This window comes from Roseateles koreensis, from assembly GCF_028595305.1.
In the GTDB taxonomy this organism is placed as follows: domain Bacteria; phylum Pseudomonadota; class Gammaproteobacteria; order Burkholderiales; family Burkholderiaceae_C; genus Paucibacter_A; species Paucibacter_A koreensis.
This window is the reverse complement of the sequence record NZ_JAQQXS010000011.1, coordinates 57,304-114,638: the sequence shown is the minus strand read 5'-3', so window position 1 is coordinate 114,638 and position 57,335 is coordinate 57,304. Positions and strand designations below refer to the sequence as shown.

Sequence of the window (57,335 nt, the reverse complement as noted above, 5' to 3'; positions counted from 1 at the left end):
ACATATATCAAAAAATGAAGCTAATGCTGCGGTTATTGAGCTGAAAAATGTTTTGCAGAAAGAGCCAAGCAATGTCGAGGCCCGCTATTTGCTTGGAAAATTGCTGCTAGATACAGGCGACGGTGCAGGCGCTGAAGTCGAGTTGACCAAGGCGCAAGACTTGGGGCGCTCGAAAGATGATGTCGTGCCATTGCTGGCCAAGAGCTTGCTTGTGCAAGGCAAACTCGAGCCTCTGGTGTCCCGTTATGCCGATACGCAGATACCTACAGCTGCAGCCAACGCTGAGTTGCGGGCAACTGTGGCCTTCGCCTACGCCCAATTGCGCAAAGCGCCCGAGGCGAAAAAGGCCTTGGATCAAGCGTTCGCTTCAGACCCCAACAATATTTCAGCGCAACTGCTTCAAGCCAAAATGCAGATGTACCAACGGGATTTTGATGCCGTTGATAAAACCTTGGCGAAAGTCATCGCTCAAGCGCCTGAAAATGCAGAAGCCATGCAACTGAAGGGCGACGCCTTGCTGGAAAGCCGGCATGCAGCAGATGAAGCGTTGGCGGCCTATCGGCAAGCTATTAAGTTGGATAAGAAAAATCTTTTGTCTTATTCTGCAATCATCTGGACGGAGTTGAGTCAGAAGAATACAGCTGCTGCAAAAAAAGACCTGGATGAAATGTCTAAGGTATTCCCGGATCATCCGCAAACCCGCCTATTTAAAGGCATGATCGCTTTGGAGGCGGGGGATCTGAAAACAGCGCAGGAGCAATCGCAATATTTGCTGAAGGTTTCTCCCGATAATCTGCGAACTTTGCAGTTGGCGGGCGCCGTTGAATTCAATAGTAACTCTTTGGTTCAAGCCGAGACCCATTTGACGAAGTTCGTCAAAGGTGCGCCGCCGGCCATGCAAACTTCCAGCCGCATGATGCTCGCGCAAATTTACTTGCGAGGCGGGGAACCTAACAAGGCTGTGGCAGTTTTACAACCTTTGTTGGCTGATAAAACCGCTGTACCTGCTGCATATTCTCTGGTGGCAGAGGCATATATGCAGTTGGGTGAGGGTGCTTTGGCTGAAGCTAACTTCGAAAAGGCCGTTAAGGGAAATCCCGGCGATGTAAAAAGCCGTATCGCATTGGCCATTGCGCAAGTTTCAAAAGGCAATGAAAAGGGCTTTGATGAATTACAGGCAATTTCCGCGGCTGACAAGGAGGTAACGGCAGACCTTGCCTTGGTCAGTCTCCTTATTAGTCGCCAGCAATGGGATTCAGCGTTAAAAGCCATTGACAGTATTGCCAAGAAGCAGCCAGATCGCCCGCTTGCCGAGAATTTGCGTGCACGCTTGGAATTGGCTCGCGGAAACAAGGTGGCAGCACGAACTGCCTTTGAGGGTGCGCTGAAACTTGACCCCAAGTTCTATCCCGCCGTCACTGGCTTGGCTGCACTTGATCAACAGGACCAGCATCTGGACGCAGCGGCAAAGCGCTTCCAGGCCTATCTTGTCCAAGAGCCCAAGAGTGTGCCCGCCCAGCTAAGCTTGATTGAATTGCAGTCTCGTTTGGGAGCCAATGCGGCCGATACTGAATCCGCCTTGAAAAAAATGTCGCAAGACAGCCCGCAAGAACCCGGGCCCCGCTTGCTGTTGATTCGAAAATTATTGGATCGTAAGGAATTGAAGCAAGCTTTGACCGTTGCGCAAGATGGGGTAGCAGCCATGCCAGACCAGCCCAATATGCTGGCAGGGCTTGCCCAAGTTCAGCAATTGAATGGCCAATCTGCACAAGCAGCGGATTCTTTGAATAAATGGGCCGTTCTTCAGCCTTCATCAGTGAATCCTTATATGGCCTTGGCAGAGTTATACGTCGCAACCAAAGATCGGCCGGCGGCACGCCAAAGCCTGACACGTGCATTGGAGTTGAACGACCATTATTTACCCGCTCAACGCATTTTGATTGGTTTGGCCCTGGACGACGGAAAGCCAGACCTCGCGCGCAAATGGGTCAAGACGGTTCAGACCCAACATGCCGGCGATATCACCGGGCAAGTTCTTGAAGCCGAAGTTGAAGAAGCACTCAAAAATTGGTCGGCTGCGGCCCTTGCGTATCAGGCTGCGCTGAACAAAAGCCCCTCGACCGATTTGGCCATCAAACTTCACCATACGTATGTGATGGGAAATAAAGGGACGGAAGCCGACACCTTTGTCAGTCGCTGGACCCAAAAATATCCTTCTGACGTTGCATTTGTTTACTACCTGGGTGATTCAGCGCTGGCTAGCAAAAAATATGCTCAAGCCGAAACCTATTATCGGAATGTATTGAAAATACAACCAAATAATGCGGCCGCTATGAACAACGTGGCCTGGTTGCTTAATCGCGAAAAAAACCCGGCTGCCTTGCAGTTTGCGGAAAATGCCGTCAAGCTCCAGCCCAAGCAAGCACCTTTGCTGGATACCTTGGCTGACATTTATGCAAGTCAAGGCAATATAGAACGTGCTATTGAGGTACAAAAACAAGCGGTTGAGATTGAGCCTCAGGCATATTTGCACCGACTGCATTTGGCCAAATTTTATCTGACAGCGGGTAAGAAGGCCGACGCCAAAGTCGAACTCAAGAAGCTCGCGGATCTGGGTGAAAAATTTGCGGCTCAGGATGAAGTAAAGCGGCTTTCGGTTGGACTTTGATCGGCAAGATTTTTTGCCCCGTTACCGAGAGCAGTGCAAACGACTCAATACGGGGCGGCGTCATCGGGGCAAAAGACCTTGTGGCCTAACGGCACACAATGCTTTACTTCACTTGAACGAACAAGCCGCGACAAACAATTTGGGAGACATTGCGTATGGCCAAAATTCGTGGATCAAGTCTGCGAAAGCGATTCCACCAAGGGTTGCGCAGAGCTTTCGCGATTCTGCCGACGGAAGTTCGCTTCAGAATTTATCGCCGCATGGTGGATTGCGATCCTGCGCCAGACCAGCGTCTGGTCCTTAAGATTGCAGACACCGAAGAGGAGTTGGCTGACTGCTTCAAGCTATTGCATGATGCTTATGTGAGCAGTGGTTTCATGGTGCCCGACCCCTCTGGGATGCGCGTCACGATTTATCACGCCTTGCCAACGACCACGACTTTGTGTGCCAAATATGATGGCAAAGTTGTCGGGACAATTTCGATGATTCGAGAGGGGGTATTCGGCTTCCCGTTGCAATCGGTTTTTGATCTGGAAAATGTACGTGCCAACGGTGGAAATATTGCTGAAATTTCGGCATTGGCGGTGCATCCGGATTTCAGAAAAACAGGGGGCGCGATCTTATTCCCTTTGATGAAATTCATGCATGAATACTGCACGGAGTTTTTTGACACTCGGCACCTCGTCATCGCAGTCAATCCTGAAAAAATTGAATTGTATGAAGCACTGCTGTTTTTCAAACGGCTGCAGGCCAACGTAGTTGATAAATACGATTTCGCCAATGGTGCCCCCGCTGTGGGTGCAACGCTCGATCTATATCACGCTTCAGACATTTTTCGCGCAGCTTACAAAGGGCGCCCAACGCGAAAAAATCTTCACCGCTATTTTTTCGGTCTGAAGCTCGAAAACATAAAATTCCCTAAGCGGCGATATTTCACAACCAATGATCCGGTCATGACGCCCGCATTGCTCAATCATTTCTTCAATGAAAAGAGCAAAGTGTTTGAGCAAATGGATGACCGTAAGAAGTCGTTGTTGTGGTCGATTTATGATTTGGTGGAGTACCGGTCGGTCTTGCCGATGATGTCCGGGACCGCGTTGCAATCGCACCCATTGCGGCGTCATCAGCGGTATTCGATCCGCTGCCCCGCAAAAATTCAAATGCTGGTTGATGGTGAATCCAAAGAATTTGCATTGAATATCATCGAAATTTCCTTGTCCGGCTTCCAAGCTGAAGGCAGGGGCGATGTGCCATTGGAAGCCTCTGGCTCCGCACATATCGTTCTAGGGAAGGCGGATAATTCAATAGTCAAGGCGACCGCCCTGCGGTGCAAAGTGGCAGAAGGGAAGTCTTTCTATGGCTTCCGCATTGAAGAACCGGATGCCGTTTGGCGTGCCTGTGTTACCGCACTGGAAATGGGGCAAACCGCCTCAGATTTGTCTGAAATTCACTGAAATGAAGAGGTCAGGCATGAATTTGACTCGACGAATGCTGGTGTTGGCCGCTGCAGTTACCGCTGTCGGTTCATCGTATGGCGCGGACCGCGCTGCGGGGGAGGGCGGGAGCCTACCGGCTTTGATTCGAAATGCACGCCCCTCGGTATTGCTGATCGGCACCTACGGTGAGACCGACAGTCCGCGTTTTTTGTTTCGCGGTACGGGATTTGTGGTGGCACCCAACAATCTGGCGATCACCAACGCACACGTACTGCCTGATGTTTTGGAGGACGACCCGTCTCCACGACGCCTGATTGTCCAAACGGCCTCGCCCGGCGCAACGAGCAATAAGTGGACCCAACGCGAAGTGCAGGTTCTCAAAATTGATCGTGAGCACGACTTGGCCTTGCTCAAGGTTGACGGGCCAGCAATACCTGTTTTACCTTTGGCTAACGACCAATTGGCGCAAGAAGGGGCGTCGGTTGCATTTATGGGTTTTCCCATTGGCGGCGCTTTGGGCTTTTCTTTGGTCACCCATCGGGGAACGATTTCGTCCATCGCACCCATTGCCTTACCCCAAGCCGGGGCGCAAGCCTTGAATGAAAAATTTATTCGGCAACTGAGGCAAGGAACTTTCAATATTCTGCAACTTGACGCCACCGCGTATCCCGGTAATAGCGGCGGCCCAGTTTTTGACTTGAATACCGGTGCAGTCGTTGGCGTGATCAATATGGTGTTGATCAAGGGGGCACGTGAAACCGCCTTGTCGCACCCCAGTGGCATCAGCTATGCCATTCCGGTGGAGTCAGTAAAACGATTACTGGTCAGGCCGGAGTGAGTTTGGTCGCTGTGGCGCTAAACCTTCAACGTCATTCTCTGGCGGTTTAGAAAAATCAGGCAGAAAATTGACCAAAAAAACAAAAAGCCTCGCATTGCGAGGCTTTTTCATTGAAGGGTTCTGAACAAGTCAGAACCCTTCTCCATCAAAAGTTCGTTAAATTAACGAACTTTCTTTTGGCGGCGGGCAAAGCCCAGGGCGGTCAAGCCCAAACCGACCAGAGCCAAGCTAGCTGGCTCAGGGATGGCGCTGACGTTGGCCGAGCTGTTTTGGGTGACAGTCATTTGATATTTGTGACCGGCAACGAGCACAACGTCGGCTGAATTGATGAAACCTGCGGACCCAATGGTATTTTCAGGACCATCAATGGCCGTGTCAGTTGTTGCGCTTTGGTTCAACTCGTCCGGGTTCCAATTCAATACTGTCGAGCCAGCTGTGGTATCGCGAACAGACAGAGTGAACTGAACACCAGCACTGGCAATTGCTCCACCGGTGGTCCCATAGTGAACGGCGTCAATGAAGGTGCGGACGTAGGTGTTGTAGTCCAGGAAAAAGTGGGCAGTCTTTGTGGTGTTTGCCGTGAAGATAGCCGTTGACGCGATCGAATTCTGCAAATTACCGTTGGAGTTGGCTGAATTGGTGGCGCCTGCAATTTGAGCATCTGCACGAGTCAAGCCTGCTGCACCACCTGCCAGCGCGTTGCCGCCAATGATGCTGTCGCCCAAGGCATAGCTCAGCGCGGGGAGAACAGGCGATCCGATATGCGTTGTCGTGTTGTTTTCCAAGGTGCCGCCGTAAGCAGCAAGCAGTGCTGCATTGCCGCAAGCGCCGACGCAGGCATTCAATGCATCGGCAGTCCCCGTGGCACTAGCAGTACCGTTGTGGCTAACGGTCACACCGTTCAATGCGGCGGTGTCGGTGCTGGTGCGGCTACCGCTGACAACGCTGATGTCGGCGCCAGTCAAAGGCTTGTTTGCGCTGTCCACGATCAACATTGTGTTGATCGTCAGGTCGGCCATAGCGATCACGCTGGCTTGTGCGCCGAACGAGGCAGTCAGTGCCAACACTGCTGCAACGGTAGAAAGTTTGAATTTCATTTTGCTTACCCCGGTTAGAAAAAGAAGCACTGGATCTAAAGCAGGAACGATGCCAGGCATAAAAATGTCTTTAAAATCAACGATGTGACAGATTGTTTTGTCAATGCGTTAAAGAACTTGTAAAGATTTCCGACACACTGGGTGGCGTTCTTCAGTGTTGTAATCTGGGTCAGGCCCGCAGCGTAGTGCGCGCTTGAAAAATAGCGAGCCCAATGACGGGCCAGATCATGGGGCTGGCAACAGTTCCCAAGGGGTGCGGGAAATGAATCGACAACAAGAAGTGCAGTCGGATGTCGGGTCCTGGGAGGCTACTTGGGGGCCTTGGGATGGTGTGGTGCATCGCCCGCGCAGTGTGGCAGAGGTTCGGGCGCTGATTTTGCAGGCGCGCGCTCGAAAGGTAGCCTTGCATCCTGTTTCTACGGGTTTGAATTGGGGCTACGGCCAGGGGGCGTCGGGCGGCGTTGAACTCATGGATCTGGGGGGGATGAACCAGATTCTCAATGAAGACCAAATCTCATTGGATCATCCCGTCGCGGTCATTCAACCTGGGGTCACCCAGGGGCAATTGTCGGATTTTCTGCTTCGGCGGCAGCCCGGCCTGATGTTCAATGTCACGGGTTCGGCACGCAAAACCAGCGTCATTGGCAACGCGCTGGACCGCGGTGTCGGGTATTTGGGCCCCCGCCGCGACGATTTGTTCGGGCTTGAGGTTGTCACAGGGGCGGGCGAATTGCTGCGCACCGGATTTCGGCGCCTGGGGGACGATTCGCCGCTGGCGCATTGTCATCCCTTCGGCTTGGGGCCTATGTTGGATGGCTTGTTCTTTCAGGGGAATTTCGGCGTCGTGACCAGTGCCTGTTTTCGCTTGCTGCCGCGCCCGCCTAAACAAGTTGCGGTGTCTCTGGCGCTGCGCCATGAGCGTGACTTGCCACTGTTTCTGAATTTGCTGGCCCAGTTGAAGCGTGAGCGGATCATGTCCAGCGTTACCCATGTGGGCAATCGTGCTCGCACCCGTGCGAGTTTGATGCACGGTATTGTTGGCTATCTCGAGGCGCATGCAGGGTTGAGTGGTGAGGCGCTGGGCGAGCAGGCTCAGCGGGCCCTGGAGATTGTGGCGCCCGATCAGTGGACGAGTTTGGGCGGCATTTCAGGCACATCGCGGCAAGTGGCTGCGGCGATGGCTGAAATCAAGTCGCGCATGCGAGGTATTTCGCGGGTCACGTTCATCGATGACGATAAATTGGATTTGGGCTACGCCGTACTGCATTCTTTGCGCATGATTCCCTGGGCCAGGGCGAATGCGGCAGCCATTGCAGCTATCCGCCCGCTGCACGGTTTGGCGTCAGGCATTCCAACGGACGCGGCGATTGACAATTTGTTGTGGCGCTTCGGTCGCACGGATTTGCCCGCCGAGCGTTTGGCGGAGTCAAATTGCGGCGTCTTGTTTGTCAGCCCAGCTTTACCCATGAATGGGGTGTTTTCGACTTCGGTGGTTCAGGGTATGGTTGCGCTCGCGACCACGTTTTCTCATGAACTCTATGTCACGATCAATATCGAGACAGAGAATTCGATGGTTGCCGTTACCAATCTGTTGTTCGATCGATCGGATGCTGAAGCATGTATGCGGGCCAAGGCCTGCGCAGATGCCTTGCACGCCTACGTCAAGTCGAGGGGGCTGGAGGTCTACAGGGCGCGCGTGGACATGATGTCCGAGGTTGTTGGCGTCAGTGCTGAATATTGGTCGACGGTTCGAAAACTGAAGAACGTCTTCGATCCTGATAATGTTATTTCTCCGGGGCGATATAACGTCGCGGACTGAATGCTGCGTCATTCGGCGTTTCGAGCACTTTACCTTGAGTGGTTGAAAGCCCATGACAGAAGGTGTGTTTGTGCAAAGAGTGAAAGATTAAAGTAATTTTTCACCTCATAGGTGCGACTTGTATTGGTTTTTTTGTGGCTGGTCATGACTGTTTCGGGCAATGAGTCACGGAAGAGTTGTGTACCCACCGCATCTTTTCGTTTTGCCGTTAAGTACGTGTGGTTCAATCACGCCATTCACGGTCTGGGTGGCCGGTGCGGTAGTGGAATTTTGAAGAGGGGATTGCCTTGATTACTCGATCTGTCAACTGGTTGCGCGGCCTTCGTTCCGTGTTTGTGATTGGCTCGGCCGCTGCAGCGGCGTTGCTGTCGGGTTGTGCTTCGACGGCAGGGCGCTATCCGGCAGCGCCGGCCGCGGCCTCCACTGATGGCTATAGCTACATCGTTGGCCCGGGCGACTCGCTCAATATCATCGCCTGGCGCAATCCTGAGTTGTCGATGACCGTGCCTGTTCGGCCGGATGGCAAAATTTCCACGCCCCTGATCGACGAATTGGTCGCTCAAGGCAAAAATTCGACCGAGATCGCGCGTGACATTGAAAAGCAGTTGAGCAAGTATGTTCGTGACCCGGTGATCACCGTGATCGTGACCAGTTTTGTGGGACCGTACAGCGAGCAGATTCGGGTGGTGGGCGAGGCCTCCAAGCCGCAGGCGCTGCCTTACAAGCAAAAAATGACGGTCTTGGACGTGATGATCGCTGTGGGTGGCTTGACCGATTTTGCGGCAGGCAACGACGCCAGTATCGTCCGCTCCGCCGAGGGCAACAAACAATACTCAGTGCGGTTGAAAGACTTGGTCAAGCGCGGCGATGTGTCGGCCAATGTGGAAATGCGCCCTGGCGACATCCTGATCATTCCGCAAAGCTTGTTCTGAGTGATCGCACGGGTTGACGGTGATCTTGCCTTTTCAGGCTTTGCCTGAAGGTCAATTTGATCGCCTATGGATTGTCTATAGATTGCCCATCTAGGCGCTTATTTTTCATTTTCAGACGCTGCAATTCTTTTGCGGTGAACCTACAAAGTCGTCTCAATGAATGTGTTGATTGCCCAGTTGCTCGCCATCGCCCGGTCGATGTGGAAATACCGTTGGACTGGCGTGGCGGTTGCGTGGATCACGGGGGTCCTTGGCGCCGTGGTGGTGCTGGTCTTGCCGGATCGGTATGAAGCCAGCGCGCGGATCTACGTTGACACCCAGTCGATTCTCAAGCCCTTGATGTCGGGCTTGGCCGTGCAGCCCAATGTTGAGCAGCAAGTGATGATGCTGAGTCGCACGCTGATCAGCCGCCCGAATGTCGAAAAGTTGGTCCGGATGGCCGATTTGGATTTGAAAAATCAGTCCAAGGCCGAACAGGAGGCGACCATCGACACGGTCACTAAGAATTTGTCCATTCAAAGTACGGCGCGCGACAATTTGTATACCTTGTCCTACCGGGACAGTGATCAAGAGAGTGCAAAGCGGGTCGTGCAATCCTTTGTTTCCATCTTTCTTGAATCGAGCCTGGGTTCGAGCCGCAAAGACACCGCGACCGCGACAACCTTCATTAACGAACAAATCAAGAGCTACGAGGCAAAACTGGAAGAGGCGGAGAGTCGCCTGAAGGAATTCCGGCTGCGCAATATTCAAACGATGGCTGGCGAGGGCAAGGATTCAGCCGCTCGGCTCGGCGAAATCAGCGCGCAATTGGAACGCGCCCGGCTGGACTACCGTGAAGCCGTGAACGCCCGCGATGCCGCGAGACATCAACTTGAAGCCGAGCGCAAGGGCACCGGCGCCACCGGCACAGTTCAAAGTCTTTTGCAAGAATCCGCCACTGCGGTTGCAACCCCCGAAATCGATGCCCGCATCGATGCGCAGAACCGCAATCTGGATGCACTGCTGCAGCGTTATACCGATCAGCATCCGGACGTGATCAACGCACGCAAGACCATCAAAGACCTTGAAGCGCAAAAACGCAAGGAAGTAATTGAGCTCCGTAAGGCGGCCATGGCTGCACCTTTGCTGGGTGGGCCGAGTGGCGGCAGCACCAATCTGGCCTACCAGGAAATGGGCCGCCTGCTGGCCAATTACGAAGTGCAGGTGGCGGCCATGCGGGCACGCGTAGACGAGTATTCAAGCCGTTATGCGCAGGCCATGGCAGCAGTCAAAACTGCACCGCAAATGGAAGCTGAAGGCGCCCAACTGAACCGGGATTACGCCATCCACAAGAAGAACTACGAAGACCTTGTGTCGCGGCGCGAGTCTGCCGCCATGTCAGGCGAGTTGGATGTGGCGTCGGGTGTGGCTGACTTCCGTTTGATTGACCCACCCCGAGTGAATCCCAAGCCGGTCGCACCCAATCGACTATTGCTGATGGCAGTGGCGATGCTGCTGTCCATCGCGTTGGGGCTGTTTGCGGCATTTGCTGGTAGCCAGATTCGCCCGGTGTTCTATGACGTGAATGATTTGCGTGCTCGTGTTGACCTGCCAATTCTTGGCGTGGTCACCCGATTGATCACCGATGAGGACAGGCGGCGGCACCGTACTGATCTGATCAGGTTCACCATAGCGTCTGGCAGTTTGGTCGCACTTTTTGTAATTGGATTGGCTGTGATGGCTTTCCTGATGAATCGGCAGGGGGGTTGATATGAGCAGCCTGATTGAACAAGCAACGCAACGTCTGGAGCAACTGCGGCAAGCCGGGGTTGCAATGCCAGACGATTTGCAGGGGCAGACGCACGCGTCGGCGGATGTAGGCGTTGACACCATTGCGGGTGCGGGTGCGGTCGATACGGGTTCGACCGAAGAAGCGGCGCACCCAGCTAGTAAGCGCGTTGAGTTGGATCTTGCCGCCTTGGCCGCGCAGGGTTTTTTGACACCTGATGCGGGGCGCTCGCATATTGCCGATCAATTCCGGGTGATTAAACGTCCCTTGATCAAAAATGCGATGGGCAAAGGCCCTGTGACGCTCAATCACGCCAATCTGATCATGGTGACCAGTGCGTTGCCGGGTGAGGGCAAGAGTTTCACTTCGCTGAACTTGGCGCTCAGCATTGCGGCGGAATTGGATAACACGGTAATGTTGGTTGATGCCGATGTTGCCCGTCCTTCTGTGCTCCGCATGCTGGGTTTGCCGCAAGGCCCTGGCTTGTTGGATGTGCTGGAAGATTCGGTCGACATGGCCAGTGTCTTGTTGCGAACCAATGTCAACAAGCTAACGCTATTGCCAAGCGGAACGCCGCACCCACGCGCCACAGAATTGCTCGCGAGTGATGCAATGAGCAACTTGTTGGATGACATGGCTCGGCGCTATCCGGACCGGATCATTATTTTTGATTCGCCGCCCTTGTTGCTAACGACGGAGTCCCGTGTGCTGGCCTCGCACATGGGCCAGATTGTGGTGGTCGTTCAAGCTGAAAAGACACCGCAAAGCGCCGTGCTGCAAGCGCTCTCAGCCATTGAATCCTGCCCCCTCAAGATGATGTTGCTGAACCAGTCAAGCGCCAATGCAATGGGAGGTTATGGGTATGGATATGGCTACGGTTATGGGTATGCCAGTGAATCGACCCCGCGCTGATCGCCTGCGCTTGAACCTGCCGCAGATCCCGGTACCCTGCCCACACCGAGCTTGGGCGTCGTCCGCTGTGTTGTCGGCGGCGCTGTATGCGCTCTTGACTTCCCATGCCTCGGCTCAGGTGCAGGCCGCCGCTGCGGGAGATACACCGGCGGCGGCGCGAACAGGCTCACACATCACGCCCCGTATCGCCGTCACTGAAACGGTCACGGACAACAATACGCTCTCGTCGACTGCCAAGGATGCCGCGCTGATCACCATGGTGTCGCCCGGCATCTCTATGAGCAGCACGGCAGGGCGCCTGCGGGGAACGCTCGACTATTCGCTCAGTGAAATTCTCTACACCAAGAGCAACCAGAAAAATCGCAACCAGCAAGCCCTGACCGCGCGTGGCACGGCGGAGTTGATTGAGAATTTTTTCCTGGTGGACGCCAATGCGTCAATTGGGCAGCAGCTCACGTCGGCCTTTGGTACTCAAAGCATCGATCACTCGCTGGCCAATTCGAATAGCACAGAAGTCGCCAGTTTCAGTCTGTCACCCGTGGTTCACGGGCGTTTGGCTAGCGTGGCGCGTTATGAGGTGCGTGGAACCTATTCGCAGACCAATGCCAAAGATTCCATCGTCGGCGACAACGACGTCACGAGTGGAAACTTTCGACTCGATAGCGTCAGCGGCGGGCTCTTGGGATGGTGGGTCAACGGCACCTCGACACGCTCGCACTTCAGGACCGGCGTCATCAATAACTCAGCACTGGTGCTGGTGGGCTTGAAGTATCAGCCAGATGTTGAATTCCAGCTTGGCATCAATGGTGGACGTGAGCGCAGCGACTATTTGACGGGTACGGCCAGCAAGGGTCAAAGCTACGGCGCCAACGCCAGCTGGATTCCTTCTCCGCGCACGACCCTGTCGTTTGATTGGCAGAGCCACGACTACGGCAATTCGCATACCGTCAATTTTGAGCACCGTATGGCGCGCTCTTCGTGGCGGATGACTGACTCGCAAAACGTGTCAACCGCCTTGGCGTCTGGTGCGGTGGGGCAGAACACCAACTACGAGCTGCTCTTCGCGCAGTATGCATCGATTGAACCCGATCCAGTCAAACGAGATGTCCTGGTTCGCAATGCCCTCACAACTTTGGGTTTGTCGCCAGACTCCTTGGCCAGCGCCGGTTTCTTGACCGGTGGCCCGACCTTGTCGCACAACCAGGTGGTGTCCTTCTCCGTGGAGATGCTGCGCACCACGGTGACGGCCACCGCCCTTCAAACCGCGACCAGGCAACTGGGCAATGGTGTGGTGCCGGTCGCCAGCAGCAGTGTGAGCGGCAATGTGGTGCAACGCAGCGGCACACTCAATGTCGCGCATGTATTGACCCCCACGGCCAGCGCCAATGTGGCTTATACACAGACACAGAGCCACGGCGACGGCAGCAATTTTTCAACGACCCTGCGCTCGATCATTGCCAACTGGACGGGTCGTTTGAATTTGCGAACCAACTACTCCTTGGGCCTGCGCCACGCCCAGTTCGACGGGGTCAACAGCGCGGCCTCTTATCGCGAAAATGCGGTGTTTGGCACTTTCTCTCACGAGTTCAACTAGCCCATGTACGAATCGTTCTACGGGCTGAGCAGCAAGCCGTTTCAGCTGAGCCCTGATCCCAGCTTCTACTTCGGCAGCAAACAGCATCGGCGCGCCAAGGCCTACCTTGACTATGGCGTGTTACGCAATGACGGTTTTATCGTCATCACAGGCGAAATCGGCGCCGGCAAGACCACCTTGCTGCGCGGCCTGCTCGATAGCCTGAACCGCAGCAACGTCGTGATCGGCAATCTGGTCACCACGCAACTCGACGCGGAAGACACTCTGCGTCTGGTCGGTGCGGCGTTTGGCATCCGTGTGAAAGACCTGGCCAAGTCAGAGTTGTTGATGGGCCTGGAAGCCTTTTTTGTCAGTCAAGCCAGCCAGGGCAAGCGTTGCCTGCTGATTGTTGATGAGGCGCAAAACTTGAGCGCGCGCGCGGTTGAAGAGCTGCGCATGTTGTCCAACTTCCAGTTCGGCAATCAGTCCTTGCTGCAGACATTTTTGGTGGGACAACCAGAATTTCGCGGCATTCTGCAGCGCCCTGAGATGGAACAGTTTCGCCAGCGCATTGCTGCCACCTGCCACATTGGGCCGCTGGACGAAGACGAAACGCAGCGCTACATCGAGCACCGCCTGAAATGCGCGGGCAGCACAGGCAAACCCAGTTTTGACGCAGACGCCTTTCCTGCCATCTTCAAGGCCACCGCCGGCATTCCACGGCGCATCAATTCGCTTTGCGATCGACTGCTGCTGCTCGGTTTCATGGCCAGCAAGACGCATCTGACCTTGTCTGATGTGGACGAAGCCTTGCAAGACATCGCCCAGGAGCGGGTCGTGCCGGGTGAACCCAGCCAGGCGGCCGGCGGGCGCGACGAGTTGGCTGGTGCGCTGGGGTTTGGCGGAGATGTGCAGATTGACGCGTCCCGGCTGCGCTTGAGTGCCAGCGCGGCGGCAGGCTTGTCCAGTGAGTTCGCCAACATGGGGCAAGAGGCGCTGGCGGATCGATTGCAGCGAATCGAAACCAGTTTGGCCCGTTTGGAACGAGCCCAGATGCAGACGTTGGCGGTTCTTCAGAAATTGGTGGAGGCGGTCAAATCGCATTGATCATTGATGCGTGTTGAACCGCTTGTCGTCCCGCAAAGAATGTCGGCGGCTTGGCTCAGTCCTTCGGGTTGGCGCCAATTCGTCCAGATCAAGGTTTATATGTTGATGTCCACAAGGACAAGACCGATTCGCAATGCAATGACCGTCGACGTGGAGGATTACTTCCAGGTGTCGGCGTTCGCGCCTTACATTGCGCGCAGCGAATGGGCTGCGATGGCGTGCCGAGTCGAGGCCAATATCGACCGCATCCTGGCGCTGTTCGAAACCCATCAAACCAAAGCCACGTTTTTCACGCTGGGTTGGATTGCAGAGCGATATCCGCAACTCGTGCGCGCCATCGTGGCTGGCGGCCACGAGCTGGCCAGCCATGGCTACGGCCACGAGCGGGTGAGTGACCTGACCCCAGAGGCATTTGCGACGGATATCGGCCGAGCCAAAAAGTTGCTGGAAGACCTGAGCGGGCAGGCGGTTGTTGGATACCGGGCCCCCAGTTTTTCGATCGGTGCGGGCAATCTCTGGGCCTTTGATGTGTTGCTGGAGCAGGGTTACCGCTACAGCTCCAGCGTCTACCCCATTCAGCATGACCATTACGGCATGCCGAACTCTCCGCGGTTTGCCTATCCCGTGCGCCCGGGCCTGCTGGAAGTGCCTGTCACCACCTTGCGAAAATTCAATCGAAACCTGCCTTCCAGCGGCGGCGGCTATTTCCGTTTGCTGCCCTATGCGGTTTCGCGGTGGTTGATTCAGCAGGTTAACGCGCAAGACCAGCAGGCCGCTGTGTTCTATTTCCATCCCTGGGAGATTGACACCGAACAGCCACGCATTGCGGGGATTGATGCCAAAACGCGGTTCAGGCATTACGTCAACATTCCACGCACTCTTGACCGCATCGCCCATTTGTTGCGTGATTTTTCGTGGGGTCGTATGGACGAGATTTTTCTTGACGCCAATTCCTCCGCACCTCACGGCCCGAAAGCGGGATCCTTTGAATGACTAGCGCGATCGAGATCAAGCGGCTTGTATCGGGCGACGTGGCCACTGCGCAGCGGTGGGACGCCTTTGTACTCGCTTCGCCTCAAGCCACCTTTTTCCACCGTGCCGGATGGTTGCGCATGGTGGAGGAGGTCTTCCGCCATCAGGCCTACTTTTTGTATGCTGAACGTGATGGGCAGATCGTTGGCGTGCTGCCGCTGGGGCAAGTGAAGAGCCGCTTGTTCGGGCACTCTTTGGTGGCTTTGCCCTTTACCGTTTACGGCGGTGTGGCTGCGGAGCTTGCGCAAGCAGCGGCGGCGCTTGAGCAACAAGCACAGCGCATTGCGCAAGACTTGGGTGTCGACCACCTGGAGTTTCGCAACGTCACGCCGCGCCACCCAGAGTGGCCTAAGCAAGACCTCTATGTGACCTTTCGTAAAGAGATCTTGCCGGAGGAAGAGGCCAATATGCTGGCCATTCCGCGCAAGCAGCGTGCCATGGTTCGTAAGGGCATCAAAAATGGGCTGCTCAGCCATATCGACGCTGATGCCACTCGGTTTTTCGCCCTGTATGCCGACAACGTCCATCGGCATGGCACGCCCGCCATGCCCAAGCGCTACTTTCAAGCCTTGCTGGACGAGTTTGGTGCCGACGCGGAGGTACTCACCGTCACCGACATCTCCGGCCGGGCCTTGAGTTCGGTGCTGAGCTTTTACTTCCGCGACGAAGTGCTGCCGTACTACGCCGGGGACGACGAATCGGCCCGGGATCTGGCTGCCAATGACTTCAAATATTGGGAGTTGATGCGCCGCGCTTGTGCTCGGGGTCTCAAGGTCTTTGACTATGGCCGGAGCAAGCAGGGCACGGGCTCCTATTCGTTCAAGAAGAACTGGGGCTTTGAGCCCACGCCACTGCATTACGAATACTGCCTGTACAAGCGTGACGCGGTGCCGCAGAACAATCCGTCCAACGCCAAGTATCAACTGCTCATCAAGGCCTGGCGTAAGTTGCCCATTGGTGTGGCGAACTGGCTGGGTCCCTTCATCGTGCGCAACCTCGCCTGATCGATGGCGAAGATTCTTTATTTGGTGCATCGCCTGCCGTATCCCCCCAACAAGGGGGACAAGGTGCGGTCGTTCCATTTGCTCAAACATCTCGCGGCGCGGCACGAGGTATTTTTGGGCACTTTTGTTGATGATCCTGACGATTTGCAATATGTGGAGACGGTACGCGCGTTCTGCGCTGACCTGTGTGCGCAGACACTTCAACCCCGCATGGTCAAATTGAAATCTGCACGCGGTCTGGTGACTGGTGAGGCCTTGAGCCTGCCTTTCTATCGCAACCCGGCGCTGACCCATTGGATTGCGCAGCTTGCACAAGCACAGGCATTTGACGCCATTGTCGTTTTCTCGTCGCCCATGGCTCAATATGCCCAGGCGGTGCAGGACGTTCAGCCCCAGGTGCCGATGCTGGTGGATTTTGTCGATGTGGACTCGGCCAAATGGACCGACTACGCACAGGCTCATGCTTGGCCGATGTCCTGGGTTTACCGCCGTGAAGGCCGCAAGCTGCTTGAATTTGAGCGCGCCACGGCAGAGCGCGCTGCCTGTTCGTTCTTCGTCACCGAGAAAGAAACTGCCCTGTTCCAGAGCCTGACACCAGAAAGCCCCGCTCGGCTTGAGACCCTGGGCAATGGCGTGGATGCCGACTACTTTGCCCCCGTGCCGCAACGGGCCTCGCCATTCCCGGCGGGGCAGACGCCCTTGGTCTTTACCGGGGCGATGGACTATTGGCCCAATGCGGAAGCGGTCATCTGGTTTGCCAAAGAGGTTTTACCCGCCTTGCTCCGGCAGCGGCCCGATTTGCACTTTGTTGTCGTGGGGCGTAGCCCGTCGCCAGCCGTACAAGCCTTGGCGGGGCCCCATATCAGCGTGACCGGCACGGTGCCCGATGTCCGCCCGTATTTGCAACACGCCGCCGTGATCGTGGCACCCCTGCGCTTGGCCCGTGGCATCCAAAACAAGATTCTTGAAGCCATGGCCATGTCGCGGCCTGTGGTGGCTGCCAGCACCTGTGTGCAAGCCATTGATGGCGTAGAAGGGCGCGACTTGCTCGCCGCCACCGAGCCGGCAGAGTTTGTGAGCCAGATCGAGTGGCTCCTGCAAAATCCCGCGGCGGCTGGCGCCATGGGCGCAGTTGGCCGGTCGTGTGTTTTGGCGCATTACAGCTGGGAGGCTCGCTTGTCCGGAATCGATTTTCATTTGAATCGCGCCTTGCAGGAGGTTCACCGGGCATGACGCGTTCAGAGTTGCAACCTTCACCGGACTGGCGGCGTGCGCTGCCCGGTTTCTTGCTGGCCTTGGCGGCGGTGCTGTTCTTGTTTCAAGACACCGGCTTGGCCATGGTGGAAATCTGGAACCGGTCCGAGACTTTCGCCCATGCCTTTGTGGTACCGCCCATTGCACTGTGGTTGATCTGGCGCCAACGCGCCGTGCTTGCTGCCCTGTCGCCGTGGCCTGATTGGCGATTTTTGGGGCCGATGGCGGTGGCGGCGCTGGTCTGGTTGCTGGGGGAGTTGGTGGCGGTCAACGCGGCGACACAGTTTGCCTTCACCGCCTTGCTGATCTTGGTGGTGCCCCTGACCCTGGGCTGGCCGGTAGCACGCAGCATTGCGTTCCCGCTAGGCTTTTTGTTCTTCTGCGTGCCATTTGGCGAATTCGTCATGCCGCAGTTGATGGAGTGGACAGCGAACTTCACGGTCGCTGCCTTGCGTGCATCGGGGATTCCGGTCTTTCGTGAGGGGTTGCAATTCATCATTCCGTCGGGCAATTGGTCGGTGGTTGAGGCGTGCAGCGGCATTCGCTACTTGATGGCCTCCGTCATGGTGGGCACCTTGTTTGCTTACCTCAACTACCGCTCGTTGAAGCGGCGTTGGATCTTTGTAGGGGTGGCTGCTGCCTTGCCTTTGGCGGCCAATTGGGTGCGCGCTTATCTGATCGTGATGCTGGGCCATTTGTCGGGCAACAAGCTGGCCACTGGGGCGGACCACCTGATTTACGGCTGGGTGTTCTTTGGCATCGTGATGTTCGCCATGTTCATGATCGGTGCCCGGTGGGCTGAGCCAGATCCGGATCCGCGGCCTGCGCCTGCCGAGTCACAGCCGCAGGCCGCGCCGCAGGACTGTGGCGCTTCAAAACCCGCCAATGCTGCCTTGCTGTGGATCACCCCCGTGGCCTTGGTAGCGCTGCTGGCCGTGCCGCTTGGCTTGCTGCACAGATTGGTGGGCGAGGGTAGCGGCGCACCGGTGACGCTCAGCGCCGCTGACTTGAACGGCAACGGTTGGACACAGCGCGCGGAACCGCAGATCGATTTCAAGCCGGCATTTGAGAAGCCTCGTGCTGAAATGCAGGCCAGCTACGTGACGCCAGAGGGGGAGGAAGTCCGGGTGTATCTCGGCTACTACCGCCATCAGCATTACGACAGCAAACTGATCAGCTCCAACAACGTTCTGGTGCAGTCCAAGGATAAAAAGTGGGCTCAGGTCAGCGCTGCGCTGCGCGAGCGCACGACGGGGAGTGGGCCATCAATCGTTCGGGCGGCCGAGTTGCGGGGATTTTCACTGGCATCCTCGGGCGTTGAAGCTGCGCAGGACAAGCGCTTGCGTGTCTGGCAGTTTTACTGGATCAACGGGCGGCCCCTGACCCGTGATTGGCAAGCCAAGCTGTGGGGCGCTGGCTACCGCTTGTTGGGGCGAGGTGATGATGCAGCTGTGGTGGTGCTGGCCGTCGACAAGGCTACAGCCGGCTCCGATGACGCACTGCTGGAGCGTTATTTGAGCGACAACTGGGGCCGGATCGACAGCTTGTTGCGCAACAGCCGCGATGCTGCTGCGCATACCGATGCCGCGCAGCCTGTGGCTCCGCCGAAAGGCGCATCGTCATGAACGGGGCAAAAGCCGGCCATTCAGCCGCTGAATGCACCCCCTCAACTGGCGTGGGCGACACGCGTCCGCTCGTGTTGCATGTGATGTATCGCTTCGATACGGGCGGTCTAGAGAACGGCGTGGTCAACCTCATCAACCACATGCCTGCCGATGCGTATCGGCACGCCGTGTTGGCCTTGACGGAGGTGACGGATTTCCGCCATCGCATCCAACGCCAGGATGTTGAATTCTTTGCCCTGCATAAAAAGCCCGGTCACGGCATTTGGCTCTTTCCTGAGTTGTACCGCCTGTTCAAGAAGTTGAAGCCAGCCGTGGTGCACAGCCGCAACCTTGCTGCACTGGAGGTGCAATTGCCCGCCTGGGCTGCGGGGGTGCCGGTGCGCATTCATGGTGAACATGGGCGCGACGTGACGGACCTGGACGGCAGCAACCGGCGCCATCAATGGGCGCGGCGGCTCTACAAGCCTTTCGTCAAACGTTACATCGCGCTGTCGCGAGACCTCGCGGCCTATCTTCAGGACGCTGTGCACGTGCCGACCGCACGCATCACGCAGGCCTATAACGGGGTCGACACCTTGCGCTTTGCGCCTGGGCCGGCAGGTACCGCTGCAATTCTGGGTTGCCCGTTCTCGCCCGAGGGGCACTGGATCGTTGGCACTGTGGGCCGCATGGCGCCCGTCAAAGACCAGTTAATGTTGGCCCAAGCCTTTGTGCTCGCGCTGCAGCAAGCGCCCGAATTGCGGCGCCGCTTGCGTCTGGTGATGGTGGGCGAGGGGCCTTTGCGGGCCCAGGCGCAAGCCTTGCTGGACGAGGCCGGTTTAACTGACTTGGCTTGGCTGCCTGGCGAGCGCAGCGATGTGCCGGATGTCATGCGCGGGCTGCAATGCTTTGCTCTGCCCTCATTGGCAGAAGGTATTTCGAATACGATTCTGGAAGCCATGGCATGCGGCTTGCCTGTGCTTGCTACGGACGTGGGGGGCAGCGCCGATTTGGTGCAGGTGGGTGAAACGGGTGTTCTGGTTCCCGCCAGCCAAGCGCAGGCAATGGCTTCGGCCTTGCTCGCCTTGGCACGCGACCCCGCGCGGGCGGCTGCCATGGGGCAAGCGGGCAGGGCGCGGGTCGAGGCCTTGTTCAGCATGTCGGCCATGGTGAAGACCTATCAATCGGTTTACGACGATGAGTTGCGAGCAACGCGCCGGCGTCAAACAAACTAACGAGTTACTCAAGCTATGTGCGGCATCACCGGAATTTTCGACACCCGAGGCAAACGTGAGTTGCAACGCAATGTGCTGCAGCGCATGAACGACTCGCAGCATCACCGTGGCCCCGATGAAGGCAGCCTGCATCTGGAGCCAGGCCTCGGCTTGGGTCACCGACGCTTGTCCATCATCGACATTGCCACGGGCCAGCAGCCTTTGTTCAATGAAGACGGCTCCGTGGTGGTGGTCTTCAACGGCGAGATTTACAACTACCAGTCGCTCATCCCTGAGTTGCAGGCGCTGGGGCACGTCTTCAAGACCAAAAGCGATACCGAGGTGATTGTTCATGCCTGGGAGTCCTGGGGCGCCGATTGCGTCAAGCGCTTTCGTGGCATGTTCGCCTTCGCCCTGTGGGATCGCAATCAGCAAACCTTTTTCATCGCACGCGACCGTCTGGGAGTAAAACCCTTTTACTACGCCGTGCTGGACGACGGCATGCTGGTCTTCGGGTCTGAGTTGAAGAGCCTGATGGCCCACGGCGGCTTGAAACGTGAAGTCGATCCTCAAGCCGTTGAAGAATATTTCGCCTTGGGCTACGTCGCCGAGCCGCGCACCATTTTCAAGCAAGCCAAGAAGCTGCCGCCAGCCAGCACCCTGGTAATCCGCCGCGGTGAGCGGGTGGGCGAGCCCCGCCGTTATTGGGACGTTCGTTTCACGCTGGACGCCAAGCTCAGCGATCAAGAAGCCTGCGAAACCCTCACCGCCAAGTTGCATGAGTCCATTCGCTTGCGCATGATCGCCGAGGTGCCCCTGGGCGCCTTTTTGTCGGGGGGTGTTGACTCCAGTGCCGTGGTGGCCATGATGGCGCAAGAGTCGGCCACGCCCGTCAATACCTGCTCTATCGCGTTTGAAGACCCGGCCTATAACGAAGCCGCGTTTGCGCAGACCGTGGCCGATCGATATCACACCAACCACCGTGTCGAGACCGTCCAAAGCGACGACTTCGATCTGATCGACACCTTGGCGCAGCTGTACGACGAGCCCTACGCCGACAGTTCGGCGATTCCCACCTACCGGGTTTGCCAACTGGCCCGCAAGCATGTGACCGTTGCCTTGAGTGGCGACGGCGGCGATGAAACCTTTGGCGGCTACCGGCGCTACAAATTGCACCTGATGGAAGAGCGCATGCGTGGCGCCTTGCCTTTGGGGTTGCGCAAGCCCTTGTTCGGCACCCTGGGCCAACTCTATCCCAAGGCGGATTGGGCGCCCCGCGTGTTTCGTGCAAAGACCACCTTCGAGTCACTTGCACGCAATTCTGTTCAGGCCTACTTCCACAGCATGAGTCTGCTGCGCGACGCGGATCGCCAAGCCCTGTACAGCAAATCCTTCAAGTCCGAACTGCAAGGCTACACGGCACGCGAAGTGTTCGAACGCCATGCCGCCAACGCCGGCACCGACGACCCTTTGGCGCTGATTCAATACATCGACACCCATACCTATCTCGTGGGCGACATCAATACCAAGGTCGATCGCGCCAGCATGGCGCATTCGCTGGAAGTGCGCGAGCCGCTGATGGATCACGAAATCGTTGAATGGCTCGCCACCTTACCGTCGTCACTGAAGATCCGCAGCGGCGAGAGCAAATTCCTTCTCAAGAAGGCTATGGAACCCCATTTGCCCAACGACATCATGTACCGCCCCAAGATGGGCTTCGCCGTGCCGCTGGTTCGGTGGTTCCGCGGTCCCTTGAAGCAACGTGTCAGGGATGCCTTGCTCAGCGGCCCCTTGCTTGAGTCCGGCATGTTCGACCCGGACTTCATTCACCGGATGGTGACCCAGCATGAAAGCGGCGCGCGCGACCACAGCACACCACTGTGGAGCTTGTTGATGTACGACGCGTTCTTGCGCAATGTGATGGGGGGTAACGGCGCTGCGCCTGGAGGGACTGCGGGCCAGGAGCGGCACACGCCAGCTGCTGCGGGCGCGTGGGCCGGGGCTTGAATCGACGATGAAAATTCTCTATCACCACCGCACGGCCTCCAAAGACGGTCAGTCCACCCACATTACCGAAATGATCTTGGGCCTGCGTGGCCTGGGCACCGAGGTCATCGAATGCGCCCCCCAGGTTGGGGCTGACGATGCCGGCGGGGGCAGTCCCGGCTGGGTCGGGCGGCTCAAGGCGCTGCTGCCTCGGCAGCTCTATGAATTGGCGGAGCTGGCCTACTCCTGGGTGGCCTACCGGCGCTTGAGTGCGGCCATCAAGGCCAATCGCCCAGACGGCATTTACGAGCGTTACAACCTGTATCTGCTCGCTGGCATTTGGGCCAAAAAGCGTTTCAAGCTGCCGCTCATTCTGGAGGTTAACGCCCCTATGGCGGTAGAGCGGCGCGAGTACGGCGGCCTGTCTTGGCCTCGGTTGGCCGACTGGGCAGAGCTTTACGTCTGGAAGCGTGCCGATCTCTTGTTGCCCGTCACGCAGGTGTTGGCGGACTACATGGTTGAAAAGGGCATTGACCCGTCGCGCATCCAGGTCATCCCTAACGCCATTAACTTGGCGCACTACCAACATTTGCCCAGCACGCTGGAGGCAAAGACCCGCTTGGGCCTGCAAGACAAGCTGGTGGTTGGTTTCACCGGCTTCGTGCGGGAGTGGGACCGCCTGGACCGCATCATGGTGTGGGTGGCCAAGCAGGCGCCGCGTTACCCCGTCCATTTAATGGTGATTGGCGACGGCCCTGCGCGGGCTGAAATTGAAGCCTGTGCCCGCCACCTGGGCGTGCCAGATCGCCTGAGCTTCACGGGGGCCGTGCCTCGCGTGGAGGTGCCCGCCCTATCCATGGCCTTCGACATCGCCTTGCAGACGGCCTTGGTGCCGTATGCCTCGCCCCTGTGCTTGTTTGAGTACCTGGCCTTGGGCAAAGCCATCGTGGCGCCTGACCAGCCCAATCACCATGAAATTTTGACAGCAGGTGTGGACGCAGTCCTGTACGACCCGCTGGATGGCAACGGCATTGAAAAAGCACTCGATCAATTGTGTGAAGACCCCGCACTGCGCGAGCGCGTGGCCGCCGCGGCCATCCAGGTGATCGCCCACAAGCAACTGACATGGTCGCAGCACGCCGCACGGGTGCTGAACCTGTTCAAAAGTTTGAAGTGAGAGCGTGTCAGTGAGCCAGCCCCGAAAACTGCGAGTCTTGACCTTCTCCACGCTCTATCCCAGTAGCGTGAGGCCAGGGCATGGCATCTTTGTTGAAACCCGCCTGCGTGAATTGATCAGCAGCGGCCAGGTCGAGTCGCGTGTTGTTGCGCCTGTGCCTTGGTTTGCGTCTACTGATGAGCGATTTGGTGAATACGCCCTGATGGCACGCACGCCTGCCAGCGAACACCGCAACGGTATTGACGTAGTGCATCCGCGTTATGTGCTTTTACCCAAGGTGGGCATGAGCCTGGCGCCGCTGGGCATGTATCTGGGCGCTCGCGCGGCGGTGCAGAAATTGCTGGATGACGGGTTCGACTTCGATGTCATCGATGCCCACTACTACTACCCTGACGGGGTAGCTGCGGCGCTGCTGGCTAGGCATTTCAAAAAGCCGTTGACCATCACCGCACGAGGCACCGATCTGAATTTGATCCCGGCCTACACCTTGCCCCGCAAGATGATTCAATGGGCGGCCCGCAAAGCTCAGGCTTCCATCGGCGTGTGCTCCGCCTTGATGGATGTGTTGCGGCAATGGCAAGTTCCGGAGGATCGTTTGCATGTGATGCGCAACGGTGTCGATCTGCAACGCTTTCACCCCGTGCCTCAGGCGCAGGCGCGTGAGTCGCTGGGCTTGCAAGGTGCACCGTTGCTGATGTCAGTGGGGTATCTGATTGAACGCAAGGGTCATCATCTGGCCATCGAGGCGTTGGCGCATCTGTTACCGCGTTTTCCGCAGGCACGGCTGGTGATTGTGGGGGAGGGGCCGGAGCGTCAAAACCTGCAGGCCTTGGCCGAAAAATTGGGCGTGGCCGCTCACCTGAGCATGCCCGGTGCCCAACCCAATACCGAGCTCTACCGTTGGTACAGCGCGGCAGATATCTTCATTCTCGCCTCCAGCCGTGAAGGCTGGGCCAATGTGCTGTTGGAGTCCATGGCCTGCGGTACACCGGTGGTGGCCACCGACATCTGGGGCACGCCCGAGGTGGTGTCCGACCCGGTGGCGGGGCGGCTTGTCAAGGAACGCAGTGGTCTGGCTTTTGCACGTGAATTGACCCATCTGCTGGCCGCCATGCCCGATCGAGCGCTGGTGCGGCGCTTTGCCGAAGGCTTCAGCTGGGAGGCCACAACGCAAGCCCAACTTCAGCTGTTTGGCCGTTTGAGTGCCTCCACGCAAGCAAATGCTCAGGCGCAGCACCCGGGAGCCGTTGATGCGTGACGTGATACTTGCCGCTGTGCTGCTGTGGCTGATGATCAAGGCCATGCGTCAGCCCTGGATCGGCATCATGGGCTGGACCTGGGTCAGCGTCATGAACCCCCACTCCTTCAGTTGGGCTCTGCATACGCTGCCTGTGGCGGCGGCCATGGCCGGGTCGACTTTTATTGGCATCCTTGCCAGCAAAGAAAAGCTCAACTACTTTGCCACCAGCGAAACCACAGTGCTGATGCTATTCATGCTGTGGATGTGCATCACGCTGCCGTTCTCTTTCTTTTTCGACAAAAGTTTTGACCTATGGGTACGGGTGATGAAGATTGACTTCATGATCCTCGTGGCCTTGGCCGTACTCTACAGTCGGCGGCACATCATGGCCCTGACCTGGGTTTTGGCAGGGTCGCTAGGCTTCTATGGCGTCAAGGGAGGGATATTCACCCTGGCAACAGGGGGAAGCTATCGCGTCTGGGGGCCATCCGGCAGCTATATCGATGGCAACAATGAGGTTGCGCTGGCTCTGGTGATGACTATTCCCTTGATTCGATTCCTGCAATTGAATACGCCCGGCAAATGGATGCATCGGGGCTTGTCGGCTGCGATGTTGCTGTGTGCTGCATCCGCCCTGGGCAGCCAATCTCGCGGCGCTTTGGTCGCCATTGCCGCCATGGCGTTGTTGATGTGGTGGCGTGGAAATAAGAAATTTCAAATGGGTCTGATTTTTGTCGTGCTGGGCGTAGCGTTGATCACCTTCATGCCTGACACATGGACCGAGCGCATGTCTACCATCAAAACCTACGACCAAGACAGTTCAGCCGGTGGCCGAATCAACGCTTGGTGGATGGCATTCAATCTGGCCACGCACAATTTCTTTGGTGGCGGTTTCATGGTCAGCACAAGCTCATTGTTTGCCCTCTATGCGCCTGATCCTTTGGATGTGCATGCCGCCCATAGCATCTACTTCATGGTGCTGGGTGAACATGGCTTTGTTGGACTATTCTTGTTTTTGCTGCTGTGGTTTTTCGTTTGGCGCTCAGCCGGGCGCCTGTATCGCGACGGGCGCAAAAAACCTGAGACGCAATGGATGTCTGACTTGGGCGCCATGTGCCAGGTGAGTCTTGTTGGCTACTTGGTCGGCGGCGCCTTCTTGAGCCTGTCTTATTACGACTTGCCGTACAACATCTTGATTTTGGTCGTGCTGACTTGTCGCTTGATGGATGGCAAGGTCAAAGACACTGCACCTGCGACGCCAGCGCTCACCGCCTCTTTGGCCTGAATCCGCGCTCGCGTATTTCAAACCACACCTTTCTTTTCAGCCCATGGATTTAATGCGCTTGGGGTTTTCTGTGCTGTCGGCCACCCAGGCCAGAGGGCATCTGACGATTCTGATTTTTCACAGAGTCTTGCCGCGACCGGATGAAATTTTTCCCGATGAAGTTCATGCTCAGCGTTTCGAGCAGATCTGCGCTTGGTTGAAATGCTGGTTTCAAGTGCTGCCCCTGGACGAGGCCGGCCGCTTGCTGGCAGAGGGCCGCCTGCCTTCGCGCGCTTGTTGCATCACCTTTGATGACGGCTACGCTGACAACCACGAGGTTGCGCTGCCTATTTTGCAAAAGCAGGGCCTGTGCGCCACATTCTTCATTGCCACCGGCTTTTTGAATGGTGGCCGCATGTGGAATGACACGGTGATTGAATCCATCCGTCACTGCCGCCAGCAGCATTTGGATTTTGGCAACTTCGGCAGCTATGGGCTCAGCGGCCCCGCTGAGCGCCGTGGGGCCATTGAAGCCATTATTGGCAAGATCAAATACCTTCCCGTTGAGCAGCGTTTGGCGATCACAGAAGAACTGTTGGCACGCTGTGGTGTTCAACTCGATGCGCGCCTGATGATGGCGCCGGACGGTGTACGGCTCTTGCGCGACGCAGGCATGCAAATCGGCGCCCACACGGTGTCACACCCCATTCTCGCAAGCACCCCGCCCGATGCCGCACGAGAAGAAATCCTCAGCAGCAAACGCTTTCTGGAAGACTTGCTGAGCCAGGACTGCACCTTGTTTGCCTATCCCAATGGCAAACCCGGCCGAGACTACCTGCCCGAACACGTCACCATGGTGCGTGAGTTGGGTTTCAAAACTGCAGTTTCAACGGCCTGGGGCGCATCTGGCGTTGGCGCCGATCCCTTGCAATTACAACGTTTCACGCCCTGGGATCGGACTAAAACCGCGTTCGGCTTGCGTCTGATGCGCAACTTGTTGGCTTGACGCGGGCGGCAAACCGCCACTGCATCTGCCTCAAATTTTGTACCCGGGCACATGCTGCTGCAGCCATTGCTCCAGCATCATCAAAATCCACACCATCTCGCCGTAATAGCCTGGGTGCTCGGCCAGGCGCTGGTCCAGCAACTGCCGAACGAAGTGCTTGTTGACCAAGCCGCGTGAAACCAAACTCTCCAGCGACGCTGCGGCCAAAGCCTTCAATTCGGGATGCCGCGTGGCCCAAACGCCAAAGGGCAGCCCGAAGCCCTGCTTTTTCTTGGTGATGATTTCGTCCGGCAGAAATCCCCGCAAGGCCTCCTTGAAAAACCAACGCAGCTTGAAACCCTTGAGCTTGTAGTCAGGCGGCAGTTTCAGGGCAATTGCCAACATGCGGTCGTCCAGCATAGGGAAGCCCACGCTCAGGCCAGCCAGGGCCGTGGTACCGCGCACCTTGGGCAGATCCGCCTCCGCCAGTGTGTAGCGCCAGTCAAAGGCCAACATGCGGTCTACCAGGTTTGTCGCCTTGGGCTCGGCCCAGATTTGGGTCTGTTGAGCCTGCGGCCCAGACTGGTTAACCGACTTCAAAAACTCGGCGGACAGCACTTCCGCCACCCCGAGGCGCTCTAACAGGTTGTAGGTCTGCAAGCGATCGGGCATGGGCACCTTGGCCTGGCGTACATAGCTGGAGGCCTTGCGCAGCAGCGGCGTGGCCTCTGCCACGCGGTTCATCAGCAGCGGCTCCAAGGCGGCACTGCGTACTGCGGGCGGAATCCCATCATAGAAGCCGAAAACACGCTGCTTTGCGTACCGCGTATTGCCACCAAACAATTCATCACCACCGTCGCCGGCCAATATCTTGCTGACACCATCTTGGTGGGCCATTTGTGCACAGTAATAGGCGGGCAGAGCGGATGAATTACCGAAAGGCTGATCGTAATACCCAGCCACCCGCGGAATGCTCTGCACCAAGTCTTGGGGTGTCACATAGTATTCATGATGCTCAGTTTGGAAATGCTTGGCGGCCAGCCTTGCGTATTCCATCTCGTCATAACCTTCAGCCTCGAAACCGATGGAATAACTGGCTGCTTTTTGACCACTAACACGCCCAATCATGCCTGCAATGGTTGAACTGTCGGTTCCGCCGCTCAAAAAACAGGCCGGCTTGCTGCCGTCGAGCTGCGATTGAACCGAGTCTGCCAGGGTCTGCAAGAACTCAGACTTCAGCGTTGCAAAATTGGGCGTACTGACGGCCTGAAAATTTGGAACCCAGAAGGGCTTAACCGTTAACCGGCCTTGAGAAAAAATCGCAAAATGCCCGGGCGGTAGACGAAACACGTCCTTGAAAATCGTGCGGGGCGAAGGAATAACGTGAAAATATAGGTAGTCGTAAATCGCTTGGGGGTCAATTTCTGCGCCGTCGGCCAACTCATCGGCACGGCTTGCAAAACGAAGCTCATCGTCCACCACGCGATAGCACAAAGTCTCGATCGAAAACCTGTCTACCGCCAGAATCGTCACCCCATTGTCCAGATCCAAGCCGATGGCGAAGGAGCCCTGTACACCCACCAGAGCCTGAGCGGGCGCGCCCGCGGCGAGGGCTTGGCGCCATGCGGCCTCGGTGCCTCGCTCACCCTGTAATTGTGTCAGTGGTGCGGCGCTGAATCGTGGGCTGCCGGTCAACAAGATGCGGGGGAGAGCGGTCATTTGCTGTTCTTTATCAAAAAATTCAGGCAGTCGCACGGTCAGGATGTGATCTGAAAGGCTCGGCGAATATAACCGATGCAAGAAGTCACTAATTCCGTAGCAAGAGCCCTGTTTGCGGTCTATTGCAAGTGAGTGGGCCGAGTATCATTGAGCCTCAAATTTGCGAGGAGTCCGATTGAGTCGTCGAGTGCTTATGATTGCCTACCATTTCCCCCCTCTGGCGGGAAGCAGCGGCATTCAGCGTACCCTGCGGTTTGCGCAGCAACTGCCTGAGCTCGGTTGGCAGCCTTTGGTCCTCAGCGCCAACCCGCGAGCGTACCCCAGCACCAGTGACGACTTGCTCGCCGAGATCCCCCCAGACTTGGTGGTTCGCCGTGCGTTTGCACTGGATACGGCACGGCAACTCTCAGTTTTTGGCCATTACCCGGGTTTTCTGGCTCGGCCTGACCGGTGGGTGAGTTGGCGCCGCGACGCCGTACGGCAAGGCCTGCAGATGATTGAGCGATATCGCCCTGACGTCATCTGGTCCACCTTTCCGATTGCAACGGCACACCTGATTGGTGCGGAACTACAACGCAAATCTGGCTTGCCGTGGGTGGCCGACTTTCGGGATCCTATGGCGCAAGAAGGGTATCCCAAAGATCCCAAAATTTGGGCTTCGTATCGACACGTTGAGCAACTCGTGTTCGACCAAGCTCACCACTGCACCTTCACCACGCCGGGCGCGGTCGAATATTACCGGCAGCGATTTCCGCACCGTGCCTCACATATTTCCTTGCTGGAAAACGGGTACGACGAACCAAGTTTCTTGGCCGCTGAAAAAGACAGGCATGCTTTGCAAGGCGAACTGGGTAGTTCAAGCCCTAAGGTACTGTTGCACAGCGGCATTGTCTACCCCTCAGAACGTGACCCGAGTTGCCTCTTTGCTGCGCTGGCAAACGTCGCTAGGGAGGGGCGACTAAGCCCTTCAGACCTGCGCTTGCGATTCCGTGGCTCCGCACATGACGAGTTGGTACGCCAGATGGCGACGGTTGCAGGAGTCGGCGAGTTCGTTGAGTTGCTACCCCCTTTGCCTTATCAGGCCGCCTTGGCAGAAATGATGTCGGTGGACGGTTTGTTCATTCTGCAAGCCAGCAATTGCAACGATCAGATACCGGCAAAAATCTACGAATACTTCCGTGCCGGTCGCCCAGTATTTGGCTTAACAGATCCTCGCGGCGATACGGCCGCCACCTTGCGTGCGGCAGGTTTGCAAGAAATTGTGGCCTTGGATTCTATTGATGCTATTGCCTCAGCCTTGCCCCGTTGGCTGGATCAACTTCGCACGGGCACGGCCTCCTTGCCAGAGGCAGCAAAGGTTAGAGCGGCCTCAAGACATATGCGCTCAAAGAGTTTGGCGGCACTGCTTGAGCAAGCCTGTCAGGGCAACAACTGAAGAAACACGCCCGAGACGGCCGAAGTTCAAAATACATGACAACTCGGAACTCCTTGTTCTTCTCCTTTCTGGACCGATACGCCAGTCTGCTGATCACCGTCGGTTCATCCATGGTGCTCGCTCGCCTTTTAACCCCGGCTGAAATTGGTGTCTTCTCCGTCACCATGGTCTTGCTGATTTTTGTGAACACGGTGAGGGACCTCAACGCGGGTCAATATCTGGTTCAAGAAAAAAATCTGACCGTCGACCACATTCGCTCAGTTTGGGCCTTGCAACTGGGCTTGGGCCTGGGTTTGGCCCTGCTCGTCTTGTTGGCGGCTTATCCCGTTGCGTGGTTCTACAAAGAGCCGCGCATGCGCGACATCATGATCGTGGTCGCCTTCAACTACGCGGTCAATCCGTTTGGATCGCTGACCAATGCATGGTTGGTGCGAGAAATGCGTTTCCAAAGTCTTGCCGTCATGCGATTCATTTCAAGCTTGATCGGCGCGGCCATTTCGATTGGTTTGGCTTGGCAAGGTTGGGGGCCTATCAGCCTGGCTTTGGGTTCGTTGGCGACTACCTTGGTTAATGCTGTATTGGCAACTTTTTATCGCCCGCGGTCATTTCCATGGTTGCCAGGCACTACTCACATTCGCAGCATTCTTGGATTTGGCAGCAAAGTCACCGGCAGTTCCTTTATATCCAATTTAGCTAGTAATTCACCCGAATTGCTGCTGGGTAAGTTGCAGGATTTGACCGCCGTGGGGCATTTTTCTCGCGCCAATGGTTTGGTTCAAATGTTTTACCGTTTGTTTTCTGATGCGGTAGGTACTGTTTGCATGCCTTGGTTCGCCAAGCAGTCGCGTGAAGGCGGGAGTTTGTCCGACCCCTTTCTTAAGGCCACCTCGTATATGACCGTTTTGGGGTGGCCTTTCTGTGTTGGGTTGGCTTGTCTGGCTTACCCGGTGACAGAACTGCTCTATGGCGACCAATGGCGCGACTCGGTAGGCATGACACGAATTTTGGCCTTGGCCACGGCGTTCAGCGTACCTGCCGTTCTATGCCGCACAGCCTTGTTGTCAAGCGGTCATGTCGATCGGGTAATGCGTGTGACCGTGCAGAGCGCCGTCCCCACAACCTTGTTGGTATTGGCCGGAGCGCATTTCGGCCTGATTTATGTGGGATGGGCGCTGGTTTTGGCCGCAATTCTGAGCACCGGTTTGTGGTTGCAAGCCGTGCATGCCCTGCTGGAGTTTCGACTCCATGCACTCATGTCCAGCAGTTGGGTCAGTCTTAAGGTAAGCGCTCTTACAGCTATCGGCCCATTTGCCGTGTATGCGTACTTTGGCGAGGCACCTGCTCATATATTGCCACCGCTTGTCTTGGGTATTTCAACCGGTATCGTTGGATTTCTTGGCGGAGTCGTATGCTTCAAGCATCCCTTACGAGAAGAGTTGGGTGCTGCGTTGGCGCGTAGGCAGTAATTATTATTTTTTGGAGCTTTTCTTCGAGGTTTTTCTGCAATGAAAATTGTTTTCCTACCTCACTCCAATAATCCGGTTTATGCCGGCGTGCGGCTGCGCTGCCTACTCCCTGTTGCTGCATTGCGCAAGGCTGGGTATCAGTGCCATATCGGTGAAAAGGCGGAATATCTGCAGTCGGCAGATGTTTTGGTGGTGCAAGCTAAATGGCTGCTGGATTCAAAGAGTTCTGCTGAATTTGAAGGCAAACTGCAGCAACTTCGCGCCGCAAAGCAACATGGCACACGCCTATTTCTTGATAGTTTTGACAACTATTTTTTAAATAGTAGCGGCAACCCTTCTCGTGCAGAGCGTTTGCAAGCCTATCGAGCTAACCTGACCCTGTTTGACTGTTTTGTTGTGTCGTCGCCTGGCTTGGTTCCGTATTTGCGAGAAGAAGTGGGGCCGATTGCTGCCATTAAGGTGGTGGGTGACCCCCTGGAAGGACCCGGGGCGAATAAATTTTACGAGCCAGTTTGGATTCGGTGGAGTCCCCGGAGATGGCTTGGTTATTTTCAATGCAGAAGATTACTAACCCGCCTGCGCCGCCAACGCAAGACTGAGCGACAGCTATTATGGTTTGGAAATCATGGTTCAGCCTATGCGGAAGGCGGCATGGCTGAGTTGGCAACGATCTTGCCATTATTGGAGGAAAGTAGCCTGAATCAGGCCCTTCGACTTACTGTGATCAGTAATTCGGTGGAAAAATTTAATGAAATAACAAAAGATTGCCGATTTCCCTGTGAATATTTTGAATGGGATCGGTTGTCGTTTTCAGTTATTTTGCGTGAATATGACCTTGTATTATTGCCGGCGCGCATTAATTCTTTTACAACAGGCAAAAGCAACAACCGGCTACTGCTGCCGCTATCTATGGGTGTGCCAGTAATGGCCAGCGGTTTGCCTGACTATCTGCCTTGGCGAGAATATTGCTCGATTGACGAATGGAACTATTTTTTTGAAATTTTGAAAGACCTGGAACCATTGCGAAAACGAGCAAAGTGCAAAGCAGGGGAGTTAAGGGAGCGTTTTTCTGTCGAGGCTATTGGACTTGAATGGGCGGCCGCCCTTCGGCCATAATTGACTATGTGAGTGCATTTCACTGTATTTTTTTGGCGACAACGACAAACTGCTTCCAGCGCATATCTTCAATATGTTGTTGAAATAGAAATCGTAATAAATAGATTTTCCAGCCTGACCACCAGTGTGAATTGATGCCCTCGATGCGTTCTATTTTAAAACCGCATTGAATGATGGTCCGTTGCATACTTAGTTTTGTAAAAAAACGAAGGTGCGTACGATCCAGTACCCCAGCATCAACATAACGCCAGTCTTTTTCAATTAGGAGTTCTTTGATATTCTCTATGTACCGAATGTTGGGTAGAGATACGATCAAATTGCCATTGGGTTTGAGTTTTTTCCATGCCACTTTGAGTGCAGTAATTTCGTCAGGCATATGCTCCAAGCTGTCGTTGAAGGTAATGCTGTCAAAATACTCATCTGGCAGCGGCGTATTCTCATCAAAATAGCCGTGTATAACTTTGCTTAGCCGCTGACTGGCTTCAGTACATGGGCCAAGCGTTGGCTCGACCCCCCAGACTTCTTTGGCAAGGCCTTCGCGCAACAGACTTTCGCCGAAGCGCCCGGCGGCGCAACCTACATCCAAATGCCTGTCTACCAAAGTTGGGAAAAGCGCAAAAACTTCGGGCCGGGCACTTGAATAGTATTTGCGCTTATCCATAGTATTTCAGCTTGTCCGAAAATTTGGCAGGGCTACTATTTGATGTTCAACATCGGAAACCCCTTGACCAAATCATCCAGCGCCTTGAGTTGGCTGAGGAAAGGCTCCAATTGGTCCAGCGGCAGGGCGCTCGGGCCGTCGCATTTGGCTTGATCGGGGTTGGGGTGAGCCTCCAGGAAGAGGCCCGCCAAGCCGACAGCCAACCCAGCGCGGGCCAAGTCGGCCACTTGTTGTCGGCGTCCGCCTGAAGCGGCGCCGCCTGGGTCGCGTTGTTGCAGAGCGTGGGTGACGTCAAAGATTATGGGGAGGTTTTGGCTGGTCTTTTTCATGACGCCAAAGCCCAGCATGTCGACCACAAGATTGTCGTAACCGAAGCAAGTACCGCGCTCGCAAAGAATCAACTGCTCGTTGCCTGCTTCTTTGAATTTCTCGACGATGTTTTGTACTTGTGAGGGGCTCAAAAACTGCGGCTTCTTGATGTTGATAACTCGGCCTGTTTTTGCCAGCGCCATGACAAGGTCTGTCTGCCGGGCCAAGAAGGCGGGCAACTGCAACACGTCAACCACTTCTGCCACAGCCTCAGCTTGCCAGGGTTCATGCACATCGGTGATCAAGGGTACGCCAAACTCCGCTTTAACCGCCTCAAAAATCTTCAAGCCTTCATCCAAACCGGGGCCGCGATAGGAGTGAATGGACGATCGGTTGGCCTTGTCAAAACTGGCTTTGAACACATACGGAATGCCTAGCTTTTGGGTCACTCGCACGTATTCGGCACAGGCTTGCAGTGCAAGGTCTTTGGATTCAAGAACATTGATGCCGCCGAAGAGAACGAAGGGGCTTTGGTTGGAGACGTCAATGGTCTGATTGATCTTGATGGTGGTCATGGTGGTGTCCAAAATAACTTAGGGCGCGGCGCCCATAGGGAGCAGTTTCGAGAGCAAGTCGAGGTGGCGTTGAACCGCGCCCCTCGCTGAGGCAAGGCTCAAGTTTGCCTCTGATACTCGGTGGGTTCGTTGCTGAGGATCGCTGATCAATTGGTTCCATATAGCCGCCAATTGCTCAACCTCAGCCAGTTCAACGATCGCGCCAGCCTTGCTCATCATTTGATAAACAGGATAAGACGGGTAGGTGGGGTTCCAGCCTGAGCACACGGTGACCGGCGTGCCAAAGCCCAAGGGCTCCAGCACATTGTGATCGACGCCCACATGGGCGGCGGTTGCGCAGGCGTAGAAATCTCGCAGTTCTCCGATGGTGTCGAGCACGAGGCAGTCCAAGTCCTTGTCCAGCGCCGAATCGGTGAATGTTGATCTGAACACTGCGCGCAAATTGCGGCTGCTGAGGTATTCACGCAATGTCTGCATGCGCTCAAGCACCTCAGGGTGTCGTGGTGCCAGTATCAAGAGGGCTGATGGGTGCCGCGCCTTCACCTGTATAAATGCGTCCAGCACCAAAGTCTGTTCATCGAAATTGGTCACGCACCCCGTGACGATGACTGGGCGCCCCTGATCGATCAAGCATTGCAGCATGACAGGGCTGCGCGCGTTGGCCGCAGACCACCCCTGCCTGAGCATGCCGTCAAACTTGATATTGCCGGTCACGGCCACGCGATCAGGTTCGGCGCCAGCATTTAAAAGCAATTGGCGAACTTCTTCAGTCTGCGCGGCTATTGCATCAAACCCGCGAAGGTAGTCGCGCTGCAGCAGTTGGCGCTCCAGTTTATCCATGCGGCTGGGCGGCGCGTAGTGATAGAGCCAGCCATTGAGCAAGGCTGCTTTCGCCCCCGCTTTTTTTGCGGCCATCATGAAAGCGAAAGAAAATCGGCAGGGCGCGTCCGATGGCCAGCAGGGGATCTCCCCCACAAATAGCCATTGGGGTGGGTAGTGTTTGGCGAGTTGGTTCGCGTCTGACGCATGCCCGCGGCTGACACAAATCGTGGCCTCCGGGTACCGAGCAAGGTAACTTGTCTGGTAGTGGGCGTGGTCGGTGATCAGCACCAGTTTGAGTGCTGGTAGTCTCTGAAGAATTTGCCTCAGCAGCGGTTCAATCGCGTTGAGTTCACCAATGGTCGACACGAACACCCAAAGCGACTTTTGTGGCGTAGGCGGAATTGGCAGCGCCAAGTGCCCTGAAGCGCTGTTGCCGCGCAAATCGCTGAGCAACTCCAGGCTTCTGAACAGCCACCATTTCAGATGGGTGCGCAGAGGCAGCGGGGTCGACATGGGCTGCGCAATCATTGGGGCGTAACTTGGGTGGCGTGGGGTGCGTGCAAAGGCACGTTCAAAATGAGCGCCGAATGCGCTGGCGAATGGACTTCAACAGTGTCAGTAAAGTAGAGAACCGCTGCGGACTATGCCGAAGCAGTTGCCCGAACGATCGCAGGCCCAGCGCGAAGTCACCATGGGCCAGATGACCATCGGCAAAGTGCCGCAGTCCCAGATATTGCCGCTGGGCCAAGGCCACGGCATCAACGGGGCCGCCGTTGGGACAAGTCATGCCGTATTGCTGCAGGAGTCGGGTCCGCATGGCCTCAGTGCTGTTCAATGGGGAGGGTCGTTTCGACAAGGACCCTTGGTGCTGTCGGTACAGCACCAAACGGTCGCTCAGTTTCGCGAAACGGAATGCCCTTGATGCCCGCACAAAATACTCCCAATCGTCAGTTTGGTGATTTTCGCAGAGAAAGGGTCCCAGCGCATCCCAAACTGATCGGCGAAACACGATGGTAGACGGCAGGGCGAAATGCGTCAAAATCATCTTCGGATAGATCCATCCCGTCAGACTAGCCTCAATTTTTTCACTCGTTTCCTGACTTGAAAAGTCAGGAATGGGGCTGCCATGCCAAATCTGAAATTCTGTGAAGCAGACACCAATTTCTGGCTGACTGTCCAGTAGTGTTACTTGCAACTTCAACTTGTCAGGGTGCCATACGTCGTCGGCATCAAGCAGTGCAATGTATTGTCCAGTCGCAGCCGCAATGCCAGCATTGCGGCTTGCAGACATACCCCGATTGGACTGGCGAATGACACAAACCCGGTTATCAACAAAGGACTGCGCCACCTGGGCGGTTTCATCCTTCGAACCATCATCAACCACAATCAATTCAAGATCGTGGAATGACGAATTCAATACACTCGCCATGGTTTCGCCCAGGTAGCGGGCTGCATTAAAGGCCGGGATAATTACAGATACTTTGGGCACGTCAATTCAGTCTGCTGTGGCGGTGGCGGTCTTGTCGGATTCTACGGATTGGGCTGCTTTGTTGGAGATGATCTTGGTACGCAATTTGGAGCGCAAAGAAAGTAGTTGTGGAATCAATTGATTTCTATAAATATTTGCATGAAACAACTCACGCTCTTTATCAGTCCAGCGCGTGTGCCACTCCATCACCTTTCCATAAAACTCAATTTTTTTGTACTGCTTTGCTTCAAAAAGACTTTCAAACTCTGTTTGGCGCATCAGTGTCGATGGTGACACAGCCTTGTACTGTTCATCGTAAGTTGTTTTTAGTATGACAATTGTTTCTTCATCAGTAATGCAAAGATCCATTGCAACGACTTTATCGCCAAACCAGTAGCGGTATATTTTACATCGACCTTGGCGTGCAAAATTTTCCAGCATTTGACGGTAAAAAATACCTTGATCGTTATCGGGGTGAATCGCTGTGCCGTTTTCTGTTTTCCAGCCGGCGCTTTCAAGTTGACCATATTGGGCAATGGCTTGCGCAACATGATCAACATCCGTCAGGCATTCCAGGCGAGGCTCGATGCCTTCTGCGCTCAATTTGTTGCGTTGCTTGCGGGTGTTTTGCCGGAGGTTCTTGCCACGCGATTCCCAGTAGGTATCAAAGCCTTCATTGATGTCGACCCATGCTGTTTTGATGTAGGGAATGGTTTGGATTTTCCCTTCTGGCGACGGTCTTGATTCGAACAAGGGGTCCAGTTGGGTGAGGCCCAGTCCAAGGCTCAATCCGGGAAGCTGGCGCCACAACTCGCCAAATGCACTTTGCAATTCAACAGTGCCATCAGTCAAAAATGCCCCAAGCGGCAGTTGTGAGGGCTGAAAGGTTTGCCACATGCCCTTGCCTTGGCGGCACAGAATGCAGGCGATATTGGTTTGCCCATGTGATTCAAAAAAGCAGACCAAGGCGTCGTCTGGCGCGAATGCTGCTAGAGCAGGTAGCAGGAACAGCGATTCCAAAAATGGGCGGCCTGCTCGGGCACGGGCGAGGCTATCCCATTGGGCAGTAACGCTGAGAAAGTTTTTGATGGGATGAATGCGCCAGCTCATTTTTCGTCTGCCAGTTATTATGTTGTTTTGGGTGAATAGACGTCGCAGATCATCGCCACCATGCGCTCGAGTTCAGGTTCTAACAGGTCTTGGTGACAAGCCAGTTGCAGGATGTGATGGGACCAAAGCCGGCCATGATCGTCTTCAATGACAGTGACGTCCGGCCACAATCTGTCCCAACGAGAAACTGGTAGCCCCATCTCCCTGAGTTTGAGGTAGCCAGGATCAGGGTTGGCGACCCATAGCGGGAATACATAAGGGGCACAATTGTCCGGCAACTGAGGAATCAACGGGCGGGCATATTCGCAGTTTGCAAAGGCTTGGGTCAAAAATTGATATTTTTTTCGACGCTCGACCACAATGCGCTGACGCGGCACCCATTGGGCAACCCATCGGCTGGCCAGGGTCAGTGATTGATGCGAGGGGCCTAAATTAACATATTGATTATCATTGTGGTCATCATCTTCAGCACATCCAGCGGACGATGAACTGTCGGATGAGGGCTGACTTCGAGTCTGAAACCGCCGTACCACATTCAGCAGTGATTCGAATAAAAAACGAATTCCATTCAATCGCCCGTGATTGATGCCAGCATGAAAGATGTCAAAACCAGCTTTGATTTGATCCCTGAATGTGGGGCTACTTAGCCTGGGTAAGGTAAGTTGTTGGGTATTGTTGACAAGGCAGCCGCCTTCAGGCACGGGGAGGAATTTTGTCAAACTTGCAATCGCCAAATCACCCCATTGGCCCACGGCCCGGCCATCTTTTGCACCAAAAAGAGAATGGGCACAATCTTCGATGAACCGGATATTGTGTTGGTCACACCAAGTTCGTACCGAAGACAGGGCTTGAGGAATACCAAAAAAATGCGCGGCCAATATCACCCGCAGATTTTTGAAATGTTGCGCGTCGACCCAGGCTAGATCTGGTGAGCCGTCGTGCCGCAAGGGATAGAAAACTGGCTCAGCACCCCGCTGAACAATGGGGGCAATCATCGTAGGGCAATGGTAGGTGGGGACCAGCACTTGGTCGCCGGGGCCGATGTCGAGCATTTCCAGCGCCAGCAAAATCGAGGCTCGTCCGCTGTTGGTGAATTGCATGCCCGGCAGTGTCAAAAGACAGGGCGTTTCTGCGTGTTTTGCACCGGAGACTGTGGTCCAGTCAAAAACGGGTAGACGCGGAATGGGGTAGGGCATGAATGGCGGTGGAAATAACAATTTCGGCGTGACGATCAATCCGCGGCAGAAGATGAAGCGACCGCAGGTGCGCTGGCAGCTTCAGGGGCATCTGACAGATCTTGCCATTGCCCGACACTTTTCAGTTTGTCGCTGAGTTCAGATCTTTCAAATCCAAGACTGGCGGCCCGGTGCGCTTGCTCCAGTGCCAAAGAATATTCTTTGAGATCAAAATAAGCCAAACCAATATTGTATTGGGTGAAAGGATTGTCTTTGGCCAGAGTCGTCGATATTTTCAGCTGAGCGACGGCTTCATCATGTCTATTTTTATTGGTAAGGTAGCTGGCGTAGATGATGCGCACGATGACATCATCAGGCGCGAATCGAATGGCTCTTTCGAAATAACATTCAACGGGGTACTGCAGCGCAGGTGGATTTTCAGTTTTGAATTTTTCACCATAACGTACAACAGAAACCAAGGCGCGATGGTTGTTGGGAAATGCGCGCAAGGTATAAGATAAATCCGCCCCCGGCGGGCCCATTTGACCGCCAGACTGGGCTCCAACCAAGTTTTCAACCCGAGGCGTAAAGTGGGCGCCTTCTACGAGAACACGCTTGTCGCTGTGCGGCATTTGATCGCCGGCGGCCTGTTTGTGGTGATCTGGCCGGTAGTCGTAGGGGCCATAGTGCCCTCCGCGCAAGGGACCACAGATACCTTCGCTCACTTGTGCATGGGCTGCGCAGGCGCAACTCAGGCTCAGGCCGAGAATTACCAAAAAGCGCTGCAGAGTTTCTCCCAATTGGTGCTCCTCACTCAATTTTTTCATCGCAGTCGATGGCGATTTATTCACAAACTCAGCTGGATTTGTTGTTCAAACGCTTTGTACAAATTCAGCGGTATATGTTTCAACCTCTGCTCTGTGTCGGGCGTTGGAGAAAGTGTGATCAGCATCCGCAATATCGATCTTGCGTACGCTGGTGCGGTCGAGCAGATTCTTCCACGCGGGTGTGACCTTGGCATGATCTAGAAATTCCTGCGCGGTGAGATCTTTGCCGCTGGTGAGCAACAAGATTTGTCCCGAGAAGTGACGCCAGGCCAAGGCCATTCGGTCTTGAAACGGTGCGGTGGATTGGGCCAGAGTTTCGGCGTGCCACGCGTTGTGTTTGGCGTTGGCGTTGGTTTGTGATGATTTGCCACCGAAGGCAGTTCGTGCCGTTGTGAACAAATCGGTCAGGGCCGATACGGCAACCCCCCCGCTCAAAAATTTCTTCCAGAACGCGGGCTGCTTGAGTCGTTGCAAATAGTAGTGCTTGATGTGGGTCTTGGCCAAACTGTGGCCGGAGCGAACCCAGGGATTGAGCAGGACCAGGCCCTGCACGCGTGGGTCGGCCTTTGTTTGGCAGTACAGCAGCGCGGCGGAGGCGCCATCGCACAGGCCCCACAAGACCAGGCGCTCGATAGGGCCTTGCGTGTTTTGGCACAGCGCGTCGATGGCGCTCTTGACGTCGTCTGAAACCTCTTCGAAGGTATGGGGGCTGCCGTCGCTATCGCCCATGCCCCGGTAATCCATTCGCAGGGAGGTAATGCCGTTTTCAGCCAGTGAGCGCGCCAGCAGGGTAAATTGTCGGTGGCTGCCGGCACGATATTGAGGCCCGCCGACAATGATGAGCACTGCCGTTGGATGCCGCACCAGAGTGGACCGGGGTTCGCAGATGATGCCCAGCAGGCTGACACCCAGGCACGGGAATTGAATGGCCCGTTCTTGATAATTTTGACAGGAGGGGGGCACGTTCATGGCTGGTGCTCCAAATCCAATCGGGCAACACTTGCAGGGCTTGAGGGCGCTGCATCACGCAAGGCGCTGCAACTCGATTCAAGCAGGGCTGGTGCCAGTTCGATCTCAGCAGTTTGCCAAAATTGGGGGCCAGGAATGGATTGGTAGCGAACGGCGATGCCTGCGGCTTCCCAGCGTTGTATCGCGGCAGAGATGGCGGGGGAGGGTTCGGGCAGGGCCTGGCTGGACACTTCAAACCAACAGGCTACAGGTGCCCATGCTTGCGCCGAGGCCAGGGCAGGCGGGCTGAGCGTGGCCTTTTCCATCCCGGCGGCCAAGGCGCTGGAGAGACGGTAGCCGGCGATTTCCACGGAACCGCCCGCCAGCAGTTCAGCTTTGAGGGCGTCGGTTGAGATGGTGTTGGGCCCGCCTTCGAGCATACCGCTGGCGACTTTCAATCGCAGGAATTGCTGCAGCAACACGCGCCCGGTGCTCGGTGCTTGCCAGAATAGAAAGTGGCAGGCTTCGTTCAGGCTCGGTGCGGCTTCACAGGCTAGCAGGCAACCCAGGCGATGCCCCCAAAGCCACAGCGGCTCGCTGCCTTGCTGGCTCAGCCACGCAGCACCCAGCGCCACGTCGTCAAGCCAGTCTTGCCAGCTGGCGTCGCCAAAATCACCGCTGCTGTCGCCGCAGCCAAATAGATCGATCTGCAACACCGCAAACCCGGCCTGTGCCAGCTTGCGCGCCTGCAGTGCCGACATTTGGCGGGATTTATTCATCTCTTCAGCAAAGGGATGAATGTGCAGCACCCGGCCACGCGTTACACCTTGTGCCGGATGAAAAATGCAAAACCGCTGACCTTTGCCCTGCGGTCCTTCGAGAAAAAAGGCTTGGAAACAGGGCATGCCGGGGCCGGGGTAGGGTGAGGTGTTGTGTGGGAGGGCGAAAAAGAAATGCTCAGGCCATTTTGGCCGCAACAAAGTCGGTCAAAGAGCCGACGCTGGCAAAGGTGGCGCCATCGATTTCGTCATCGGCCACGACGATGCCCAATTGATCTTCCAATGCCGTCAGCAGGCTGACGACCGCCATGGAGTCCAACTCAGGAATGGCACCGAGCAACAGGGTGTTGCGGTTGAAGGAAGCGCTGCGGCCGTTCAGGCTGAGAACCTCGTCGAGGATGCGCAGCACATGCTTTTCGATAGTCATGAAAACGGGCGCATGAGGGCTCATGCGCATGGACAAGTTGAATATCGCCGCATCTTACATGGCAGATATTTGAGTTCATTCTTGCCAGCCCCCTCATCCGAGGCCTGTTTTTTGGGAAATTGTGCCTTTGTGGACGCCCGGCATTCCCGGTCAGCCGTTTCATTCGGTAGTTTGCAACAGCGCTTGCGTTATGGATTGAGCTCAGGACCAGTTGTGCAGGGCAACAGGCGCCAGAGGCGTGCGATACTTTTTCCTTGATGGGCCCCTCCTCAATTGACGCGGTGTCTGCCGTTCGGCTCGAAAACGGGCCGTTCAAGTGCATCGAGTTATTTGTCGCCGTGAATCTATCTGTCCACCCTGTTTTGAACGATTGACACCCGCCGCATGATTGCCAGCACCTCGCACGCTCCGATTGATTCCGTGCTTTTGCATGACCTGCCGCTCAAACAGACCCGTACGCGGCCTGACGCGCCGGCGCTGACCTACGGGCAGGCCGCTATGAGTTACGCGGAGTTGGGAGCCGCCATTGAAGGGTTCGCATCGGGCTTGATGGGCTTGGGCTTGGCACGCGGTGCGCGAGTGGGCATCTATCTTGAAAAGCGCTTTGAAACCGTGGTGGCCAGTTTCGGTGCGCCGGCTGCGGGTTGTGTGTTTGTTCCGATCAACCCTTTGCTCAAACCTGAGCAATTGGGTTTCATCGTGGCGGACTGCGACGTGCAGGTGCTGGTGACATCGCCTGACCGGCTGGGTTTGCTGGGTGAGGTATTGGCGGCCTCGGCGTCTTTGCGCCATGTGGTGCTGACCGACAAAGCCAAGGGCAGCAGCGACGCCAATGGCAACCGCAACGATGTGGCCGCGCTGACCGGGCAAGGCAAGACCGTACAAGGGTGGTCAGATTTTCTGGGCTCGGCGCCTGCTGCCGGGCATCCCGTCATTGACACTGATATGGCAGCCATCTTGTACACCTCGGGCAGCACGGGCAGACCCAAGGGCGTGGTGCTGTCGCACCGCAATATGGTGGCTGGTGCCAAGAGCGTAGCGTCTTATCTCGGCAACCATGCGCAAGACGTGTTGCTGGCGGCGCTGCCTTTGTCGTTCGATGCGGGCTTCAGTCAATTGACAACGGCTTTCCATGTCGGTGCGCGGGTGGTGTTGCTCAATTACCTGATGCCGCGTGATGTACTGAAAGCCATTGAAAAAGAAGGCGTGACGGGCTTGACCGCCGTACCGCCGCTCTACATCCAGTTGGCGCAGTTGGAGTGGCCGGCCGCCATTGATGCGCGCCTGCGCTATTTTGCGAACACGGGCGGGCGCATGCCCCGGGAAACTTTGGCCTTGCTGCGCCAGCGTGCGCCGAGCGCCAGCCCCTTTTTGATGTACGGCTTGACGGAAGCATTTCGGTCCACTTTTCTGCCCCCACAGGAGGTTGACCGGCGCCCGGACTCCATCGGCAAAGCGATCCCTAACGCCGAGATTCTTGTGTTGCGGGAGGACGGCAGCGTTTGCGACCCCGACGAGCCCGGTGAACTGGTGCACCGTGGCGCCCTGGTCGGCATGGGCTACTGGAATGATCCTGAAAAAACGGCCGAGCGCTACAAGCTATTGCCCGCCGGCGTTGGCGGGCGTGAAGGGGGCTTGCAGTTGCCGGAGTACGCGGTGTTCTCCGGCGATAACGTGCGGCGAGACGCCGAGGGCTTTTTGTACTTCATCGGTCGGCGCGACGAGATGATGAAAACCTCAGGCTATCGGGTCAGTCCCACCGAGGTGGAAGAAATTCTCTACGCCACTCGACTGGTGGGCGAATGCGTGGCCTTTGGTGTTGAGCACGCCAGCCTGGGGCAGGTGATTCAAGTGATTGTGACGGCGCCTGCGGGTGCTGACGGGGTCGACCTGCCGGCACTTCAAGCGCAGTGCCGGCAGCATATGCCCGCCTACATGGTGCCGGCTGGGTTTGAGGTGCAGGCCGGGCCGCTGCCTCGCAACCCTAACGGCAAAATTGACCGCAAGCTGTTGTCGACGGCCTGGTTTGAGCGCAATTCCCAACACTGATCCCGGCATCGCATCCAGTCCTGAATTCGGGCCCGCCGGTTTCACCGCTGAGTCGCATCCTCCATTCGATCGAGAGTCTTCCTGATATGTCAAAAATGGCTGATGTCACCCCCACCAATGCGCCAGAAATGCCGTTGCAGAGACGCGCACCGGTGCATGCACCCTTGTCGCAATTTGTGGTTGGCGAGGGTGACTTGATCGTCGGTGGGCAGCCCTTGCGCCAACTGGTGGCGCGGGTCGGACAAACACCATTTTTTGCTTACGACCGCCAATTGCTCGCTGCGCGTGTGAAGACGCTGCGCAACACCTTGCCGCCCAACATTAAATTGCATTACGCCATGAAGGCCAACCCCATGCCGGCCGTGGTGGGGGTCATGGCGGGCTTGGTGGACGGCATTGACGTTGCGTCAGCCGGAGAGTTGAAAGTGGCCCTGGACATGGGCGCCAACGCGGCTGAAATCAGCTTTGCAGGGCCGGGCAAGCGGGACATTGAATTGCGCCAAGCGGTGGCGGCGGGCGTGCTGGTCAACGTGGAATCCGCACGCGAACTGCCGGCCTTGGCGCGAGCCGCGGCGGAACTGGGCTTGCCTGCGCGTGTGGCCGTGCGTGTCAACCCCGACTTCGAGCTGAAAGGCTCCGGCATGAAGATGGGTGGTGGCCCGAAACAGTTTGGTGTGGATGCCGAGCAGGTGCCCGATCTGCTGGCAGACATCGGCCGGCTGGGCCTGGCTTTCGAGGGCTTTCATTTGTTCGCCGGCTCGCAGAACCTGAAGGCTGAGTCGATCTGCGAAGCTCAGCAAAAATCCTATGAATTGGCCTTGCGCCTGTCGCGGCATGCGCCAAGCCCTGTCAAGTTCTTGAACCTGGGGGGCGGGTTTGGTATTCCGTACTTTCCGGGTGAAACCGCGCTCGACCTGACACCCATCGCGGCCAATCTTGCGGAGTTGGCGGGCCGGGCGAGCGTTGATTTTCCGCAGGCGCACCTCGTGATCGAGTTGGGTCGCTACTTCGTTGGTGAGGCCGGCATTTATGTCACCCGTGTGGTAGACCGCAAAGTGTCGCGGGGTCAGGTGTTTCTCGTGACGGATGGGGGTTTGAATCATCACTTGTCGGCTTCGGGTAATTTCGGGCAGGTGATTCGCAAGAATTACCCCGTGACCGTGATACGGGCTGGTGATTCCGCGGCAGCCCATGCAGGGACTGAACTCGCCTCGGTGGTGGGGCCCTTGTGTACACCGTTGGACCTCTTGGCCGACAAAATGGCGTTGCCCGTCGCCGCCGAAGGCGATTGGGTGGTGATTTTTCAGTCGGGAGCCTACGGCGCCAGCGCAAGCCCGGCGGGCTTTTTGAGCCAGCCCTTGTTCGCTGAAGTGCTGGTTTGAACGCGCCTCGATAGGGCCGCGAGGGTGGGTGCAGTGGGTACAACGGGTGCCTTCTGCTCTCCCGCCTGCCCGCTCTGCGCGCAGCAAGCTGGCTGCGCCAACCCGACGCAGCCCTAGGACTTTGCCTGACAAGCGCTTTGGCGCGCGGCCGACTACGCAGCAACACCGTTGATGCCTACAGTTACTTACATCTTGAAACCGTAAGTCCTGAGGAGAACATCATGCTGAGCCCCGCACTTGTCAGCCCCTTCGCCATGTTGCTGAACCCGGAAATCGTGTTGCAAGCGATGGAACATTCTGAACGTCTCAACCACCTGCACAGCCGCGTGTACCGGCCGCTTGACAAACCGTTGATTCCCCGTGGTGCCGTGGTGGATTTGACTGAATTTGATCGCCTGGTTGACGCGGAAGACCTCGACGAAGTTGAGTTGGAAGATTCGCTGCTGTCTTAAGCAGGTCAGCGCACAAGCCATGACGCCTGCCCGTCGACCACCGACCGTCATGTCAATGCCTTTTGAATGCGCGCACAGATTGAAACGCTCGGCGATTTTGATGCTTCTTTGACCCGCCGCATGACCTGACCCCATTGCGGTCGCCCACGTCGTGAGACGCAAGCATGCGGCCGGCAAGATCCACCGCCTTGGCGAATCTCACCCCGGCCCCATGCGCAGCGGCGGCGATGCCGCCCGATTCACCTTGAGTCGTGGCGAATGCTGTGACCCGCGCGCGGCATCCCTGAGGGGACCATTTGCGCGACTTCTGGCGCAGGTTCACCTCCCCGATCCGGATACTTGAATTTCGTCGCTGGATGATAAGTTTTCAGCATTGCCTGAAAACTGAAAAGTCACCTTCCACCCCCTCGAATACACCGATCCTGCGTGTATTGATGGCGAAATTTTTCGCCAATAAAAACAAGAGCTTGCGTGTTTGTTTTGGGGTATTCCCTTGAGCTGCCCCAAGTTGGCTCGTGATTTGCGTCAAGTGGCTACCGGTCGGAGAAGGGGCGGGCGCTTCATGCAGGGTGGGGCGGCCCGTGCAATCGGGGTTTGGGCCGTGCACGAGCCCAAGATCAACTACACGGAGACAAGCAACGATGGAAACCTTTTACGAGGTGATGCGCCGTCAGGGCATTTCACGCCGCAGCTTTTTGAAGTATTGCTCGCTGACGGCCACATCGCTGGGCCTGGCGCCCAGCTTTGTGCCGCAGATTGCGCATGCCATGGAAACCAAGCCGCGCACCCCGGTGCTATGGCTGCATGGCCTGGAGTGCACCTGCTGCTCGGAGTCCTTCATCCGCTCGGCCCACCCCCTGGCCAAAGACGTGGTGCTGTCCATGATTTCGCTGGACTATGACGACACCTTGATGGCCTCCGCCGGCCATCAGGCCGAGGCGATTCTTGAAGAGATCATGACCAAGTACAAGGGCAACTACATCCTGGCCGTGGAGGGCAACCCGCCGCTCAATCAAGACGGCATGAGCTGCATCATCGGTGGCAAGCCTTTTGTTGAACAGCTCAAGCATGTGGCCAAAGATGCCAAGGCCGTGATCAGCTGGGGCTCTTGCGCCAGCTGGGGCTGTGTGCAGGCCGCCAAGCCCAACCCCACCCAGGCCACGCCGGTGCACAAGGTTATTTTTGACAAGCCCATCATCAAAGTGCCGGGCTGCCCGCCCATTGCCGAGGTGATGACGGGTGTGATCACCTATATGCTGACTTTTGACCGCATCCCCGAGCTGGACCGCCAGGGTCGGCCCAAGATGTTCTACAGCCAGCGCATCCACGACAAGTGCTACCGCCGGCCCCACTTTGATGCCGGCCAGTTCGTCGAGAACTGGGACGACGAGAGCGCACGCAAAGGCTATTGCCTCTACAAAATGGGCTGCAAAGGCCCCACCACCTACAACGCCTGTTCGACGGTGCAGTGGAACGAGGGCACCAGCTTCCCCATCAAGGCCGGCCACGGCTGCATCGGTTGCTCGGAAGACGGCTTCTGGGACAAGGGCTCCTTCTACAACCGCCTCACCGACATCCACCAGTTCGGCATCGAAGCCAATGCGGACAAGGTTGGCGCCACTGCGGCTGGCGTGGTCGGCGCGGCAGCGGTGGCCCACGCCGCGGTTTCAGCCATCAAGCGCGCGTCCTCGGGCAATGCCGACACCTCGGCCAAGCAGTAAGTCTAGAAATTAGAAGGAGCATGACATGGGTGCTAGTTCAGGCAATGCGGGCGTTTACGAGACGCAGGGTTTTCAGATGAATAACACGGGCCGTCGCATCGTGGTGGACCCGGTGACGCGCATTGAGGGCCATATGCGCTGTGAGGTCAATCTCGACAGCAATAACGTCATCCGTAATGCCGTTTCCACCGGCACCATGTGGCGTGGCCTCGAGGTGATTTTGAAGGGCCGCGACCCACGCGACGCCTGGGCTTTTGTAGAGCGCATCTGCGGCGTTTGCACCGGCTGCCATGCGCTGACCTCGGTGCGCGCCGTGGAAGACGCGCTGGGCATCATCATCCCCAAAAACGCCTATCTGATCCGTGAAATCATGGCCAAGACCTTGCAGGTGCATGACCACGCCGTGCACTTCTACCATCTACACGCCCTTGACTGGGTGGACGTGGTGTCGGCGCTGAAGGCCGACCCCAAAAAGACCTCCGAGCTGCAGCAGCTGGTGTCGCCTGCGCATCCTTTGTCCTCGGCAGGCTATTTCCGCGATATTCAGAACCGGCTGAAGAAATTCGTGGAAAGCGGGCAACTGGGGCCCTTCATGAACGGCTACTGGGGCAACAAGGCCTATGTGCTGCCGCCCGAGGCCAATCTGATGGCCGTCACGCACTATCTGGAGGCCCTGGACCTGCAGAAGGATTGGGTCAAGATCCACACCATCTTCGGTGGCAAGAACCCTCACCCTAACTATTTGGTCGGTGGTGTGCCCTGCGCCATCAATATCGACGGCAATGGTGCGGCCGGCGCGCCCATCAATATGGAGCGCCTGAACTTCGTCAAAGCCCGCATCGACGAGATCATCGAGTTCAATAAAAACGTCTATGTGCCCGATGTGCTGGCCATCGGCACCCTCTACAAGCAGGCGGGCTGGTTGTACGGCGGTGGCCTCTCGGCCACCAATGTCAGCGACTACGGCACGTACGAAAAAATCATGGGCCACAAAGACACCCAGCAGCTGCCGGGTGGCGCTATCCTGAATGGCAACTGGGACGAGATCTTCCCCATCGACCCGCGCGACCCCGAGCAGGTGCAGGAGTTCGTCCCGCACAGCTGGTACAAATATGCCGACGAAAGCAAGGGCCTGCACCCCTGGGACGGCGTGACCGAACCGAACTACGAGCTGGGCGCCAAGACCAAGGGCACACGCACCGACATCAAGGAGTTGGACGAGAGCGCCAAATACTCCTGGATCAAGTCGCCACGCTGGCGCGGCCACGCCATGGAGGTAGGCCCGCTGTCACGCTACATACTGGGTTATGCCCACGCAATGAAGGGGCATAAATACAGCCAGCGGGTCAAGGAGCAGGTGGACTATTCGGCCAGCATGATCAACTCAGGCATCCCTAAGGCCCTGGGCATCCCCGAGACCCAATACACCCTCAAGCAGCTGCTGCCCACCACCATAGGCCGCACCCTGGCCCGCGCGCTGGAAGGCCAGTACTGCGGCGAGATGATGCTGGACGACTACAACGAGCTGCTGGCCAATATCAAGTCCGGTGATACCACGACGGCCAATGTCGAGAAATGGGACCCCAGCACCTGGCCCAAGGAAGCCAAGGGCGTGGGCACGGTGGCCGCGCCGCGCGGCATGCTGGGCCACTGGATCAAGATCAAGGACGGCCGCATCGAGAACTACCAATGCGTGGTGCCCACCACCTGGAACGGCAGCCCGCGTGATAACAAGGGCCAGATCGGCGCCTTCGAGGCGAGCCTGATGAACACCCCCATGGCCAACCCCGAGCAACCGCTGGAAATTCTGCGCACCCTGCATTCCTTCGACCCCTGCCTGGCCTGCTCCACCCATGTGATGAGCCCTGATGGCCAGGAGCTGACATCGGTCAAGGTTCGCTGATCCATCGCGTTAGTAAACAGGAGACGATCACCATGATTGCAAGACGAGCATTGAAGTGCTGTGCCACCCTGGGCCTGCTGTCCATCGGTCTGGCAGCCCAAGCGCACACCGGGCAGGGCGCCCTTGGCCATGAGCTGGAGTTTCTGAGTGGTGTGGCTCACCCCTTCACCGGGTTGGATCACTTGTTGGCCATGCTCGCCGTGGGCGTATGGGCCAGCCAACTGTGGCGCGGCAAAGCCAGGCTGTTGGCGCCGGCCCTGTTTCTTGCACTGTTGTTGACGGGCGCTCTTGTAGCTCAGGCCGCCTGGGTCGCACCGCAATTGGAGGCGTGGGTGGCGGCCAGCGTTGTGGGCTTTGGTGGCTTGCTGCTGCTGAGGGAAAGCGTGCCATCGGCACTGGGATTGCTGTTTGTGGGGCTGGCCGCCTTGGTCCATGGTCAGGCCCATGGCCTTGAGCTGCATGGTGCGCAGGCAATAGGCGGCTTCGTGCTGGGTTCGGCCCTGTTGCATGGCCTGGGTCTGCTGGCCGGCGCGGCCTTGGCACGTTGGCCCGCCAGGCTGGGCCAAGCCTTCGCCCTGGCGCTGACCGCCAGCGGCTTGGTTCTGATGCTCAGCCGTCTTTGAGCCAGCCCAAGGAGAGCCACCATGTCTGTCAGCTCCACCGAAGTCGGCACCCAGGGCTTTGATGCCTTGGACGCCAGCCGCGCCGACCAGATCAAGTCGGTTTACGTGTTTGAAGCCCCGGTGCGCATCTGGCACTGGATCAATGCCCTGGCCATCACGGTGCTGGCGATTACGGGTTACTTCATCGGCTCGCCCCTGCCCACCGTCAGCGGCGAGGCCAGTGCCAACTATCTGATGGGCTATATCCGCTTCGCTCATTTCTCTGCCGGCTATCTGCTGGCCGTGGGCCTGATCGGGCGGCTCTACTGGGCGCTGGCGGGTAACCACCATGCACGCGAGCTGTTCTGGGTGCCCATCTTTCAGAAGGCCTACTGGCAGGAGTTGGTCGGCATGGTGAAGTGGTATGGCTTTATCGCCAGGCGGCCAGGCCAGTATGTGGGCCACAACCCCTTGGCCCGCTTCGCCATGTTCTTCATGTTTTTGCTGACGGTGATTTTCATGGTCTTCACTGGCTTTGCGCTCTACTCCGAGGGGGCGCAAGCCGGTTCTTGGCAAGACAAGCTGTTCGGCTGGGTGATCCCGCTATTCGGCCAGTCGCAAGATGTGCACACCTGGCATCACTTAGGGATGTGGGCACTGATTGTGTTTGTGATCGTGCATATTTACGCCGCCATCCGCGAGGACATCATGGGCCGCTCCAGCGTGGTCAGCACCATGATCTCAGGCCACCGCACCTTCAAGGACTGAAGTCATGGCTAACTCCATCTGCGTCATGGGCATAGGCAACGTCCTGTGGGCCGACGAAGGCTTTGGCGTGCGCTGTATCGAGGCCTTGCAGACGCGCTACGAGTTCGCCCCCCATGTGCAGCTGATCGATGGCGGCACCCAGGGCCTGTATCTGATACAGCATGTGCAGGAGGCCGACAGCCTCATGATCTTCGACGCCATTGACTACGGCCTGGCGCCCGGCACGCTCAAGCTGGTGGAGGGGGAGGAGGTGCCCAGATTCATGGGCGCCAAAAAAATGAGCCTGCATCAGACAGGTTTTCAAGAGGTCTTGATGCTGGCCCAGCTGACGGACAAATTCCCCCGCCGCCTGCTCTTGATCGGCTGCCAACCCGAGCATTTGGAAGATTACGGCGGCAGCCTGCGGCCAGTCGTCAAACAGGCCATGGAAGAGGCCCTGGCTCTGGGCGTGGCGCGCCTGAGTGACTGGGGCGCCCAGCCGCGCCAACGCAGCCGCCCGCTGGACACCCGCGAGGCCGTCACCTTTGCCGAGCTGGGCCTGGTGGCTTATGAGGAGGCCCGGCCCTCCGAGGCGCTGGCCTGCCGCAGCGGCGATGCGCGGTTTTTCCCACAGACTGCCTAGGTAATTCATTATGTGCATCGGAATTCCCATGCAGGTCTTGGCGCTCTCGCCAGGCCATGCGCTGTGTCAAGGCCGGGGCGAGCCCGAGCAACTCAACACCGCCTTGTTGGGCGAGCTGGCCCTTGGCGACTGGGTGCTGAGCTTTCTGGGCAGTGCCCAAGAGCGCCTGAGCCCGCAGCGCGCCGCTGAGATCAATGCCACCCTGGACGAGATGCAGGCCTTGCTGAACGGCGCGGCCCTGCATACCGAGGCCAGTTTTGATTTGCCTTCCCGCATGAGTCAGGCCGAAATGCTGGTGCTGACCGGGACTACCGGAGAATTTTGATGAGCCATGACCTTGATAGCAGCCAGGCCCATATTGCCCTGCCCGTGCAAGCCCCGCTGGAAAAAAAGCCCGAGACCCTGATCGAGCGCCTGGTCTCCCAGCATGGCGCCACCTGGGTGGACGAGAGCAGCATAGAAGCCTGGTCCCGCGAGGGGGGCGACCGTGTGGTGTTATTCGCCGGTGACCCGGTGCAATTCCCCGAGGGTCAGGACGTGGTGGTGGTGCTGCCCGAGCTGCGCCGCGCCAGCGGCCGGCACTTTGAGATCGCCGTTGTGCCGCGCGAGAAAGAGCAAGACCTCGCCCGCCGCTACGGCTCGCAGCGCTGGCCCAGCCTGCTGTTTCTGCGTGACGGGCAATACGTCGCCACGCTCAGCGGCATGCATGACTGGGACGTTTATGTGGACGAGGTCAAACGCGTGCTGGCCCTGCCCACCTCGCGCCTGCCCGGCATTGGCATCCCCCTGGTCAGCGCCAATGCCAATGCAAATTCCAATTTCGACTCCTGCCATTGATAGGCCGCCATCATGATGAAGAGCAACGAATTTCCGATTCCGGTCATCAGCATCGGTGTTGGCCCGGGCAGCCAGCCGGAGGATGAACAGTTGGCGTACCTGCCCATGCCCCAGGGCATGGAGACCTTCCGCCAACCCCTGTTGCCCGAGCCTGAGGAGATGGTCAGCCGCGAGCAAGCCCATCTGGCCCTGCGTGAAACCTTGGCCCAGCTGAAGCTGACGCTGGCTGACGGAATCAATCGTCGGGTCAATCTGATGGGCATGGCCAAGTCCGATCTGCTGCTCATCAACCAGGTGCTAGGGGAGGGTGAAGTGAGTGTCTTGCTGAAGGGCAATGCGCTGGTCGATAGCGCAGAGGGTGAGTCCGAGCTGCGCGTGCAGGAGTCAGTGTTTGCCGGCATCTGGCGGGTGATTCAAACGCAGGGCGGCAAGGTAGTGTCCGACCACCTGGAAGTGGGCGCCGTGCCGGCCGCCATCCGGCTGACCGCCCTGCAAGACCATTGGAGCGAGGCCCAGCGCGAGGCCGCGCGCTGGCGCGGTGGCCTGCCGCCCAATGTGCAGAACGCGCCCAGCTTGCTGGTTGAGATCGAAGACCAGTGGTGCCATTGGCAAACAGGCCAGGGCGCCCACATGATCAACCTGACGCTCTTGCCGATGTCGGTGGAGGACATCGGTTTTCTGGACCACCATTTGGGCACTGGCCGGGTGCTGATCCTGTCGCGTGGCTATGGCAACTGCCGCATCACCAATACCTGCACGCCCAATACCTGGCGGGTGGTGTATTACAACTCGCAAGACCTGGTGATTCTCAACACCGTGGAGATCTGCGATGTACCCGAGGTGGCCCTGGCTGCGCCCGAGGATTTGAGCGACTCGCTGGAGCGACTCACCGACGTGCTGCACTGGGTGGAGCAGGCTGGATGAGCCGCGTCGGTGCAGATCTTGGCCTGGGCGCCGCTCGCTTCGAGGGCAGCTATCTGGGCGACGCGCAGCGCCTGCCCGCGGACTCCAGGCTGGAGTGCAAGATTTGCTGGTGGGTGTATGACCCGGCTTTGGGCGACCCGGTTTGGCAGGTGGCGCCGGGTTTGGCGTTCGCCGATTTGCCGGCCTACTGGCGCTGCCCACAATGCGATGGCGAGGCGGCACAGTTCATGGTCTTATCCGCTGAAATTGGAGATTAGGCGATGTCGCAAGAACTGGCGCAGCGCATTGATATTTTGCAGGCCCTCTTCGAGGGGATTGCTCGCACGCGCATGTTCGACATCCCCATCCTTAATCTTGCTCTGCAGGTCGAGGCCGTGGGTTTTGAGCGCCTGCCACCGCCGGATGCCGACGCCGCTTTGGGTATTTTGATCACGCCCTGGTTCATGAGTCTGTTGTGCCTGCCCTTGCAAATGCAGCAAGAACGCGGACCGGCGCGCAGCCTGCAGTTGGGTGGGCGGCAGTTCGAGTTTCTGAGCGCCAGCGAGCCTGGCCTGGGTGCGTTTTCGGCCTGCTCGCTGTTCTCTCCCATGGGGGATTTTGCCGACCCGGCCGGTGCCCGTGCCACGGCGCTGGAGATTCTGCGCAGCTTGCGCCTGCCACCCGAGCCAGCGCCTGTTGTGGAGACTGTGCAGGCTTCCCGCCGCGCCCTGTTCTTCGGCCGGCCCAGGTCTGCCGAACTGGAGCGCTGATGAGCAGCCTGTCGGGTCTGGGCGGTAGCCTGCAAGTGCGGCCAGGCCAACCCTGCCCACACAATCTGCGCAGCAGCCGGCGCGACTGGGCTGGCCGGCTGACGATTGGCCTCCCGGCCGCCGCCGTGCCGCAACGCCTGGCCAGCATGTACGGCCTGTGCGCCCATGCTCAGAGTCTGTGCGCCAGCCTTTGCGTGGCGGCTGCACAGGGGCGCCTGACCGGCTCCGATGGGGCGGCTAGGCGAGCGCTGCAATGGGAGACTGCGCGTGAGCATCTGCGCCGCATCTTGCTGGGCTGGCAACTCGGGCTGCACTTGCTGCCATGCTCGCTGCTCAGCGCGTCGCAGCCGGAACCGGCCCAGTTGCTGGCGTGGCTTGAAAAAAACCTGCTGGCCATGCCGGCGACAACTTGGCTGAGCGAATGGTCGCGCGATCCGCAAGCCTGTTTGCGGCAATGGAGCGAGGAGGGTGGCAGCAGGCTGGCCCGGCTGTTCGCGAAAAACCGCGCCAGCGCCGATCAGCCCCTGGCTGGCGCGCCCCAACTGCGGCCGCACGCCAGCTCCGACGATCTGCATGAGTTGGCCCTGTGCATGCAGACTCAGCCGCAGTTCTGCCTGCGCCCGCTGTGGCGCGGCGCTTGCGCCGAGACTGGACCCTGGACTCGTTTGAATAACTCGGATCCTGCGCTGACCAGCGTCTGGTTGCGCCTGGGCGCCCGCTTGGCTGAACTGCTGCGCCTGGCCCTCCCTGGCGACACTGGCGAGCCCGGTCAAACTGGTGCCGACTATCTGCAAGCCGGCCAGCTCAGCCTGGGCCCAGGCCAGGGCTTGGCCTGGGTAGAGATGGCGCGCGGCCTGCTGGTGCACAGGGTGGTGTTGGACGCGACAGCTAGGGTCAATGCTTGTCAGGTTTTAGCGCCCACCGAATGGAACTTCCACGCCGAGGGCGCGGTGGCCCAGGCCTTGGCGGCCATGCCGTCGACATTGACGCCCTGGGTGTTGCGTGACGCCCGGCTGCTGATGTCTGCCTATGATCCCTGCGTGAGTGTCGAAATTGTTGAACAGCCTATAGACATCTTGGTCGCGGCTGCCCAAGGAGCCCCGCATGCATGAAGCCAGCCTTGCCGGAGGCATCTTGAAATTGGTGGAAGACGCAGCCCGGCGCGAGGGCTTCAGCCGCGTCACCACGCTGCGCCTGCAAGCCGGCCAATTGGCGGGTGTGGAGGCGCGTGCCCTGCGCTTTGCGCTGGAGGCCTTGGCGCCCGGCACCGTCTTGCAAGGCAGCTTGTTCGAGATCGAAGAACCCCCCGGCCAGGCCTGGTGCCTGCCCTGCGGCCAGACCGTCAGCATCGCCCGGCGTGGCGACCCCTGCCCCGGCTGCGGCCACTATCAATTACAAGCCACCGGCGGCACCGAACTCAAGGTGCTGGACATGCTGGTGCAAGACTGAGAGAGGACTTAGGACCATGTGTGTAGTTTGCGGATGCGCCGACAGTGGCGGTGAGAAACATGAGCATGTGCAGGTGGACGGCCAGCACGGCGATTTGCACTTCGGTGCGGGCGAGGCCCGAGTCTCGGTGCCTGGCATGAGCCAGGCCCGCGCCATCAAGCTGGAAACCGACATCCTGGGCGAGAACAACAAACACGCGGGCCGCAACCGCGCCCACTTTGAAGCCCATGGCGTGACGGCGCTGAACCTGGTTTCCAGCCCCGGCTCGGGCAAGACCACCTTGCTCTGCGCCACCATTGAGGCCCTGCGCCAGCGCCGCCCGCATTTGAGCGTGAGCGTGATCGAGGGTGACCAGCAAACCAGCCTGGACGCCGACCGCATCCGCGCCACCGGCGCCGCCGCCGTGCAGGTCAATACCGGCAAGGGCTGCCATCTGGATGCGCCCATGGTGGCCCAGGCTTTTGCGCGCCTGCACAGCCATGACCATCATCATCATGACCATCATGATGACGAGGCCAGCCTGCTCTTCATCGAGAACGTCGGCAATCTGGTCTGCCCGGCCGTTTGGGACCTGGGCGAGGCGGCCAAGGTGGTGATTCTGTCCGTCACCGAGGGTGAAGACAAACCGCTCAAATACCCCGATATGTTTGCGGCCTCCCAGCTGATGCTGCTCAACAAGGTGGACCTGCTGCCGCATCTGAACTTTGATTTGCAGCGCTGCATTGCGGCGGCGCGCCGCGTCAACCCCGGCATAGAAATCCTGCAACTCTCTGCCACCACAGGCCAGGGCATGGACGCCTGGTTGAACTGGCTGGACCAGGCCCTGGCACCCCAGCCCGCGCCCGACCCGCAAGCCGCCCTGACGCGCCGCGTGGCCGAGCTGGAAGCCGAGTTGGCGCGCCTGAAAGCCGGCCATGAAGCCTCTTGAGCAAGCCACCGTCCTGGCCTGCGGCGCCTGGTTGAAGAACCAGGCCTGCTTGCTCAGCCAAGGCCAGGTGTATTGGTCGGCCCCCCATGGTGACCTGCGCGACCCCGAGGCCTGCCGGGCCTTGAGCGACTCGGTCACGGCCTTGCAAGCCCAGGCCGGGGGCAGGCTGCGGGCGATTGCCCATGATTTGCATCCCGACTTTTTCAGCACCCGCCTGGCCCAGGCCCTGGCGGCCGATCTGGGCCTGCCCGCCGTCGCCGTGCAGCACCACCACGCCCATATCGCGGCCGTGCTGGCCGAGCATCAGTTCGAGGACCCTGTGGTCGGCCTGGCCCTGGACGGCGTGGGCTTGGGTAGCGATGGCCGGGCCTGGGGCGGCGAGCTGCTGGCGGTGAGCGCCGCCGGTTGGCAGCGCCTGGCCTGTCTCAGCCCTTTATGCCTGCCCGGTGGCGATGTGGCGGCGCGCGAGCCTTGGCGCATGGCCGCTGCGGCCCTGCACGCCCTGGGCCGCACGCAGGAGATTGGGCCGCGCTTTGGCCCCCATGTGGGGGCTGGCCTGGCCGGCCATTTGCAGCAGATGCTAATGCGCAATCTCAACTGCCCGCTGACCAGCAGCACAGGCCGCTGGTTTGACGCTGCCGCCGGGGCCCTGGGCCTATGCCTGCGCCAACGCCAGGAGGCCGAGGCCGCCATCGCCCTGGAGACGCTCGCGCAAAGCTGGCTGGTGGATCACCCGGCACCCAGCATGTACCCGCCTTTGCCCACCTTGCCCGCGCAGGGCGACTGGCCCCGGCAGCTGGACTTGCGCCCGCTGTTGCAGCGCCTGCTTGACACGCCGCAAGAGCTGGCCCAGCAAACCGAGGCCGCCGCGTGGTTCCATTTGCGCCTGGCCGACGGACTGGCCCATTGGCTGGCTCAGGCTGCGGCGGAGCAGGGTGTGAGCACCGTTTGCCTATCGGGTGGCTGCTTCATGAACAAAATCTTGCGTGAGCGCCTGCGCGGCCAGCTCCAGCACCTGGGTCTGAGCGTGCTGCTGCCGCAAGCCCATTCCTGCGGCGACGCCGGCCTGGCCCTGGGCCAAGCCTGGGTGGCGGCCCATGCCCTCAACACCCAGGCCTCGCCCGCGCCCTCTTTTGAAAGCTGCCCATCATGTGCCTAGCCATCCCCGCTTTACTGCTGGAGCTGCGCGAGGCGGAGCAAGC

Annotated in this window: 52 protein-coding genes and 1 pseudogene (2 of these 53 only partly in view); 41 read left to right on the top strand and 12 right to left on the bottom strand. The window is 57.8% G+C overall.

What is annotated here, in order from left to right:
* The 3 genes from prsT to PRZ01_RS13370 form a co-directional block, all read left to right on the top strand.
* A protein-coding gene (gene prsT, locus PRZ01_RS13380; protein ID WP_273597300.1) for an XrtA/PEP-CTERM system TPR-repeat protein PrsT crosses the window boundary here: on the top strand, positions 1–2,668 show its 3' portion. 107 nt of this gene lie to the left of the window's left edge; 2,668 of the gene's 2,775 nt are visible here — the last part of the coding sequence; the start codon falls outside the window, past its left edge; its stop codon occupies positions 2,666–2,668.
* Between the two features lie 155 nt (positions 2,669–2,823).
* Complete coding sequence (locus tag PRZ01_RS13375; RefSeq protein ID WP_273597299.1) at positions 2,824–4,122, top strand: GNAT family N-acetyltransferase; 1,299 nt, start codon at positions 2,824–2,826, stop codon at positions 4,120–4,122.
* A 16-nt stretch (positions 4,123–4,138) separates the two neighbouring features.
* The gene (locus PRZ01_RS13370; protein WP_273597298.1) at positions 4,139–4,942 is read left to right on the top strand and encodes a S1 family peptidase; all 804 of its coding nucleotides are present in this window, start codon (positions 4,139–4,141) and stop codon (positions 4,940–4,942) included.
* 161 nt (positions 4,943–5,103) lie between these two features.
* On the opposite strand, the gene PRZ01_RS13365 is transcribed toward PRZ01_RS13370, so the two are convergent.
* Positions 5,104–6,099, bottom strand: a complete 996-nt coding sequence (locus PRZ01_RS13365; protein ID WP_273597297.1) for a PEP-CTERM sorting domain-containing protein — start codon at positions 6,097–6,099, stop codon at positions 5,104–5,106.
* Positions 6,100–6,301: 202 nt separating this feature from the next.
* Between PRZ01_RS13365 and PRZ01_RS19315 the strand changes: the two are divergent.
* The 17 genes and pseudogenes from PRZ01_RS19315 to PRZ01_RS13280 form a co-directional block, all read left to right on the top strand.
* Positions 6,302–6,724 (top strand): annotated as a pseudogene (locus tag PRZ01_RS19315) (FAD-binding protein); the annotation flags it as partial.
* 120 nt (positions 6,725–6,844) lie between these two features.
* The gene (locus tag PRZ01_RS13355) at positions 6,845–7,858 is read left to right on the top strand and encodes an FAD-binding oxidoreductase (RefSeq protein ID WP_273597295.1); all 1,014 of its coding nucleotides are present in this window, start codon (positions 6,845–6,847) and stop codon (positions 7,856–7,858) included.
* A 290-nt stretch (positions 7,859–8,148) separates the two neighbouring features.
* Positions 8,149–8,790 (top strand): XrtA/PEP-CTERM system exopolysaccharide export protein, encoded by a 642-nt coding sequence (locus PRZ01_RS13350; protein ID WP_409993855.1) that lies wholly within the window; start codon positions 8,149–8,151, stop codon positions 8,788–8,790.
* A 156-nt stretch (positions 8,791–8,946) separates the two neighbouring features.
* Positions 8,947–10,539 (top strand): XrtA system polysaccharide chain length determinant, encoded by a 1,593-nt coding sequence (locus PRZ01_RS13345; RefSeq protein ID WP_273597294.1) that lies wholly within the window; start codon positions 8,947–8,949, stop codon positions 10,537–10,539.
* A gap of 1 nt (position 10,540) precedes the next feature.
* The gene (locus PRZ01_RS13340; protein ID WP_273597293.1) at positions 10,541–11,470 is read left to right on the top strand and encodes an XrtA-associated tyrosine autokinase; all 930 of its coding nucleotides are present in this window, start codon (positions 10,541–10,543) and stop codon (positions 11,468–11,470) included.
* The gene (locus tag PRZ01_RS13335; RefSeq protein ID WP_273597292.1) at positions 11,451–13,064 is read left to right on the top strand and encodes a TIGR03016 family PEP-CTERM system-associated outer membrane protein; all 1,614 of its coding nucleotides are present in this window, start codon (positions 11,451–11,453) and stop codon (positions 13,062–13,064) included. The genes PRZ01_RS13340 and PRZ01_RS13335 overlap by 20 nt, the downstream gene beginning before the upstream one ends.
* A gap of 3 nt (positions 13,065–13,067) precedes the next feature.
* On the top strand, positions 13,068–14,150 hold the full coding sequence (locus PRZ01_RS13330) for an XrtA/PEP-CTERM system-associated ATPase (protein ID WP_273597291.1): 1,083 nt from the start codon (positions 13,068–13,070) through the stop codon (positions 14,148–14,150).
* Between the two features lie 138 nt (positions 14,151–14,288).
* Positions 14,289–15,143, top strand: a complete 855-nt coding sequence (locus tag PRZ01_RS13325; RefSeq protein ID WP_338111472.1) for an XrtA system polysaccharide deacetylase — start codon at positions 14,289–14,291, stop codon at positions 15,141–15,143.
* On the top strand, positions 15,140–16,186 hold the full coding sequence (locus PRZ01_RS13320; RefSeq protein ID WP_273597290.1) for a FemAB family XrtA/PEP-CTERM system-associated protein: 1,047 nt from the start codon (positions 15,140–15,142) through the stop codon (positions 16,184–16,186). Before PRZ01_RS13325 ends, PRZ01_RS13320 begins: the two co-directional genes overlap by 4 nt.
* 3 nt (positions 16,187–16,189) lie before the next feature.
* Entirely contained in the window at positions 16,190–17,419 is a 1,230-nt protein-coding gene (locus PRZ01_RS13315; RefSeq protein ID WP_273597289.1) for a TIGR03087 family PEP-CTERM/XrtA system glycosyltransferase, read from the top strand.
* Positions 17,416–19,065, top strand: a complete 1,650-nt coding sequence (xrtA, locus tag PRZ01_RS13310; protein WP_273597288.1) for an exosortase A — start codon at positions 17,416–17,418, stop codon at positions 19,063–19,065. The genes PRZ01_RS13315 and xrtA overlap by 4 nt, the downstream gene beginning before the upstream one ends.
* Positions 19,062–20,279, top strand: a complete 1,218-nt coding sequence (locus tag PRZ01_RS13305; RefSeq protein WP_273597287.1) for a TIGR03088 family PEP-CTERM/XrtA system glycosyltransferase — start codon at positions 19,062–19,064, stop codon at positions 20,277–20,279. Before xrtA ends, PRZ01_RS13305 begins: the two co-directional genes overlap by 4 nt.
* 15 nt (positions 20,280–20,294) lie before the next feature.
* Complete coding sequence (locus PRZ01_RS13300; protein ID WP_273597286.1) at positions 20,295–22,265, top strand: XrtA/PEP-CTERM system amidotransferase; 1,971 nt, start codon at positions 20,295–20,297, stop codon at positions 22,263–22,265.
* Positions 22,266–22,272: 7 nt separating this feature from the next.
* Positions 22,273–23,421 (top strand): glycosyltransferase, encoded by a 1,149-nt coding sequence (locus tag PRZ01_RS13295; protein ID WP_273597285.1) that lies wholly within the window; start codon positions 22,273–22,275, stop codon positions 23,419–23,421.
* A gap of 28 nt (positions 23,422–23,449) precedes the next feature.
* Positions 23,450–24,679: a glycosyltransferase family 4 protein gene (locus PRZ01_RS13290; protein ID WP_276598313.1), complete on the top strand. Its 1,230-nt coding sequence runs from the start codon at positions 23,450–23,452 to the stop codon at positions 24,677–24,679.
* Positions 24,672–25,946 carry a putative O-glycosylation ligase, exosortase A system-associated gene (locus PRZ01_RS13285; protein ID WP_273597283.1) on the top strand — a complete coding sequence of 425 codons (1,275 nt, stop codon included), beginning with the start codon at positions 24,672–24,674 and terminating at the stop codon, positions 25,944–25,946. Before PRZ01_RS13290 ends, PRZ01_RS13285 begins: the two co-directional genes overlap by 8 nt.
* A gap of 43 nt (positions 25,947–25,989) precedes the next feature.
* Positions 25,990–26,931 carry a polysaccharide deacetylase family protein gene (locus PRZ01_RS13280; protein WP_273597282.1) on the top strand — a complete coding sequence of 314 codons (942 nt, stop codon included), beginning with the start codon at positions 25,990–25,992 and terminating at the stop codon, positions 26,929–26,931.
* Between the two features lie 30 nt (positions 26,932–26,961).
* Here the strand turns inward: PRZ01_RS13280 and PRZ01_RS13275 are convergent, their stop codons facing one another.
* On the bottom strand, positions 26,962–28,629 hold the full coding sequence (locus tag PRZ01_RS13275; protein WP_273597281.1) for an asparagine synthetase B family protein: 1,668 nt from the start codon (positions 28,627–28,629) through the stop codon (positions 26,962–26,964).
* Between the two features lie 193 nt (positions 28,630–28,822).
* Here PRZ01_RS13275 and PRZ01_RS13270 point away from each other — a divergent pair, with 193 nt between their 5' ends.
* Genes PRZ01_RS13270 through PRZ01_RS13260 form a run of 3 tightly spaced genes read left to right on the top strand, consistent with a single transcriptional unit; the run spans position 28,823 to position 32,646 of the window.
* On the top strand, positions 28,823–30,064 hold the full coding sequence (locus tag PRZ01_RS13270) for a glycosyltransferase (RefSeq protein ID WP_273597280.1): 1,242 nt from the start codon (positions 28,823–28,825) through the stop codon (positions 30,062–30,064).
* Between the two features lie 53 nt (positions 30,065–30,117).
* Positions 30,118–31,530, top strand: a complete 1,413-nt coding sequence (locus tag PRZ01_RS13265) for a lipopolysaccharide biosynthesis protein (protein ID WP_273597279.1) — start codon at positions 30,118–30,120, stop codon at positions 31,528–31,530.
* A 39-nt stretch (positions 31,531–31,569) separates the two neighbouring features.
* On the top strand, positions 31,570–32,646 hold the full coding sequence (locus PRZ01_RS13260; protein ID WP_273597278.1) for a hypothetical protein: 1,077 nt from the start codon (positions 31,570–31,572) through the stop codon (positions 32,644–32,646).
* 19 nt (positions 32,647–32,665) lie between these two features.
* Here the strand turns inward: PRZ01_RS13260 and PRZ01_RS13255 are convergent, their stop codons facing one another.
* The 10 genes from PRZ01_RS13255 to PRZ01_RS13210 are packed head-to-tail and all read right to left on the bottom strand — an operon-like array spanning position 32,666 to position 41,747.
* Entirely contained in the window at positions 32,666–33,307 is a 642-nt protein-coding gene (locus PRZ01_RS13255; protein WP_273597277.1) for a class I SAM-dependent methyltransferase, read from the bottom strand.
* A gap of 35 nt (positions 33,308–33,342) precedes the next feature.
* Positions 33,343–34,191 carry a 3-deoxy-8-phosphooctulonate synthase gene (gene kdsA / locus PRZ01_RS13250; RefSeq protein WP_273597276.1) on the bottom strand — a complete coding sequence of 283 codons (849 nt, stop codon included), beginning with the start codon at positions 34,189–34,191 and terminating at the stop codon, positions 33,343–33,345.
* A gap of 18 nt (positions 34,192–34,209) precedes the next feature.
* Positions 34,210–35,526, bottom strand: a complete 1,317-nt coding sequence (locus tag PRZ01_RS13245; protein ID WP_273597275.1) for a 3-deoxy-D-manno-octulosonic acid transferase — start codon at positions 35,524–35,526, stop codon at positions 34,210–34,212.
* Between the two features lie 58 nt (positions 35,527–35,584).
* On the bottom strand, positions 35,585–36,502 hold the full coding sequence (locus PRZ01_RS13240; RefSeq protein ID WP_273597274.1) for a glycosyltransferase family 2 protein: 918 nt from the start codon (positions 36,500–36,502) through the stop codon (positions 35,585–35,587).
* 6 nt (positions 36,503–36,508) lie between these two features.
* A complete protein-coding gene (locus tag PRZ01_RS13235; protein ID WP_273597273.1) occupies positions 36,509–37,591 on the bottom strand; it encodes a GNAT family N-acetyltransferase in 1,083 nt (360 codons plus the stop codon).
* Positions 37,592–37,608: 17 nt separating this feature from the next.
* Complete coding sequence (locus PRZ01_RS13230; RefSeq protein WP_273597272.1) at positions 37,609–38,787, bottom strand: DegT/DnrJ/EryC1/StrS family aminotransferase; 1,179 nt, start codon at positions 38,785–38,787, stop codon at positions 37,609–37,611.
* A 35-nt stretch (positions 38,788–38,822) separates the two neighbouring features.
* Complete coding sequence (locus PRZ01_RS13225) at positions 38,823–39,593, bottom strand: hypothetical protein (RefSeq protein WP_273597271.1); 771 nt, start codon at positions 39,591–39,593, stop codon at positions 38,823–38,825.
* Between the two features lie 45 nt (positions 39,594–39,638).
* Positions 39,639–40,562 (bottom strand): hydrolase 1, exosortase A system-associated, encoded by a 924-nt coding sequence (locus PRZ01_RS13220; protein ID WP_273597270.1) that lies wholly within the window; start codon positions 40,560–40,562, stop codon positions 39,639–39,641.
* A complete protein-coding gene (locus PRZ01_RS13215) occupies positions 40,559–41,446 on the bottom strand; it encodes a hydrolase 2, exosortase A system-associated (protein ID WP_273597269.1) in 888 nt (295 codons plus the stop codon). Before PRZ01_RS13215 ends, PRZ01_RS13220 begins: the two co-directional genes overlap by 4 nt.
* Positions 41,447–41,498: 52 nt before the next feature.
* Positions 41,499–41,747 carry an acyl carrier protein gene (locus PRZ01_RS13210; RefSeq protein WP_273597268.1) on the bottom strand — a complete coding sequence of 83 codons (249 nt, stop codon included), beginning with the start codon at positions 41,745–41,747 and terminating at the stop codon, positions 41,499–41,501.
* A gap of 384 nt (positions 41,748–42,131) precedes the next feature.
* Here PRZ01_RS13210 and PRZ01_RS13205 point away from each other — a divergent pair, with 384 nt between their 5' ends.
* The 18 genes from PRZ01_RS13205 to PRZ01_RS13120 all read left to right on the top strand — a co-directional run.
* Positions 42,132–43,796, top strand: coding sequence for an acyl-CoA ligase (AMP-forming), exosortase A system-associated (locus PRZ01_RS13205; RefSeq protein WP_273597267.1), 1,665 nt, complete (start codon positions 42,132–42,134; stop codon positions 43,794–43,796).
* A 95-nt stretch (positions 43,797–43,891) separates the two neighbouring features.
* Positions 43,892–45,178: a pyridoxal-dependent decarboxylase, exosortase A system-associated gene (locus PRZ01_RS13200; RefSeq protein ID WP_273597266.1), complete on the top strand. Its 1,287-nt coding sequence runs from the start codon at positions 43,892–43,894 to the stop codon at positions 45,176–45,178.
* A gap of 221 nt (positions 45,179–45,399) precedes the next feature.
* On the top strand, positions 45,400–45,630 hold the full coding sequence (locus PRZ01_RS13195) for a hypothetical protein (RefSeq protein WP_273597265.1): 231 nt from the start codon (positions 45,400–45,402) through the stop codon (positions 45,628–45,630).
* Between the two features lie 641 nt (positions 45,631–46,271).
* The gene (locus PRZ01_RS13190) at positions 46,272–47,351 is read left to right on the top strand and encodes a hydrogenase small subunit (RefSeq protein ID WP_273597264.1); all 1,080 of its coding nucleotides are present in this window, start codon (positions 46,272–46,274) and stop codon (positions 47,349–47,351) included.
* A 25-nt stretch (positions 47,352–47,376) separates the two neighbouring features.
* Positions 47,377–49,254, top strand: a complete 1,878-nt coding sequence (locus tag PRZ01_RS13185; protein WP_273597263.1) for a nickel-dependent hydrogenase large subunit — start codon at positions 47,377–47,379, stop codon at positions 49,252–49,254.
* A 32-nt stretch (positions 49,255–49,286) separates the two neighbouring features.
* Complete coding sequence (locus PRZ01_RS13180) at positions 49,287–49,877, top strand: HupE/UreJ family protein (protein WP_273597262.1); 591 nt, start codon at positions 49,287–49,289, stop codon at positions 49,875–49,877.
* A gap of 21 nt (positions 49,878–49,898) precedes the next feature.
* Positions 49,899–50,624 carry a Ni/Fe-hydrogenase, b-type cytochrome subunit gene (gene cybH / locus PRZ01_RS13175; protein WP_273597261.1) on the top strand — a complete coding sequence of 242 codons (726 nt, stop codon included), beginning with the start codon at positions 49,899–49,901 and terminating at the stop codon, positions 50,622–50,624.
* A 4-nt stretch (positions 50,625–50,628) separates the two neighbouring features.
* Complete coding sequence (locus PRZ01_RS13170; RefSeq protein WP_273597260.1) at positions 50,629–51,246, top strand: HyaD/HybD family hydrogenase maturation endopeptidase; 618 nt, start codon at positions 50,629–50,631, stop codon at positions 51,244–51,246.
* A 10-nt stretch (positions 51,247–51,256) separates the two neighbouring features.
* Positions 51,257–51,571, top strand: coding sequence for a HypC/HybG/HupF family hydrogenase formation chaperone (locus tag PRZ01_RS13165; RefSeq protein ID WP_273597259.1), 315 nt, complete (start codon positions 51,257–51,259; stop codon positions 51,569–51,571).
* Positions 51,571–52,083, top strand: a complete 513-nt coding sequence (locus tag PRZ01_RS13160; protein ID WP_273597258.1) for a thioredoxin domain-containing protein — start codon at positions 51,571–51,573, stop codon at positions 52,081–52,083. Before PRZ01_RS13165 ends, PRZ01_RS13160 begins: the two co-directional genes overlap by 1 nt.
* 12 nt (positions 52,084–52,095) lie before the next feature.
* Entirely contained in the window at positions 52,096–53,007 is a 912-nt protein-coding gene (locus PRZ01_RS13155; protein ID WP_338111470.1) for a hydrogenase expression/formation protein, read from the top strand.
* Positions 53,004–53,264: a rubredoxin gene (locus tag PRZ01_RS13150; protein ID WP_273597257.1), complete on the top strand. Its 261-nt coding sequence runs from the start codon at positions 53,004–53,006 to the stop codon at positions 53,262–53,264. Before PRZ01_RS13155 ends, PRZ01_RS13150 begins: the two co-directional genes overlap by 4 nt.
* 3 nt (positions 53,265–53,267) lie before the next feature.
* Positions 53,268–53,756 (top strand): [NiFe]-hydrogenase assembly chaperone HybE, encoded by a 489-nt coding sequence (gene hybE / locus PRZ01_RS13145; protein ID WP_273597256.1) that lies wholly within the window; start codon positions 53,268–53,270, stop codon positions 53,754–53,756.
* A complete protein-coding gene (locus PRZ01_RS13140) occupies positions 53,756–54,868 on the top strand; it encodes a hypothetical protein (protein ID WP_273597255.1) in 1,113 nt (370 codons plus the stop codon). The genes hybE and PRZ01_RS13140 overlap by 1 nt, the downstream gene beginning before the upstream one ends.
* Complete coding sequence (locus PRZ01_RS13135) at positions 54,861–55,205, top strand: hydrogenase maturation nickel metallochaperone HypA/HybF (protein WP_273597254.1); 345 nt, start codon at positions 54,861–54,863, stop codon at positions 55,203–55,205. The genes PRZ01_RS13140 and PRZ01_RS13135 overlap by 8 nt, the downstream gene beginning before the upstream one ends.
* Before the next feature lie 16 nt (positions 55,206–55,221).
* Positions 55,222–56,133, top strand: coding sequence for a hydrogenase nickel incorporation protein HypB (gene hypB, locus PRZ01_RS13130; RefSeq protein ID WP_273597253.1), 912 nt, complete (start codon positions 55,222–55,224; stop codon positions 56,131–56,133).
* Complete coding sequence (locus tag PRZ01_RS13125) at positions 56,120–57,292, top strand: Kae1-like domain-containing protein (RefSeq protein ID WP_273597252.1); 1,173 nt, start codon at positions 56,120–56,122, stop codon at positions 57,290–57,292. Before hypB ends, PRZ01_RS13125 begins: the two co-directional genes overlap by 14 nt.
* Positions 57,283–57,335, top strand: the 5' portion of a protein-coding gene (locus PRZ01_RS13120; protein WP_273597251.1) for a HypC/HybG/HupF family hydrogenase formation chaperone. 178 nt of this gene lie beyond the right edge of the window; 53 of the gene's 231 nt are visible here — the first part of the coding sequence; its start codon is at positions 57,283–57,285; its stop codon lies off the right edge, out of view. The genes PRZ01_RS13125 and PRZ01_RS13120 overlap by 10 nt, the downstream gene beginning before the upstream one ends.

Coding starts and splice junctions, on each gene's coding strand:
- PRZ01_RS13125 (WP_273597252.1), top strand. CDS start 56,120: ATGAAGCCTCTTGAGCAAGCCACCGTCCTGGCCTGCGGCGCCTGGTTG.
- PRZ01_RS13180 (WP_273597262.1), top strand. CDS start 49,287: ATGATTGCAAGACGAGCATTGAAGTGCTGTGCCACCCTGGGCCTGCTG.
- kdsA (WP_273597276.1), bottom strand. CDS start 34,191: ATGACCACCATCAAGATCAATCAGACCATTGACGTCTCCAACCAAAGC.
- PRZ01_RS13370 (WP_273597298.1), top strand. CDS start 4,139: ATGAATTTGACTCGACGAATGCTGGTGTTGGCCGCTGCAGTTACCGCT.
- PRZ01_RS13210 (WP_273597268.1), bottom strand. CDS start 41,747: ATGACTATCGAAAAGCATGTGCTGCGCATCCTCGACGAGGTTCTCAGC.
- PRZ01_RS13275 (WP_273597281.1), bottom strand. CDS start 28,629: ATGACCGCTCTCCCCCGCATCTTGTTGACCGGCAGCCCACGATTCAGC.
- PRZ01_RS13365 (WP_273597297.1), bottom strand. CDS start 6,099: ATGCCTGGCATCGTTCCTGCTTTAGATCCAGTGCTTCTTTTTCTAACC.
- PRZ01_RS13205 (WP_273597267.1), top strand. CDS start 42,132: ATGATTGCCAGCACCTCGCACGCTCCGATTGATTCCGTGCTTTTGCAT.
- PRZ01_RS13325 (WP_338111472.1), top strand. CDS start 14,289: ATGACCGTCGACGTGGAGGATTACTTCCAGGTGTCGGCGTTCGCGCCT.
- PRZ01_RS13195 (WP_273597265.1), top strand. CDS start 45,400: ATGCTGAGCCCCGCACTTGTCAGCCCCTTCGCCATGTTGCTGAACCCG.
- cybH (WP_273597261.1), top strand. CDS start 49,899: ATGTCTGTCAGCTCCACCGAAGTCGGCACCCAGGGCTTTGATGCCTTG.
- PRZ01_RS13165 (WP_273597259.1), top strand. CDS start 51,257: ATGTGCATCGGAATTCCCATGCAGGTCTTGGCGCTCTCGCCAGGCCAT.
- PRZ01_RS13215 (WP_273597269.1), bottom strand. CDS start 41,446: ATGCCCTGTTTCCAAGCCTTTTTTCTCGAAGGACCGCAGGGCAAAGGT.
- PRZ01_RS13260 (WP_273597278.1), top strand. CDS start 31,570: ATGAAAATTGTTTTCCTACCTCACTCCAATAATCCGGTTTATGCCGGC.
- PRZ01_RS13225 (WP_273597271.1), bottom strand. CDS start 39,593: ATGAAAAAATTGAGTGAGGAGCACCAATTGGGAGAAACTCTGCAGCGC.
- PRZ01_RS13345 (WP_273597294.1), top strand. CDS start 8,947: ATGAATGTGTTGATTGCCCAGTTGCTCGCCATCGCCCGGTCGATGTGG.
- PRZ01_RS13255 (WP_273597277.1), bottom strand. CDS start 33,307: ATGGATAAGCGCAAATACTATTCAAGTGCCCGGCCCGAAGTTTTTGCG.
- PRZ01_RS13135 (WP_273597254.1), top strand. CDS start 54,861: ATGCATGAAGCCAGCCTTGCCGGAGGCATCTTGAAATTGGTGGAAGAC.
- PRZ01_RS13185 (WP_273597263.1), top strand. CDS start 47,377: ATGGGTGCTAGTTCAGGCAATGCGGGCGTTTACGAGACGCAGGGTTTT.
- PRZ01_RS13295 (WP_273597285.1), top strand. CDS start 22,273: ATGAAAATTCTCTATCACCACCGCACGGCCTCCAAAGACGGTCAGTCC.
- PRZ01_RS13170 (WP_273597260.1), top strand. CDS start 50,629: ATGGCTAACTCCATCTGCGTCATGGGCATAGGCAACGTCCTGTGGGCC.
- PRZ01_RS13235 (WP_273597273.1), bottom strand. CDS start 37,591: ATGAGCTGGCGCATTCATCCCATCAAAAACTTTCTCAGCGTTACTGCC.
- PRZ01_RS13190 (WP_273597264.1), top strand. CDS start 46,272: ATGGAAACCTTTTACGAGGTGATGCGCCGTCAGGGCATTTCACGCCGC.
- PRZ01_RS13200 (WP_273597266.1), top strand. CDS start 43,892: ATGGCTGATGTCACCCCCACCAATGCGCCAGAAATGCCGTTGCAGAGA.
- PRZ01_RS13300 (WP_273597286.1), top strand. CDS start 20,295: ATGTGCGGCATCACCGGAATTTTCGACACCCGAGGCAAACGTGAGTTG.
- xrtA (WP_273597288.1), top strand. CDS start 17,416: ATGACGCGTTCAGAGTTGCAACCTTCACCGGACTGGCGGCGTGCGCTG.
- PRZ01_RS13270 (WP_273597280.1), top strand. CDS start 28,823: ATGATTGCCTACCATTTCCCCCCTCTGGCGGGAAGCAGCGGCATTCAG.
- PRZ01_RS13155 (WP_338111470.1), top strand. CDS start 52,096: ATGATGAAGAGCAACGAATTTCCGATTCCGGTCATCAGCATCGGTGTT.
- PRZ01_RS13315 (WP_273597289.1), top strand. CDS start 16,190: ATGGCGAAGATTCTTTATTTGGTGCATCGCCTGCCGTATCCCCCCAAC.
- PRZ01_RS13140 (WP_273597255.1), top strand. CDS start 53,756: ATGAGCAGCCTGTCGGGTCTGGGCGGTAGCCTGCAAGTGCGGCCAGGC.
- hybE (WP_273597256.1), top strand. CDS start 53,268: ATGTCGCAAGAACTGGCGCAGCGCATTGATATTTTGCAGGCCCTCTTC.
- PRZ01_RS13230 (WP_273597272.1), bottom strand. CDS start 38,787: ATGCCCTACCCCATTCCGCGTCTACCCGTTTTTGACTGGACCACAGTC.
- PRZ01_RS13375 (WP_273597299.1), top strand. CDS start 2,824: ATGGCCAAAATTCGTGGATCAAGTCTGCGAAAGCGATTCCACCAAGGG.
- PRZ01_RS13340 (WP_273597293.1), top strand. CDS start 10,541: ATGAGCAGCCTGATTGAACAAGCAACGCAACGTCTGGAGCAACTGCGG.
- PRZ01_RS13355 (WP_273597295.1), top strand. CDS start 6,845: ATGTTGGATGGCTTGTTCTTTCAGGGGAATTTCGGCGTCGTGACCAGT.
- PRZ01_RS13160 (WP_273597258.1), top strand. CDS start 51,571: ATGAGCCATGACCTTGATAGCAGCCAGGCCCATATTGCCCTGCCCGTG.
- PRZ01_RS13245 (WP_273597275.1), bottom strand. CDS start 35,526: ATGTCGACCCCGCTGCCTCTGCGCACCCATCTGAAATGGTGGCTGTTC.
- PRZ01_RS13150 (WP_273597257.1), top strand. CDS start 53,004: ATGAGCCGCGTCGGTGCAGATCTTGGCCTGGGCGCCGCTCGCTTCGAG.
- PRZ01_RS13220 (WP_273597270.1), bottom strand. CDS start 40,562: ATGAACGTGCCCCCCTCCTGTCAAAATTATCAAGAACGGGCCATTCAA.
- PRZ01_RS13280 (WP_273597282.1), top strand. CDS start 25,990: ATGGATTTAATGCGCTTGGGGTTTTCTGTGCTGTCGGCCACCCAGGCC.
- hypB (WP_273597253.1), top strand. CDS start 55,222: ATGTGTGTAGTTTGCGGATGCGCCGACAGTGGCGGTGAGAAACATGAG.
- PRZ01_RS13305 (WP_273597287.1), top strand. CDS start 19,062: ATGAACGGGGCAAAAGCCGGCCATTCAGCCGCTGAATGCACCCCCTCA.
- PRZ01_RS13320 (WP_273597290.1), top strand. CDS start 15,140: ATGACTAGCGCGATCGAGATCAAGCGGCTTGTATCGGGCGACGTGGCC.
- PRZ01_RS13285 (WP_273597283.1), top strand. CDS start 24,672: ATGCGTGACGTGATACTTGCCGCTGTGCTGCTGTGGCTGATGATCAAG.
- PRZ01_RS13330 (WP_273597291.1), top strand. CDS start 13,068: ATGTACGAATCGTTCTACGGGCTGAGCAGCAAGCCGTTTCAGCTGAGC.